Source organism: Streptomyces sp. NPDC054783, from assembly GCF_053611725.1.
The window spans coordinates 1-50145 of record NZ_JBSHAY010000049.1; the positions used below are offsets into that span (position 1 = coordinate 1).

A 50145-nucleotide genomic window follows, 5' to 3' on the forward strand; every position below is an offset into this window, starting at 1 on the left:
GCTCGGTTCTGCGCAACTCGACTGTCCGGCGCCCGCACCTCTCCTCGACGGACGCCGGGCAGTCGACCTCTACCGACCTCGAGGAGGCCAAGATGCACACAGACAGGACAGTCCAGAACCGCGCAGCCGCGCGCGCCGCAGAGCTCCAGGGTTCAGAGCACACGTACCAGTTCACCGGCGACTGAGAGGTGTGGAAAGTCGGTGGCAAGGTGTTCATGCTGCAGACATCGATGCCTGCTTGTAGATGGTGTTGCGGGAGACGCTCAGCGGCTTGGCGATCGAGGAGACGGTGTTCTTCGGTCGGCTGAGCAGGTCGCGGGCGTGCTGGATCTGCTCGGGGGTCATGGCGGGTGGCCGGCCGAGGCGGGCACCGCGGGCGGCGTCGAGGCCCTCGTTGGTTCCTTGGACGATGAGTTCGCGGATGAACTCGGCGAGGGCGGCGAAGACGTGGAAGACGAGCCGGCCGACGGGGGTGGTGGTGTCCAGGTTCTCGTACAGGGAGGTGAAGCCGATGCCGCGTTTGCGGAGTCCGGAGACGATGGAGATCAGGTCCTGGATGGAGCGGCCGAGCCGGTCGAGGGAGGGGACGACGAGCGTGTCGCCTTCGCGGGCGTAGTCGAGCGCGTTCCAGAGTTCGGCCCTCGGGGAGTATCGGAACGGGAATGAGCGGTAGCGGGGCGATCTTGATTCCGGTTCGGTGACGTGCCCGTTTTGCCTGGTCAGCGGGGTCTACGTGCCTGGGCATGCCTGTTGAGTACCTGTCTGCTGAGCAAGAGGCCCGCTACGGGCGGTTCGCCACGGAGCCGTCTCCCGGCGAGCTGGAACAGTTCTTCCGCCTGAACACCAAGGCCCTGGGGTTGGCGCGGGCGAAGCGCCGCCCGGCGAATAGGTTGGGGTGGGCGGTGCAGTGGGGCACGGTGCGGATGCTCGGCACCTTCCTGACCGAGGACCCCACGACGGTCCCGGCCTCCGTGGTGCGGTTCGTCGCCGAGCAGTTCGGCATCGATGACGAGCACTTCGCCGAGTACGGGACACGCTCGCAGACGGCGTACGAGCACGCGTGGGAGATCCGCGACGAGTACGGCTACCGAGAGTTCGCCGCGGGTGAGGCGGAGCTGCGGGAGTTCCTGGCGGCGCGGGTGTGGTCGTCGCTGGAGGGGCCGCGCGCGTTGTTCGACCGGGCGGTGGTGTGGCTGGTGAACAACCGGGTGCTGCTGCCCGGCGTGACGACGCTGGCCCGGATGGTGGCCGCGGTCCGCCAAGAGGAGAACGACCGGCTGCACGCCACGCTGTACGAGGCGGTGCCGTACGACCTGCGCACCGAGATGATCCGGCTGCTCGAAGTGCCCGAGGAGAAGCGGGTGTCGGAGCTGGAGCGGCTGAGGCTGGGCCCGAGGAAGGTGTCGGGCAAGGCCATGCAGCTGGCCCTAAACCGCGCCCGCGAGGTGCGGGGCCTGGGCGCCGGCGCGGTCGACGCCGGGCGGGTCCCGGCCGCGCGGATGACCGGGCTGGCCCGCTACGGTCTGACCTCGAAGGCGCCGACGCTCAAGCGGCTGGAGGTCACCCGGCAGACCGCCACCCTGCTGGCGACCGTGCGGCACCTGGACACCGCGACGGTCGACGACGCGCTCGATCTGCTGCACGCGCTGATGGCCACCAAACTGCTCGCGAAGGCCGAGCGGATGGGCAACGACGCCAAGCTCAAGGCCCTGCCCCCAGTTGCGCAAGGCCGCGAAGAAGGTCGCTGCGGCGGTCGGCGTACTGATGACGACGCCGCCCGCGACCAACACCGGCGAACTCGTCTCCGTGGTCGACGCGTGGTCGGCGATCGAGCAGGTCGTACCTCGCGAGCAGCTGGCCGAGGCGCTCGCCACGATCGCCGTGGTGGTCCCGGACAGCGACGGGGACGACGACGCGGAATGGCGGGCTGAACATCGACGTCGTACGGGCGTGGGGCGGCGGTCTGGTCGCCTCCGCCGACGGCGTCCGCTTCACTGTCCCTGTGCAGACCCTGTACGCGGGTTCGAATCCCCGGTACTTCGGCCTGCGGCACAAGGGCGCCACCTGGTTGAACGTGGTAAACGACCGGGTGATGGGGCTGGGCGGGGGGTCGTGCCGGGCACGCTGCGCGACTCGCTGTTCATCCTGGACGCCATCCACGCCCGCGACGGCGGCCCGAAGCCGGAGACCGTCATCACGGACACCGCGTCATACTCCGACATCGTCTTCGGCCTTTTCCCGATCTGCGGCTACCAGTTCTCCCCTCGGATCGCCGACATCTCCGACGCGCGGCTGTGGCGGACGAATACCGCCGCCGACTACGGGCCGCTCCAGCCGGTCTCGAACCACACCATCCGTCTGGACCGGATACGTGCCCACTGGGGCGACATGCTCCGCGTGGCCGGGTCGCTCACCCTGGGGGAGGTCCGCGGCCACGACCTGATCCGCATGCTCTCCCGGGACGGCAAACCCACCGGGTTGGGCGACGCGTCCGCCCATTGCGGGCGGATCTTCAAGACCCTGCACCTGCTCCAGTTCGTCTCGGACGAGGGCTACCGGCGGATGATCGGTGCCCAGCTCAACGTCACCGAGGCCCGCCACCGCCTCGCCCGGAAGATCTTCTTCGGGCAGCGCGGCGAACTGCGCCAGCACTACCGCGAGGGCATGGAGGACCAGCTCGGCGCGCTCGTTCTGGCGCTGAACGCCGTGGTGCTGTTCAACAGCCTCTATACCGACGCCGCCGTCAAGCAGCTCGCGGCCGACGGCTTTCCCGTCACCGACGAGTTGCTCGCCCGGCTGTCCCCGCTCCAGTACGACCACATCAACTTCCTCGGCCGCTACGCCTTCACCCGGCCGCCGGCGCCGGGCCTGCGGCAGCTACGCGACCCGTACAGCGATGACGAGACCGACAACGACGAGGACGGGTAGCCGCGGGCCCCGTACAAGTCAAGGACGGTCCGGCCGAAGGCACCTCCGATGCCCTCCGGCCGGACCGCCCTGTTCTCGCCAGGGGCCAGTGCGAGTCGGGAAGGCCGTGGTTCTCTGGACGACGCGGCACGTCGACGTCCCTGTGCGGGACGGACACGGCCCAGTCGGCGATGACGACGATGGCGGCGACAACGATGCGGACCGCCCGCTGTAGGGCTTCGCCGCGGCTGTCTACTTGGATTCGACTTGTCCGGCCGGGTCGGCCCCGGTCGTCAGCACCTCGCACGCCGCCTGCCAGGCGTGGTCGCCGGGCTGGAACTGGTTGCGCAGGTAGGCCGAGGTGAGGCGCGCGAGGGCGGCGACCCGCTCGGGGTTCTCGTCGGTGGTCTCGGCGGCGTCGTATCCGGAGATGCCGCCGAGCAGGTGCTCGGCGCCGGACAGGGTGAGCAGGGTCTTGGGCGCGGGGGCGAGACGGTAGGGGTCGGCGTGCCACTCGGGGCCGACGTCGGTGAAGTGCCGGGAGTCGTCCTGGTCGCCGGCCACGACCAGGGTGGGTGTGGTCATCGTGGAGAAGTCGGTGGTGTGGAAGAACGGCACCATCTCGGCCATCGGTCCGTTCAGGATGTCGCCGCCCCTGCCCGGTGCGGCCAGCAGCACGCCCGCCTGGATCCGGGGCTCGAGCAGGTTCACTACTTCCCCGGTGTCGGGGTCGGCGCTGCGGGCGCCCAGCAGGAGGGAGGCGGTGTGGCCGCCGAGCGAGTGCCCGGCAACCGCGATCTTGTCGTGGTCGATGCGCCCGGCCAACTGCGGCACGGTCTTCTCGATCTCGTTGAGCCGGTTCAGAATGTGGCTCATGTCCTCGGCGCGTGAGCGCCAGAAGAAGGGGGCTCCGGGGGTGTCGGCGAGCTGGTGGCTCAGGGTCCGGGAGCTGAGGTGGGTGGGCTGGACGACGACGAACCCGGCGGCCGCCCAGAGGTTGGCGAGGGGCGCGTACCCGTTCAGCGAGGAGAGGTTGTTGGAGCCGCCGTGACCGTGGGAGAGCAGGATGACGGGCAGGCCGGTCCCGGCCTCGGGCGCGGAGACGCGGACCTGGAGGTCCACGGGCCGTCCGGGCACGGACAGGACCACCGGGCTGTATGACAGGACGGGGGCGGGCGGGGCGAAGGCGGCGGTGTCGGTGGATGTGCTCAGCATGCGGTTCCCTTCTGTGGCCTGCGCCGCTGCCGGCTCCAACCGGGCGGCGGCAGGCAGTGGTCAGACGCGTCCGCGTCAGCTAGCATGAATCGGAACGTTGCTCCACTTACTATCTGGAACGATGCTCCGTTTTGTCAAGCGGTGCAGGAAGGAAGCACGGTGTCCACCGAGAGCCCCGCCGGGAAGGCGTCGACCCGAAACAAGCGGGCCGACGCGGCACGCAACCAGCAGACGCTGCTCGCCGCCGCCGCCGAGGTCTTCGTCACCTCGGGCGTCGACGCGCCGATCCGCCAGATCGCGGCCAAAGCGGGCGTCGGGATGGGGACGATCTACCGCCACTTCCCGACCCGGGCCGATCTCGTCACCGCCGTCTACCGCCACCAGATCGAGGCATGCGCCGAGGCGGGCCCGAGCCTGCTGGCCAGCGCCGACTCTCCGTTCGACGCGCTCCGTCAGTGGATCGACCTCTTCGTCGACTTCCTGGTCACCAAGCATGGACTCGCCGACGCCCTGCAGTCGGACAGCAGCCGCTTTGCCGCGCTGCACACCTACTTCCTCGACCGCCTGGAACCCGTGTGCGCGCAGCTACTCGGCGCCGCGGTCGACGCCGGCGACATCAGGCCCGGCATGCGGCCCTACGAGCTGATGCGCGGCATCGGCAACCTGTGCATCGGACGCGACAGCGACCCGCGCTACGACCCCCGCCGATTGATCGAACTGCTCCTCCAGGGACTCCAGCAACCCCAGCCCGCCTGACAGAACGAATCGGTGCGCCCCCGACGGGCAACGCTCTCACAAACGGTCCTTTGCCCGAGCAAGATCAAGAACGGGCCGCCGGTGTCAGTTTCCGAAGTCGCTTGCACAGGTGAGCTGGTGATTCGCTGTCGCGTGCAGGGAACTGCGAACGCGCCGGACGGGCCGAACTCGCCTACGCTACGGTCGAGTTGTCCGTAGTCGTGTGCGTGACGGGGGCTTCCGGATGGCAGAGGAACCGGTGGCCGAGCGCGGGGTGCTGACCGCGCCGACCCAGATGTGGGAGACCGCGGTGCGGCAGGCCGAGGCGGATGAGGCCGCCGAGCGGCTGCGGGTCTCCCGGCGCCAAGTGTATGTCCTGCTTGGACGGTGGCGCGCCGGTGAGGGAGTGGTGTCGGACCTGCTGCCTGGCCATTCCAGCGGAGGCCGCGGCGGCGGGCGCCTGTCTGGTGAGGTCGAGACGATCGTCCAGGAAGTACTACGCGCCGGGTACTTGACGCGGCAGCGCCGCTCGGTGGCGGCGGTCTGCAAGGAGATCACGCGCCAATGCCGGGCTCGCGGCCTGCGGACTCCTTCACGGGGGTCGATACAGCGGCGGATCGAGCGGCTGGACCCGGTGGCTTCGGCCTCGGGACGCGAAGGAAGAGAGGCGGTTCGTCCTCTCCGGTCGGCGGGGGGTGTGCCGCCGGCGGTCACCGGGCTGCTGGAGCAGGTTCAGGTCGACCACACGCCGGTGGATGTGATCGTGGTCGACGAGCGGCACCGGCTGCCGATCGGCCGTCCTCATCTGACGGCGGCGATCGACGTGGCAAGCCGGTGTGTGGTGGGCCTGGTGGTGACGCTGGAGGCGCCGTCGGCGACCTCGGTCGGGCTGTCTGGCCCACACGGCGATGGACAAGCGGCCGTGGCTGGAGCTGCTGGGCGTGGAGGCGGTATGGCCGATGAGCGGCAAGCCGCGCGAGCTGTACCTGGACAACGCGGCGGAGTTCAAGAGCGAGGCCCTGCGCCGTGGCTGCGACCAGCATGGCATCAAGCTGCGTTACCGGCCGCTCGGCCAGCCCCACTTCGGCGGGATCGTCGAGCGGCTGATCGGCACGATGATGCACCTCGTGCACGAACTGCCGGGCACCACGTTCTCCAGCACCGCCGAGCGCGGCACCTACGACAGCGATGGCAAGGCCGTGCTGACTGTACGGGAGTTGCAGGGCTGGCTGGCGTTGGCGGTGGCCTGCTATCACGGCCAGGTCCACGAGACACTGGGCCGCCCTCCGGCCGGGGTCTGGTCGGAGAAGGCCGCCGCGTCGGGGCCGCTGGTGACGGTGACCAACGAGACCGCCTTCCTGGTGGACTTCCTGCCGGTGATCCGCAGGACCTTGTCGCGGTCGGGGTTCGTGATCGACCACGTGCAGTACTACAGCGGCGCGCTCAAACCGTGGATCGCCCGCCGCGAGCGGCGGGGCCGGTTCGTGCTGCGGCGTGATCCGCGTGACATCAGCCGTATCTGGGTCCTGGACCCGGACGGCACCGCGTATGTGGAGGTCCCCTATCGGACGCTGTCACGACCGCCGATCAGCGCGTGGAGCAGAAGGCCGCCGCCCGGCGGCTGCGCGAGCTGGGCCGTGCGGAGGTCGACGAGAACGCCCTGTTCGCCATGGTGGCGCAGATGCGGGAGATCACCGACACCGCCGCGACCACCACCCGCAAGGCCCGCCGCGACCGACAGCGTCGCACCGAGGCACCCTCCCGGCCGCAGCCGAAGGTGACGCCTTCGAACGCGCCCACCTCCGACGCGGGCCAGGAAAGCAAAGCTGTGGCCAGGCCGTTCGAGGTGATCGAGCAGTGGTGAACGAGAACGAGGACGCTGCGGTGGACCTGTCGCATCTGCGCCCGGCCGCGCAGCAGATCACGCGGCTGCCGGACCCGGAGCGGCTGCGCTACGTCCGGGCGGACCGGTGGATCGGCTACCCGCGTGCCACCGAGGCCCTTGGGCGGCTGGAGACGCTGTTGTCGTGGCCGTCCAAGCAGCGGATGCCGCTTGCTGATCGGGCCGACCAACAACGGCAAGTCGATGATCGTGGAGAAGTTCCGCCGCGGCCATCCGCCGGTATCGCATCCGGACCGCGAGGAGATCCCGGTCCTGGTGGTGCAGATGCCGTCCGAGCCGTCGGTGATCCGCTTCTACACGGCGCTGCTGGCCGCGCTCGGCGCGCCGCTGCGTGCCCGCTACCGGGTGGCCGACCTGGAACAGGCGGTACTGAGGCTGCTGCGGGCGGCTAAGGTGCGGGTGCTGGTGATCGACGAGTTGCACAACGTCCTCGGCGGCAGCGGCGACAAGCGCCGGGAGTTCTTGAACCTGCTGCGGTATCTGGGCAATGAGCTGCGCATCCCGCTGGTCGGCGTCGGCACCCGGGACGCCTACCTGGCCATTCGCGCGGACGACCAGTTGGAGAACCGGTTCGCGCCGCTGACGCTGGCGCGCTGGGAGGCCGACGTCGACGCCTGCTCGCTGCTGGCGAGTTTCGCCGCGTCGTTCCCTCTGCGCAGGCCCTCGCCGATCGCCACCGCCGAGATGGCCGGCTACCTGCTGACCCGCAGCGAGGGCACGATCGGCGAGCTCGCCCACCTGCTCACCGATGCCGCCGTCGCAGCGATCGAGTCCGGCGAGGAAGCCATCAACCAGCGCACCCTGTTGCTCGCGCCGTACGTCGGCCCGACCGAACGGCGCCGCCTCTTCGAGCGCGAGCTGACGTGAATGCGGTCCGGCGCTGGCCGCTGCACCCGCAGCCCGGCCCGCTGCAAGCGCTGTCGTCGTGGCTGGGGCGGCTCGCGGAGCTGTACGAGATGCCGGTGCACGACCTGCTGCGGCACAACCTCGGCCTGGTCGACTTGGCCCTGCCGGTCGATCTCGACCTCAACCCGCCGACGGCGATGCTCGTGTCGCTCGCCGAGAAGACCGGCGTGGGCTTCAGCCAACTTCGGTCGATGACTCTGACCGGCTGGGTTCCCTGGCTCTTCGACATGCTCCCCGTGGGTGTCCAGGACGCGCAGTCCGTTTTCGACGCCTACGTGAGGGACAACTCCGTTCTCTTCGCGCGCAAGGCCGCGACGCAACACGTGCTGCGCTTCAAGCCGGGATGGGCGGGGCCGCGGCTTCTTCCCCACGCCGGCGCTCTGCGAGCCTGTCCGGTCTGTGTCGCCGACCCGGACCGGGGCATGTCCCTGATGTGGCGGCTGGCACTGATGACCAGCTGCGTAGAGCACGACTGCCGTCTCCTGGACATCTCCGAGGTGAGGGCCGCGCGGATCCTGGGCCGGGAAACGCACCGGGAGCCGCTTCAGCCGCCCCGCGCCGCCCTGGACCGCTACACGCACCAGGCACTGACCACCGGCCGAGTCGACTTGCCCGACCGGAACGTGCACGCCGGGGTGTGGTTCCGCCTCCTGCGCTCCCTCCTGGACGAGGTCAGCCTCGCCGCGGGCAGCCAAGGCGCCCACGGCAAGAACACGTTGCAGCTGATCTGGCAGAACGCTGGACACCCGGAACGCGCGGGGCTGAACGTCTGGCGCCCCTTTGAGCAGCTGAAAGACGAGGTCCGGGAGGCGATGTGGGACGCCGCCGCCAACGCGCTCCAGATGGCCGCCGACGGCTTGATCACCGCCCGCGGGCGCCTCAGTTCCGCGCTTCAGGCCCCACTCCACGACTACGTCTACGACGGCGACGAACCCTCCCCGCACCGCAACGCCTGGCAGGACTTCACGGCCGCCTTCGAGGAGGCGCTCACCATGGCCCGCACCGACCCGCCCACCGCGCGGCAGCTTCTCGCCCTACTGACCATTGGATGCCGCACCCTCGATCACTTCGAAAGGGAGCGCGCCTCCCTGCACGAGGAAGGCGTCCCCGCTGAGTTCCTGCCCAGCGCCGGCGAACTGGGCCGCCTAGGCCTTCGCTGACACCGTTCCACATCCTTGGAAGTGGAACGCGGCGCCTGCCACCCCGTCAGGATGTCCGCGTCCTGCGGCGATCCCCCTGCCAGTCGTTCCGTAAGTCGTTCCACAAGGAACGTTCCGGAAGGCCCGTACGGAGACAACTTCCGGTACGGTATGGCCATGCCAACCGACCAGCGGCACCCCGCACAGGGACTTGAACTCGCGTACGCCCGCGTCTCCACCACCAAGCAGAGCCTGGAACGCCAACTCGACGCCCTCGGGGCAGCGGGCATCCCGGAGACACGGATCTACGTCGACAAGAAGAGCGGCGCCACCGTCGAGCGCCCCGGCCTGACCGATCTGCTCGCCTACGCCCGACCCGGCGACACGATCGTGGTCTACACCCTCGACAGGCTCGGAAGGAACCTGCGCGAAGTCCTCAACCTCGTCCACGACCTGGGCGAGAAACAGATCGGGGTCCGCTCACTGGCCGACCCCCTGCCGATCAACACCGCCGCCGAGGGCATGAGCCGCATCGCCTTCCTCCTGCTGGCCCTCTTCGCCGAGATGGAACGCACCTTCACCGCCGAACGCGCCGCCCACGCCCGCGCCGTCGCCGAATCCGCCAGCCGCCGCATCGGCCGCCCCGTCGCCCACCCCGCCGACAAGATCGAGTACGCCAGGCTCCTCAAGCATCAGGGCAGCAGCCTCGGCCAGATCGCCGCGAAGACCGGAATCCCCAAGACCTCACTCCACCGCTACCTCACGGAGGCACCCTCCGCCGCCGCGCCGTCCGGAGACACGCAATGACCTTGACTCCTGACCCGCAGCAGGTCGAAGTCATCGGGCGGAGTGGAAGTCTTGTGCGAGCGGGAGTCGACGGCCCTGTTCCGCAGCCGCGGACGCACCAGGGATGGAAAGCTGATCCGGATCAGGGGGCGGTCATGGCGAACACCCCCGCCGTTTGGCGGGTTTCTGGGTAACGGGCGTGTCGCCTTCACAGTCGCGTCGTGATCCCCATCGCGCTGGTTCGCTGGCAGGAGGGACAGGAATGTTCGAAACGGGGGAGGCGTAGCAGTGCGAGACCAGCTTCTCGGGGGCCGTTACCGGTTGGTGCGGCAGCTCGGCGAGGGCGGAATGGGGCAAGTATGGGAGGCGCAGGACGAGACGCTGGGTCGGCCCGTCGCGGTCAAGGTGATCTCCCTGCTCGCCGGTGGCGGAAGCCGCGGCGACGAGGCACGCGCCAGATTCCTGCGCGAGGCACGGATCACCGCTCAACTGCAGCACCCCAACATCGTGACCATCCACGACCTCGGCGAGACCGGCACTGAGGGCAACAGGGTTCCGTTCCTGGTGATGGAGCTGGTCCGAGGCGAGGGCCTGGACGCGATGCTGCGCCGAGGTGTCGTCACCCTGCCGGACGCGGCCCAGTGGGGCGCGCTGATAGGTGACGCGCTTGCCGAGGCGCACGCAGCCGGAATCATGCACCGGGACATCAAGCCGTCCAACATCCTCATCACGCCGTCCGGCAACGTGAAGGTCCTCGACTTCGGCATCGCGAGGGCGGCCGACCCCTACGCGACCGCGGACCGCCTCACCCAGACCGGCCTCATCGTGGGCACGCCCCCCTACATGGCACCCGAACAGGCACGCGGCTTCCCAGAACCGCGCAGCGACCTGTACGCCCTCGGCTGCCTCCTCTTCGAGTTGATCACAGGCCGGCTCCCATTCCAGGCCCCCGACACCGTGGGATACCTCTCGGCACACCTCACCCAAGAACCGCCCACACCCAGTTCGGTATCCACCGGCATCCCCTCCGCGTGGGACGACCTCGTGCTGAGGCTGCTGGAAAAGGACCCCGACCAGCGGTACCCGAACGCCACCGACCTCTCCCAGGCACTACGACACCTCGACCGCACACCCGAGCCCGCCGGAGGCCCCGCGCCACCAGCAGGAGGGGCCACCCAACCCCCCTCCGTCACCGCGACGGCCCCGCTCCCGCCTGTGGCCCCCACCCGCAGAGCAAGTAGCCTCCCCTCACGGCCGGACACCGCATCGACGCATACCCCGGCGCGCCGTGGCCGCGCGACACGGTTCGTCCTCCCGGTATGCCTAGGGTTACTCCTCCTCGCCTCGCTGGCCGGCCCGCGGGCGCTCGGGATTCTGGTAGCCCTGGCGGTCACCTGGGTGTTGACGGCAGCACTCACACCGCGCTCCACAAGCCTGACGCGCGGGACGGGGTACGCTGCCGTGGCGGCCCTCGCTGTGCAGCTCGCAACGGCTGCGATCAACTGGAATCATTTGGGCCTCTCAGAAAGCTGGCCCTACCTCGTGATGATCGTCCTGACCATCCCGGCGTACTGCTACCGCGACATCAAGACCCGGCGAGGGTCAAGTCCGAGCTCGACATGGACAACCGGCTCGTGATCACGCACACGACTTCGGACATCCATGCAGGCGACTTCGGAAATTGACAGCCGGACCCTTGGTGATCTTGGATTGGATCTCGGAACTCGTTCTCACTCAAAAGTGGGAGTGACCCCCTTCTGAGACTTGCATTGCGAGAAGATCCGGTGTCATGACGGACCCTCAAGTCCCTTCCGTGTCCTACCGGTCGGACGCGGACGACGTCGAACGCCGCCCTTGCCCGAAGTGCGACGCACAGCCGGGCTCGCCGTGCCGCTCGCGCTCCGGAGCGGTCGCCTCCGCCTACCACACCGGCCGCTTCACCAAGGTGCCCCGGCTCGCCAAGCTCCTGCGGGTGCCTACCCCAGCCGACCGCGCACCCGGACAGCCGTGGCGGCCCGGCACCCCGGCCCCGGCCCCGGCCCCGGCCCCCATTAACCCGGACCTGCCGAGCGCGGGCATCCGCATCGGGTACGCGAGATGCTCGCACCGCAGCCAAGAGCTCGACTCGCAGCTGGACGCGCTCACCCAGCACGGCATCCCGAGGGACAAGATCTTCAGCGAGAAGATCAGCACCCGTATCCGCGTACGCCCGCAGTGCGAGGAGGCACTCAAGACCGCGCGGGAGATCAAGGCCCACGCCCCGCACTGCCGTGTGATCTTCACCGTGTACGAGATGAAGCGGCTCGGCCGCGACGCCGCCGAACTCACTGCGCTCGCCGACCACCTCACCGCGCACGGCCTGATCCTGGAGATGCTCGCCGGGCCGCTGCCGGGGATGTACGACCCTAGCGGCCCCGGAAATCTGCTCTTCGCGTTCTTCGCAGCGATGGCAGAGACCGAGCGGGAGGACATTCGGGAATCGACGCTGGAGGGGCTCGACACCGCCGCCCGCAAAGGCAAGCACGGCGGCCGGCCGCCGGTCATCACCGACGACATGCTCCACACCATCCTCCGCCGCCGAGCAGGCGGTGAGTCCGTCGAGCAAATCCAGCCCGACCTGATCATCCCCACCGGCAAGCGCAAGGGACAGAGCCCGTCCGTGGCGAGCATCTACCGCGCCCTCGCCGAGCACGCCAAGCGCGAGGCGTACCCCGAAGCCGTCGAACAGGCCCACGCCGACTTCGCCGCCCTCCACACCGGCGAAATCCCCGGCCCACGCACGACAATGACGGAACCCGCTCGGTGACGCGGCACTGCGTCGGCCGCTACCGCTGATTCCCGTTCCAATACTCCCCAAGGGCCTGGTTCTCCAGACACTTGAAGTTGTCTCGTCCGAGTGCCGGCTCGGCGTCTCTCAGCACGCCTCCGATCGGCACCGGAAGAGTGCACATCCCTGCAGCCTCGCGCCACACGCGTGGACACGAACCGTGACGTCCACATAACATGTCACCGTTAACTTAACGGCGACAACCTGAGGGGCCGCGATGACCATCACCGAGCAAGACGTCTACACCTTGGCGCCGTTCGCCAGGACGCTCGGGATACGCTTCGGAGCTCTCAAGGCCGACGCTGTCACCGCGCAACTCGCCTACACGCCCGAGCAGTCCACCGTCGGCGCCGCGATGCACGGCGGGGCACTGATGGGGTTGGCCGATGTAGCCGGCGCCGTGTGCGCCACGCTGAACGGGACCGCCGACATCGTCCCCGCGACCATGGAATCCACCACCCACTTCCTGCGGCCCGTACACGGCACCGGCGCCTTCGCGACCTCCCGCCCGCTACACGTCGGCAAGTCAACGGTCGCCGTGGAAATCGACATCAGGGATGACAAGGACCGGCTCTGCGCCCGCGTCACTCAACTCGTCGCCCTACGGAGGCGTCATGACTAAGAGACCCGGCCAGACCACGGCCGACGGCCGCGCCAGCACAACCGAAGGCCGTCGGCGCAGTCGCGCCAAGCGAGGCCACGGCGGCCGACTGAGGGACGAGCTCATCGAAGCGGCCGGCACGCTGCTCGACGACGCCGGCGAGGACGGCGTGACCATCCGTGCGGTGGCACAGGCCGTCGGGGTCAGCACCCCCTCGGTGTATCTGCACTTCGACAACCGACTGGAACTGCTGCACACCGTGTGCCTCGGGGTCTGGGACGAGCTCGGCCAGCGGATGCTGAGCATCAGCGCCCAGACCACCGACCCGTTCACCGAACTCCACCAGCGCAGTGTCGCCTACATCAGGTTCGGGCTCGAGCATCCCCTGCGCTACCGCCTGGTCGCGACCGGACCCGCGACAGCCGCCACTGAGCAGGTCGCCGACGCCTGCTTCCGATTCCTGCGGGAAACGGTGCAGCGATGCGCCGACGCCGGCGTGCTCCACGGCGATGTGACGGCGCTGACCCGGGCGATCTGCGCGTGCCTGCACGGTGCCGTCTCGCTGCTGATCCTCCAGCCCACCTCGAAATGGCCCGACGACATCCCCCAGTACGCAGACGATGCCGCCACCCTCGCCTGCCAGGGCGCCGCCGCCCTCTCACGCGCGCACCATGGCCGCTACGGAACATGAACGTTTTGCCCTGGGCAACACTCCGCTACGCCTTTCTGGCGTCCTCACCGGCCGACGGTTGGCGCAGCGGTCGGCGCCCGGCTGCGCGGGGCGGAAAAAAGCTGGTCCTCCATGCCCTTGCGGTAGTGCTGGCGCAATTCGCCGCGCTGGCCGAAGAAGATCCGCCGGGCCAGGCGGTGGCGGGCCTCGGCGATGTTGAGCTGCTGGCCGATCACCGCCGTGGGCCGCGATCCAGCCCCGAGTTCGACGCCGTGCGCGATGCAGTCCGCGCCGCCGCCGGACAGCTCACCTGTACCGGATGGCCGCCCCCCTGCAAGTCCGCCTTGTCCCGGCGCGATCGGAAGGCCGGCCCTACGCCCCGCGGCGCCAGAACGAGGCACTTCCCCGCTTCCGAGGAGACCCGCTCGGGACCCGCGGCCGTCTATTCGCCGTCGCCTTCCTCGTCCTCCGGAATCGGGACGTTCGGGTCGCGCAGCAGCCGCAGGGCGCCGCCGGCGGCCCCCTCCAGCGTCATGTTCCGCGCCACCCGGGCCCCCTTGAGCGCCGAATCCGCATCTCTGGCCGCGGCCACGGACACCGCCCCCTCCCATCCAGCATGTACCCGCAGTCTTCTCTGCGCGCCAGCGGTTCAGAAGGCCCTCACCAGCCCCTCTCGGGGCTCGTACGCTCCGGGCGCCGGGCGGGGAGTGTGACGGCCCCAGCCCGGCGCCCGGTCCGCTCCCGCCGATCGACGGGCCGTCGAGCTCGTGACCTGCGCGGTCACCGGCTCCAGTCGTACGAGTTGTCGTCCTCCCATCCGGCGTCACGGTCGTCGTTGAGCAGGTCGTTCACCTCGTCCTCGGTGAGCGATGGCGCGCGCCCGGAACTCCGGAGGATAGGGACGAGGCATGACTGCCAGCCTTCCGTGAAGGACTGTCAGTTAGCCACCAGAACTGGAACCTGAGAGGTGGGACAGGTCACCCTGTCACCCGAACCTGCATCAGAACAGGTCAACTGGGAAGAGGTTCACTGACTGGTATCCTTCACTCACAGTTGATCCGCTACGAATAAAGTGCGCTCTACGCACACTTGGGGTCAGCTGGCACGTTCCCCGGCTAGTTGATTGAACAATGAACTGAGGGAGGTGGCATGGCGGAGCAAGTCCCCGCCCATGCTGATGAGCCGGCCGGAACCAGCGACCCGACGGCAGAGTTCTCTGCTCGGCTCGATCAGCTCTTCAGGACCGTCCACCCCAGCGAACGGGCGCCATGGAGCAACGCTGAAGTGGCTCGTGCGGTAGGCGTGTCGGAGACCTACATCGGCTACCTCCGCAAGGGCACCCGAAGGAACCCGACGCTGACACAGATGCAGGCCCTGGCAGACTTTTTCGGCGTACCACTCGCCTACTTCTTCGATGACGGCCAAGGCGAGCAGGTCCGGCAGGACCTCGCACTACTCACGCAACTCAAGGGCATGGGCGTCCGTGAAATCGCCCTTAGGACCATTGCTGAAATGTCCGAGGACAGCGTCACCACCGTCCTGCCCGTCCTGCAGCGTCTGGCCGAGACGCAGGTCGAGAAGCAAAGCCCCCGCGGACGCAGAATGCCCTCGCGCCCCCGGTCCGCGGGTGAAAGCCCCGGGGCCCTATGACAGCGCGAAGCGAGTAGGGACGACGGGGATGTTCACGATATGGCGCTGGCCGGACGGCCAGCCGGGCGGTGAGGGCATGGACGACAGGGAGCTTCGCCAGTACTGCGCCAACGTACTGAAGGAACTCGAGATTCCAGAACGGGCAGACGTGAATGCGCTCTGCGACCACCTGGAAGACATCCGGGGTCGCCGAATCTCCCTCATCGAGACGCCCATGCCCACTGGGCCCGGACGCCCCTGCGGGTTATGGGTTGCCACCGCCGAGGAGGACTACCTCCTCTATCAGAAGTTCACAACGCAGGCTCACCAGCAGCACATCGTCCGTCACGAGATCGGGCACATGGCGCTCGGCCACAAAGCCGCGCCCGTGATGCCCGACGAGGCCGTACAACTGCTCATGCCCACCCTCTCCCCCGACCTGGTGCGCAGCGTCCTCGGCCGCTCCCAGTACAGCAACACAGAGGAGAAAGCCGCCGAACTGGTCGCTTCCCTCATGCCGCTGCGGGCTGAAGGCATGTCACAGCGCCGATCCGTCGACCCCGGCATGGCGAAACTCATTACACACTTGGGCCGTTCTCTCGAACGTGACAGTACGTAAGGACATGCCGACATGCTTATCTTCAACCTTGTCTACGGGGTCCTGGCAGTCATCACTTGGAGCGCGTTCTTCTACAAACTCCGGGACCTCATCAGAGACCCCTGTAACCGGGAGCTCCGGTTACTGTGCCTGGCTATAGCCTCCTTCGCCACACCCTTCGTCATCGCATCACCGTGGCTCTACGTGCGCATCGACCGCGCGATCGGCGTCACCAACATCTGCACGCTGTTCGTCTACTCCTCCTGCGCTCTGACCGAGGCGGCCTTTCTTGCCCTGCTGGTGAGCTGGTCGTCCGCACAACACCGCGTCAAGACGTGGCATCGCACCCTGGTCGCCTATGCCGTCATCACCATCGCCTCCATGGTGACGCTTTTCTGCCTCGGTGACGTGAGCGACGGCGAACACGACGTCGACTTTGACGTCCACTACGCCAAAACCCTTTACATCTCCCAGTTCCTGCTGATCTATGCGCTGCTGTTCGTCGTCGGCATGATCGGCCTGGTCTTCATGTGCTGGCGCTACGCCAAGGTCGTTGACCGGCCATGGCTGCGCCGCGGTCTCAGGACCATCGCCGTCGGCGCGATCTTCGGAATGGGCTACGGCGTGCCCAAGACCGTCTCCAATCTCTGGGACACGTTCGGCACGTCGCCGCTTCACTTCATCAGCGTCAACGTGGCGCCCATGAGTGCAAGCGTCGCCGCCTGGCTCTTCGCCGCCGGCTTCACCATGCCCGCCTGGGGCGTCGGTCTTGACCGCTCCCGCGAGCGCCTTGCACTGAACGGCGCCTACCGGCGCCTGCGCCCCCTGTGGGCGGCACTCACCCAGGCCTTCCCGGAAGTCGTGCTGTTCCCGGACGTGCACACCACCAAGGCACGCATGCGACTGCGTGACGAGGACCCTGGCTTCGTCGTCAGCCGCACCGTCATCGAGATCCGCGACGGCCAGCTCGCCCTCCGTCCCCACTACGACCCCGGGGTAGCCGAGGCCGCACGCACGCTGTGCGCTGCCCGGGGCCTGGCCTTCGAGGAAGTCGAGGCTGTTGTGGAGGCGGCGCAGATCAAGGCAGCCCTTGTTGTACGGGAAGCTGGTGGGCACATAGCGGAGCACGCTGGTGATGTTCCACACGACCCTGCCGCCGGTGACATGAGTGAGGAACGTGATTGGCTCATCCGCGTAGCAGAAGCGTTCCAGCATTCGGCACTCGTTGACCAGGCAGCAGCCACCACGAACCAGCCCACAGCGGAAGCGAAACGATGACAACTGCTCCATCATCGGCCAGCCTGTTCAACGATGCGCTCATGACCGACCCGTACCAAGCGTACGCCCGGCTGCGGGAAGCCGGGCCGGTGCACCACACCACCACTCCTGACGGGGCCCCCGTGTGGGTCGTCACCCGCTACGACGATGTGCGTGCCGCTCTCACGGACCCGCGGTTATCGCTGAACAAGGCAAACGCTCACACTGCCGGCCGCTACAAGTCATCCATGCCGCCGGAGCTGGACGCGCATCTCCTCAATATGGATCCGCCTGACCACACGCGGCTTCGCCGACTGGTCTCCAAGGGTTTCACCGCCCGGCGTGTCGAGGGTCTGCGGCAGGGCGTCCAGGTACATGTCGATGGACTCCTGGACGGCATCGCAGACCGGCCAGCCGACTTGATGCAGGCCCTGGCAAACCCCCTGCCCATGTTGGTCATCTGCGAACTTCTCGGCATTCCTGCCCAGGACCGCGGTGATTTCCGCACCTGGACCCGTAGCGTGCGGGGGTCCGAGGAGGACTCGGCCGTGGAATCCCGTACCGCCATGCGGAAGATGCACCAGTACCTCACCGGAGTGATCGATGCCAAGCGCAACGAGCCGACCGATGACCTGCTTTCCGATTTGATCGGGGCTCGCGACGAACATGACAGACTGAGCGAACCGGAGCTGCTCGCCATGGCGTTCCTGATCCTCTACACCGGCTACACCAGTGCGGTGAACCTGATCGGTAATGCCGCGTTGGCACTCCTGCTGCACCCACAGGTGATGACTTCGGTTCGGGCCGACAGCACACCGATCCGCGCGGTGCTGGAAGAGACACTCCGCTGGAACGCCCCCGTCACGCTGGGGATCCGACGCTTCGCTCTGGAAGATCTCGCCATCGGCGGCGTCAACATCCCCGCCGGATCCCGCGTCTGGGTCTCACTCGCCTCGGCCCACCGAGACCCGGCCCAGTTCTCCAATCCCGACCGCTTCCAGCCCGAACGACCGGCTGCCCACCTGGACTTCGGCCACGGAATCCACTATTGCCTTGGTGCCCCCCTGGCGCGCCTTGAAGCCGAGGTCGCTCTCACGCATCTCCTGAACCGATTCCCTGATCTGGACCTTGCAGTTCCCGCCGACGAGTTGGAATGGCTACCCTCGTTTCATCATCGCGGCCTGAAGACGCTGCCAGTGACCTGGTGACTGCCACCCTGCCCCTGCCGAAAATCTCATCCGGCCTGGTGGGCGCGCCTAATGGGGGGTGCGCGGGGTCGGGGGGCTCGGGTGCTCGGAATGGGGCGTCTCGTACGGGCGGTGACTGCCCCGGCATGATGGTCCGTCGTGCTGCTGCGACTGGCCTACCTCACCGTGACGAACGCGTTCGCCCTGCTGCGCCTGCTACCGATGAGCGACCGGGACAAGGACGCCGAGATCCTCGTCCTGCGTCACCAGATCACTGTCCTGCGGTGCCAACTCGGCAAGGAGAAGGTGCGGTTCACCCCGAGCGATCGGGCGTTCCTGGCGTCGTTGCTGAACCGGCTTCCGGTGGAGGTACTGCGCCGGGTACGGCTGTTGGTGCGGCCGGAGACGGTGCTGCGCCGGCACCGCGATCTGGTCGCACGCCGCCGCGCTGCCGCCTCCCGGCCCAAGCGCCCGGGAAGACCGCGGACCGTGCACGCCATCCGCGCCCTGGTCCTCCGCTTCGTCCGGGAGAATCCCAGCTGGGGCTATCGCCGCATCCATGGCGAACTCCTCGTTATCGGGATCCAGGTCGCGGCCTCCACTGTCTGGGAGATCCTGAAGGAGGCCGGGATCGACCCGGCGCCCGAGCGGGCCTCCAGCACCTGGGCGGACTTCCTGCACTCCCAGGCCGACGCCCTGCTGGCATGCGACTTCCTGGAGACGGTCACCCTGTCCGGAGCACGGATGTATGTGTTCACGGTGATCGAGCACGCCAGCCGCCGGATCCGGATACTCGGTGCCACCGCGCACCCGACCGCATCTTGGGTGACCCAGGCCGCGAAGAATCTTGTCATGGACCTCGAGGACGCCGGCTGCCGGGCGCGGTTTCTGATCCGGGACCGGGACGGGAAGTTCCCCGCCCTGTTCGACACCATCCTTAACGATGCGGGGATCGAGGTGGTGCTCAGCGGCGTGCGGATGCCGCGCATGAACTCGATCATGGAACGCTGGGTACAAACCTGCCGACGCGAACTGCTGGACCGCACCTTGATCTGGAACCAGCGGCACCTTCTCCATGCGCTACAGGAGTTCGACGAGCACTACAACTCCCACCGGCCGCATCAGGGCATCGCCAACGCCGGCCCGCTCCACCCGTTGCCAATGCCGGTCACCGATCCGGAGCAGATCGCCCACCTCGACATACGACGATACGAACGACTCGGCGGCATCCTCCACGAGTACCAACATGCCGCCTGACCTCGACGGATGAGGTTTTCGGCAGGCGCAACGTTGCCCTCGCGCTCGATCTCTCGCGTCGCCATGCCGTCACAATCCTCACGCCGGAATAGAGGCATACACCCGACCCTCGACATCTGCAGCATGAACAGGACCGTTCGTCAAAGGCACTGCGATGCTTGCGCGGCAGGCCCCGCAGTGGCGCAGGTGTCCTCGGCGTGATCCCAGTTCGCCGCAGGAGCAGGCGTAGCCACCGTCGCCTACTGCCTCTACCTGCACCACACACCAGAACTGCCCGCCTTCGGAACGGTCGGCGAGGTAGAGCAGACAGGCGAAGGGGAGGGCGCCGGCGGGCTCGATTCGGGAGCGCTCGTTGAATAGCTGGGCCATCGCCTCAACGGTGTCGAGATCGCGTACGACCGGCAGGAGGGTTCGGCGAGGTTGATGGCGGGCCGCCGGTAGACCGGCGGGCCGGAAGGGGCCGGCTCGAGACGCGGTCGGCTGGCCTCGGCTTTGGCCCCGCGGGCGCATTCGTCCCTCGCCTCAGACGGAATCGACCCCGACGGACGCCGTCGCGTTGGCTTGCGCTGCCTCCGTCGCGGCGCGGCCGCGGGCGCTCGCCCGCCGGGCGTAGGCCATCGTCCAGTAGACCAGCACGGCGATCACGGCATACGGCAGGAAACTGTTCACGGTCACCATCTGGCCGTGGGACAGCTGGTACACGAGCACGATGCGCAGCACCGCCTCCAGGATGAACGCCACGCCCCAGACAATCGTCAGATTGCGCTGCACCCGGCGGAATCCCGGGTACTGCCACATGCCATTCCACCAGGCGATCATCTGCGGCGTGCCGTCCGTGGCGAACTTGCGGCCGAAGTAGAACATCAGCGGACGCGGCGCGGCCAGGGTCGCCAGGTAGACCACGCCGAGCACACCCGTCACGAAGGAGTCCTTGGCCAACAGCAGCCGTGGGTCGTCGGGCCCGACGAAGGAGATGACCAGGGTGAGCGCCACGAACGTCAGTGAGACAATGGCGAATTCGTCGATACGCCGGTGCCAGGCAAGGTAAACCGCGATGTCCAGCGCCGGACCGAGGCCAGAACAGAGGATCGCGACGGACTCACTGTAGCCGTGGTCGTGCAATTGGTTGTAGATAAGGATCGGTGCGACCACGTTGAGAGCGATGGTGATCAGCCAGCCGACGGCGGCGGTCGACCGCTTTCGGGCAGGAGGCTGCGGAGTGGAACTGGACATGCGTTTCCCCCGGGTACTGAAGAAGGCGACGTGTGCACACGACGCACGGCACGGCCCAGCGAACAACCGGACCGCGCATATTCTTGCTGATCTTGGAGTGTGATGGCTAGCGGCGTGCCCGTGGCGAGCGCAGGGCTTGGCCTACCCTGCCGTACCCGGCCGACCGGGCAGCGCGGCAGGGCCCGGAGCCGTGGTGCCAGTCAGGTGGTGCAGGTCTCAGGCATGGAGGGCAGGGCCGTCTTCTCTGCGTCGGTGGTGGTCGGCTTCCAGACGGACTTGAGGTGCATGTAGTCCTCGGCTGGCTTTCTTCACGGGTAGCTCGGTGGACACCAACGAGCTCGACGCGAACGGACCGGCCGCCGTGGCAAACGGCAGCAGCAGCACAGCGGTGAACAAAATCGGCGCCACGGCAAGGACCTCCACAGTGATCGCGGCCGTTGATGGTGCGGTCGGTCCAGCGGTACACGATGCCGAGAGCGGCGGACGGCGCGCTGATCATCGGGCGGCAGACCTCCTGTGGGTGATGTCGGTGGCCCTCCCCCAAAGCTCCGACGTGGTACGTGGAAGTGCGGCAGTACGGCTCCGAGAGGCGTACTGCCCCAAGTAGCACCCTGACTTCGGTCGCCTGCAGGACCCGGGAGGATCGTGGCTCAAACCCCCAGCCACAAGGCCGGTCGTGAGTCACGCACTCAACAATGGCCGCCGGTGGCCCTGATACTCATGGGCGTTTATGAGCGCGCGGGCGAGTAGTCAGGCCAGTCTGCCGACTCACCGTCGGCCTTGGCCTTCATCCGTCTGGTCACTGAGAGTATGGGCGGGTGAGTGCTGACAAGTTGGGGCGATGGGTGCCGGACCGCCCCGAAGATGTGGCCGCGGTGTTCGCCAAGGCGGACTTCCCGTGGTGGATCGCCGGCGGATACGCGATCGAGCTCGCTGCCGGCCGTGAACTGCGCCCGCACGGCGATCTCGACGTCCTCGTCCTCCGCCGCGACCAGGCCCTCGTACGTGACCTCCTGGTCGACTGGGACCTGTACGTGGCGGACCCGCCCGGCCAGGGAAAGCTGCGACCGTGGCGTCCTGGAGAGGTCCTCCAGCCGCCGCTCCACGACATCTGGTGCCGCCGCACGCCGGAGGCCCCCTGGTCCATCCAGCTCATGCTGGACGAGGCCGAGGGCACCCAGTGGGTCTCGCGGCGCCACTCCGCGATCCGGCTACCGATCGACAGGCTCGGGCGGACGAACGAGACGGGTATCCCGTATCTCGCGCCCGAGGTGCAGCTCTTCTACAAGGCGAAGACGACCCGGGAGAAAGACGAGACCGACTTTGAGGCGGTACTGCCGCTGCTGGACGCTCCGGCACGCGCCTGGCTGACGGGCGCGATCAAGGTGATCGCGCCCAGTCACCCTTGGCTTCGCAGACTCCAGCCGGTCAGCCGAACGTGAGCAGCGGAACGTCGTAGAGGTCGGGGTTCCGGGGCCGGGTCATCGTGGGCGACGTGACCTCCACGATCAGTAGTTCGCTGAGGAATTGGACCTTGGCGCTGAGAAGGTGGCTCGTCCTGCCGTCGGCCGACTGGGCCTTCAGACCGGCGGAGACGTGGATGTGCGGGAGTATTCCGCCGGTGGCAGGGTCATGGGCGAGGGTGCCGGCGCCGAACGCCTCGACGTTGGTGACGTACGTCTTCGCCCAGACCGGTGCGTCCGGGTCCGCGAGCTTCTCGCAAGCACCCACGATCTCAGCCTCCGCGAAGGCTCCGATGAACGAGGGGATGTAGCCCTGCCGTACGCCGTTGTCCCGGCAGAAGGTGGACAGCGCCTCGAAGAAGTCCTCCCCGTGGTCGAAGGTGACGCCGAAGGTACGGCCGACGGTCAGCTCGTGAGCACGCATGGGCGGGTGTCTCCTGATGAGGTGGGATCAGCGGGCGGAGGCGGTGGTGAAGGTCTCGCGGACCGTCGCTCCGTCGGCGCCCTGAGCAAGCAGAGCGTGCAGGAGGAGCCGCGCCTGGTACGGGCCAAGTTCTCCGGCGCCGATGAGCCCACGGCCGAGGAGGTCCTTCTCGGAGCCGGGGAAGCCGTACGTGTGGGACAGGACGGGGCCATTGCCGATGCGGGAGGCGAGGACCACGGGGATACGGGACGCGAGCTTGGTGAGCCCTTCGACGAGGCGCTCCGGGACGTGGCCGACACCAAAGGCCGCGACCACGAGTCCGTCGCAGTTGCCGTCCCACAGGTCGAGCAGGGCGCCGTCGTCGCCGAGGGTGACGGTGTAGAGCCCGACGCGCGCCTCACGGTCGGGGGCGCCGACCAGCGGTCCGCGGGACGGCAAGCCGCCCACCATACGCACCCGGTTCTCCGCGATCCGCGCGATCGGGCCGCTTGCTGGTGAGATGAAGGCGGCGGGGCTGGTGGTGTGGGACTTGCGGACGGTCCGGGCCGAGTGGATCTCATCGCCGAGTACGACGAGGCAGCCGACTCCGCTGAGTCCAGGGTCGGCGGCGGCCAGGACGGCGGCATGGAGGTTGGCCGGACCATCGGCGCCGGGCAGGGTGGGGTTGCGCATCGCGCCGGTGACGACGACCGGCTGCTCGTGGCCGTGGTAGAGGTCGAGGAGGAAGGCGGTCTCCTCGATGGTGTCGGTGCCCTGCGTGATGACGACGCCGTTGACCTCTCCGGTCTCCAGCTCCGCCGCGATCTCGGCCGACAGTGCGGTGAGGTCCTCAAAGGTCAGGGAGGCGCCGGGAAGACGTCGGAAGTCCCGCACCTTGAGACCGATGCCAATCGTGGCCAGCGCGGGTACCGCGGCGAGGAGTTCGTGGGCCGAAAGCGCCGGTACGACGCCTCCCGTGGTGGGATCCGTGGTCATGGCGATCGTTCCGCCGAGGGAGAAGACCGCCACGTTCCTGACCGACTCCGTCATTCCCCTGCTCCCCTGTCCGGACGCCGCCGAGCGCTGCCTCACGAGTGGTTCACGCAGGCTATCGGGTCGGCGCCGTGCGGGTACGCGGAATGATCACCATCTGCTCGGCCACGAACCGGCAAGCGGCCTCCAGCCCTTCGAGGCCGAGCAACCGGCTGCGCGGCCGGGCAAGCCGCTCCGTACCGGCCGCCGACAACTGTGCGCACCGGCGACCGAGCCAGGAGGCGTCGAGGCCGAGGTACTCCGCCGTTGCCGCCAGGCGCTGCCCTGCCTGCTCGGCCGCCGTGGCCGAGTGCTGGCTGACGTGGCCCGTCACATCGGCGAACGTCCGCAGGGCTCCCGGCCGCGCGGTGACCGCGAGGCGAGACGCCCCCTCGGTTCGTACCCATGAGGCGATAACGGCCCGGCGCCCGTGGGAGAGCGCGAAGCCGTCGGTGTGAGCGAAGCCTCCGTCGTCGGTCACCCAGGTGCGGATGCCGAAGGACTCCATAAGCGCGATGGCGAGGAAGAGCAGAACGCGCTCGTACGCGGGCGAGGAGGCGACAGCAGTCTCGGGGACGCAGAACCCCCGGCCGCTGGTACCGCCCGGACTCCAGGGTGCCATTCGTTCGAGGTAGCGGTATTTGTGCCGGAAGAACAGCCACGTGGCAGCCTCTTCACCGCGCTGTTCCCTGGTCCAGAAGACGGGCGCGTCGCTCAGGTGGTCACGGTGGCCCAGGATGTATCGGGCGGCGGTCTCCGAGCCGATCAGCATCCGGGAGACCTCGGTCAGGCCCTGGTCGGAGGCGGCTGGTGAGCCCGGGGAAACGGTGAGCGACGCCAGCGATGTGTGCAGGGCTTGGTCGTCGCCGAGAAGTGCCGCCTCGAAGCCAGACACGGCCCAGAGAATGCCGTAGGTCAGATCGTCCAGTTCGTACGCGGCGGGGATGCCGACCGGGGTGGAGGCGGTGGCGCGTACGCCGCTCGACCGGGCGTCGGTGACGAACTGCCGGACCGCCCCGTCCACCGTGCGGTTCGCGACGAGGAGCGCGCGCATCGGCATGGCGCGCCAGGCATCCAGCTCCGGGCGGGAGTCGAGCCTCAGGCTGTCCCCGAGGAAGGAGGCCGCGGGAAGGGTCAACACAGGAAGCGCCGTCGTCGGGACGGACCTGCCGGCGGGTAACAGAAGCTGGCCCGGCCCTTCGGGCAGCGTCGCGTACCCACGGGCTCCAGTACCCGCCGTTCCCGGTCGGCCCGTGGAGTCCGGGATGTGCGGATCGGCCGTGGGCAGGAGCCCGAGCAGCTCCTCCGGGACTCCGAGCGCATCGGTCCACTGGACGAACTGCCGTCGGTCGCGGATCCGTTTGAGCCCTCGTTCCAGTCTGCTGACCTCGGCCTGGTCGATGCTGACCATCCGCGCCACGCCGGCCTGGGAGAGGCCCGTGTGCTTCCTGAACAGCTTGACGACGGCGCCGAGTTCCCATGCAGCCACCGCTCGCCGGACCGTCGGATCACGCCAGAAGGCCGGGTCGGCCCGTCGGGCGGCCGGCCCGCCCTGGCACGAGGCGCATCGTGTACCGGCATTGAAGCGGCTGAGAAGGGCACCGCAGCGCGTACACCGCCGCTGTCCGCTGTCGACCATGGTCGGCATTCTCCCTCGCTATGTGATCACCCGGGCACGTTCCGCTGACGGGGCTCATAAACACTCATAGGCGTGGGCCATCGTGGCGGCCATCGTGGTGGAGCACCGCCGACCGGAGCCGCGTGCCGCGACTCCCCGGACGTGAGGATCCGACCTGTGACCTCCTTGACCCTGCCACCCCGGCCCCCCGGTTCGCCGCCGCTCGTCCATGCCTGGCAGACGCTGGCGGACGGGCTGCTGACCCAGCGGCTCCATCTCCATCTCGACGAATGGCGGGCTGCTGTCGCCGAGGAGAAGGCGCTGCCGGACGTGCCGGGCGCCGATGTCTCCGTGCTGGCCCGACGCCCGTCGCCGCTGCCGGCAAGTGACGAGTCCGCGATGGCGCTGCTGGGGGACGCCGGGCTCGGCTTCTGGTGGGAGCTGCCCCAGAGGCACGGAGTGGAGTCGCGGAACCAGCGCGGGGCACTCCACCGCGCCGCCGACACCGCTGCCCAGAATCTCCTCGTCGAGCACTCCGGGGCGTCCTGGTCCGACGCTGTGATCGCAGTCAGCGGCGCCGCCGCGTGGTGGGTGGGCTTCTTCGCGGTCATCCGCCACCGCGGGGTGCACCACATCACGCTGGAGCCGCACCCGAGCCCGGTCCATGAGCAGGCCCTGGGCACCGCCGTGAGCGTCGTGGCCCACGGCATGGCCACGCGGGTGCTGGAAGCGGCGCTGCGCGACTCCGCCGACGACCCGACCCTCCGCGCCGCGTACTGCCGGGCCATCGAGGCCGGCATCTGCGCCGAGCCCGAGCTGCCCCGCCTCGTCGACGAGTTGGCGGAGCTGCGGCTGGTGGACCTGGTGTCCACCACGGCCCGCTGGCGGGGCCGCTTCGCCAAGTACGCCGGCGGCACGGGGGCGGGGCAGGTCGAATGAACCACCGCTATCCGTTCATCGTCATCGAGGGGCTCGACGGCACCGGCAAGACGACGCTGCGCAAGGGCCTGTTCCGGCTCTGGGAGGGGCTCTACGGCGTCACCCCGCTGTGCGTGCTCACCACCAACTTCCTCGCCGCCGACCATGCCGCCGCCATCGTCACCGGCAAGTACCAGCCGAACGCCGGGAACCATGACGCCTACCTGTCCGCGATCGCGTCGGACAAGCGGGCCACGCTGGATCGCCTTGTGCTGCCTCAGCGACCGGCCCGGCCCGTGATCGCGGATCGCTGGCTGCTCAGCGAGCTGGCCTTCTTCGCCGTGAAGCACGGCATGAGGGCGTCGGAGACGTACGAGACGCTGGCCGCACGCCTCACCGTGGCCCCCGATCTCACGCTCGTCCTGGACCTGGAGACCGACGCCTCGATGAGCCGGGCGCAGGCTCGACAGGGAGACGCCGTCCGAGCCGACTGGGACGTGCACGACGTCCAGGGCCGGGTTCGGGAGACATATGAGGCCGTGGTTACGAAGCCCGACCAGTTCCCGCTCCTCGGCGACGTGGTCCGCCTGGATGCCCGCCGCCCCCGGTCCGAGGTGCTGCTCGCCGCCTGGGACGTACTGCGCGATCGACATCTGGTACCGCCCATCGCCGCCCACACGGAAGGAGAAGAGACCCGTGACTGACGGCACCAAGGCGAGGCGTCTGCGCGAGGCCCTCGACGACAGCGAGCGGAAGCACCCTCTCCTGGCGATCGGTGCGGTGAACGCACTCGCCGCGCACGTCGCGGCGGAGGCGGGCTTCGACGCCCTATGGGTGAGCGGTCTGGAGGTGTCCGCGGCCTCCGGGCTACCGGACGCCAACGTCCTGGGCCCCCGGGACCTGTCCGACGTGGTCGCCTCGCTCGGCCGTGTCACAGAACTGCCTGTCATCGTGGACATCGACAACGCGGGCGGCTCGGGGCGCACGGCGGAGCGGTTCACGTACGACCTGATGCGCGCCGGAGCCGCAGCAGTGTGTGTCGAGGACAGCGCGTACCCCAAGTGCAACAGCTTCGCGGCCCACCGTGCCCAGAGCCTCGCCGACCGGGACCTGCTCTGCGAGCAGGTGGGGCGCATACGGAAGACCGCCGGTGACGGCCTCGTGGTCGTGGCCCGCACCGAGGCCCTGATCGCCGGCGAGGACACGCCCACGGCGATCGCCCGCGCCGAGGCGTACGCCGAGGCCGGAGCGGATGCGATCCTCATCCACTCCAAGGACGCGACCGGTGATCAGGCGCGGGCCATCGGACGTGCGTGGAACCACGGCGTGCCGCTGGTCAGCGTGCCCACAGCGTTCCCCGACCTGAGCGCCGCCGAGCTCGGCGAGGCCGGCTTCCGCCTCTGCATCTACGCGAACCAACTCAGCCGTGCCGCCCTCGCGGGTATGCGCACCGCTGCCCGTCAGTTCCGGCGCGGCGGGAGTTTCCGCTCCACCGTCGCGGGCTCCCTCGCGGAGGTCGGCGACCTGATGCGCGTCGGCGAACCGGAGGCGCTGTCGTGCCTCTGACGCCCGAGCTGCCTCGGATCAGTGTCTCCGTGAAGGCGGCAATCGTGCGCGACGGCGCCATCCTGCTCCTGTCGTACGACGACGAGGCCGGGTTTCACTACAACCTCCCGGGCGGCAAGGCCCAGGTCGGCGAGGACCTCCGCCAGGCCGTGAACCGCAAGGTCGCGCAGGAGACCGGCCTGCAGGTCGTGGCCCGGCGTCTGCTGTGCGTCGTCGAGTACGTCCCCGAGTCGTGGCAGGGCGAGTTCGGGGACGTACAGAAGGTTCAGTTCAACTTCCTCGCCGAGCAGGTGGACGACGCCGAGCCGCGCATGCCGGAACCGCCGGACCCCATCCAGGTGGGCTTCGAGTGGGTTCCGCTGGAACGTCTGGGCGACGTGTACCTGCTGCCCCGGATCAACCGCCCGCTGTCGGCGGCGTTGAGCGGGAAGCTCGCCGACCCCTTCGTGGACAGGTGGTGACCTTCATGGATCCAACGCTGAAGGATCTGCAGGAGTGGCTACTGCGGGAGCACTCAGGGACGGTCAGTGCCGACCGGCTCCACGTGATCGCCGCCGAGCTCGCCGACATGACCGCCCGCGGTCGTCCGGGAGCCGTGGTGGAACTCGGCTGCTACAGAGGTGCGATGGCCCTCTGGATCCGTAGCGTGCTCGACTCGCTGGGCGACCGCGACCGCGAGATCCACGTCTACGACTCCTTCCAGGGCATGCCCGCGCCCGGCGCCGAGGACTCGGACCACCTGGCGGCGGGCGAGCTCCGGTCCTCCCCGGACGACGTGCGCGCCACGCACGCGGCCTGGGGCAGGCCGGCGCCGGTCATCCATCCGGGGTGGTTCGACGAGACCCTTCCCAAGGAGCTGCCCGACGAGATCGTGTTCACCTACCTGGACGGCGACTTCTACGACTCGACTCTCAGGGGACTCACGCACTGCGTCACCCGCCTGGTGCCGGCGGGTGTGTTGCTCGTCGATGACTACGCGGACACGGCGGTCAATCCACGAGCCTGGGACGGGCTCCCCGGGGTGAAGCGCGCCTGCGACGCGTACTTCGGCGCGCCGTCGCCGGTGACCGTCGTCGTGGGCGAGGGTGATCTGGCCTTCGGCCGGTACGAGAAGCCGGGGTCCCTCGGATGAGCGCAGTCCTCGTGGTGCGCGGAGCGGCGGATGCGGGTGCGATCCGCCGTGCGCTGCCAGCCGTCCCCGTGCACGATTTGCTGGACCTGAACTGGCCGCTGCCAGCCGACGCGGCCGTGGTCGTCCTGCGTTCCGGTGTCCGACTCGGAGAGCGGGAGCTCGACGCACTTCCTGGCCTGCGGCACGTCGTACGGACCGGCTCCGGCGTCGACCACATCGACGTGAGCGCACTCCAACGTCGTGGGATCACGCTGCACCGCAACGCCGAGGCCGGGGCGGCCGCTGTGGGCGAGTGGGTCCTCGCCGCTGCTCTCGCCCTGGCCCGGCGGATTCCCTTGGGGCAGCACGCGCTTCAGCTCGGTCGTCACGAGAAGGAGGCGTGCATGGGTGTCTCACTCGGCACCCTGGCCGCGGGCGTCTGGGGCGCGGGTCCGGTGGGACTGGCCGCCGGCCGGGCCATCGCCCCATATGTGGCACGCACGGCCTACGCCGCATGGCCGTCGAATCCCCCCGGTCTGCGGGAGGTGTCGCAGGCGGCGCTCATGGAGCAGTCGCAGGTGCACGTGGTCGCCCTGCCACTGCATGCCACGACCCGGCAGTTCATCGGCGAGGAATTCCTGGCACGCGTCGCTCCGCAGCAGCCCCTACTGATCTGCGCCGGGCGGCTGGAGACTCTCGATGTCGCCGCCTGTCTGCCGGCGTTGGCGGCCGGTGGACTCTCGGGCCTCGCACTCGACCCGGTCGAGCGGGAGCACCTGCCGCTCCTCACCGGCTCCACGGTGCCGCTCAACCTCTTGGCCTCGCCCCACATCGGCGCCCAGCGGTCCGACGTGCGCGGCGCGCTCGACCGATGGGCCGTCGATCTCCTCAGGGAGATCACCGCCGACGACGAGATCCTCATCGAAGGAGGCCGCCGGTGAACTCATCAGCACAGCTGCGCCGGGAGATCGCTGACGGAGTCGCCCGGGAGCTGCTCGTCTCCGGCGTGGCTCGTGATGTCTGGCTGGAGGGCGCGCTCGCCTGCGGCTTCGCCCACGCGGCCAGCGATATCGACCTGCGCGGCATTGTGGACGGCGACCTTCCGGCGTGGGAGTCGCGCATCGTGGACGGCGTCCGTGTCGACCTCCAGGCGGCGGCGCCGCAGCGGGCGGAGGAACTCCGTCACCTGCTCCGCTCCTTCGACGTCCGCCGCGACGACCTCGGATCGTTCCGCCGAGTACGCGCCTCGATGCACGACCTCATGTGTCTGCGCACCGCTCTCTCATACGGCTCCGGACGCTGGGATCCGGTACTCGATCCCAGGGAGCGCCAGGGCTACCGACGCTGGGCGGTCGCCGACCAGGCGGAGGTCGCGGCGAGTCTCGCCGAGGACCTGACGGGCCTCGTCGAGGACGGCCTGGCCGAACCCGCCCGCGTTGTGTGCCGGAAGCTGGAGACCTGCCTCACCGCGCTCGAGTGCGCGGCGGCAGGTCATCCAGTCCTGGGCGACAAGTGGCTGCCGCTGCTTGCCGGCGCTCCGTTCGGTCCGCCGATCGAGCCGGCCCGCACGGAGACGTGGGAGTGGTTCCGCCCCGTTCAGCGACGAGTGGCCAGAGCGCTCCTGGGCTGCTGGCCCGTCGATGACCCGCTGCAGAAGCCTCCCAACCTGGTTGCCCCTGACTCCGGCTGGCTACCGCAGCGGTACGCCGACGGGTGGTTCCTTCGCCGCGGCGACGTCCACATCCCCATCACCGGCGGACAGCTTCTCGGGTGGCTGTCCACGGTCTCCACCGATGGCGCGTAGACCGCGCCTCTCCTCCTCAGGAGTTCTCTGATGCCCGTCACCCGCACCGCCCCCATCGACCTGGAGAGTCTTTACGCCCCGCTGTCGAGCACCGGGCCGGACACGGCCGTCTCCGTCATCCTCAAGCTCCGCGGGGAGACCTGCGACATCGACTGCCTGTACTGCTTCGAGAAGCGCAAGGAGTCACCGGGCGGCGCCCGGATCAGCGCGGCACAGGTCCACCGCCTCGGTTCGATCTTCTCCGGGCGTCCGCTCAGCGTCGAACTCCACGGCGGGGAGCCCCTGACCGCCGGCCGTGAACGGATCGCGGAGATCCTGGACGCGCTCGCCACACAGCCGAACGTCATCCGCGTGAGCCTCCAGACCAACGGCCTCCAACTCGACGACTCCTGGCTGGACCTGTTCGAGCGGCACTATCCGGAACTGGAGATCGGCATCTCCCTCGACGGGGACGCGCTGGGGAACTCGTGGCGAGTGGGCTACGACGGCCGCCCCACCTACCCGCGAGTGGTCGAAGCCCTGAAGCTCCTCGGCCGTCGGGAACGCCGCGTCGGCGTCATCTGCGCCGTCACCCCGTACGTCCTCGGCCGGGCCTCCGAGGTCATGGAGCACCTCGCATCCTTTCCCGCAGTGACGACGGTCAGCCTTGTGCCGTGCTTCGACGCGGCGGTCACCCGGTCGACCGCAGTGGTCGGATCTCGTGCGCCGACCAGTCGGGCACTCCAGCGGCGGGCCATCGGCCCCACCGGCCCGGCCTGGGCCGTCACGCCTCGTCAATACGCCGACTTCGTGCTGGAGGCCGCCCACCACTGGGTCGCCGACGGCCTGTTCCGCCGCGTCAAACTGGAGCCCGTCGTCTCCGTCATTCGCCGTCTGAAAGGTCTGCAGACCCGTTCCTGTCACTTCTCCGACTTGAAGTGCGACCACGTCCTCACCCTCTATCCCGATGACCGCCTGGGAAGCTGTGACGAGCTGCCCTGGCCGCAGGCCGGCCTCGCCGGGCTCGGCGACATGCACGCCGAGGCGGACGTGGCCAGCGCCCAGGGCGGCTCTCCCCTGCTTCAGCAGGCACGCTCCCTGGTCACGAAGTGCACGACCTGCGACTACCTCGACACCTGCGGCGCGGGCTGCCCGGCGGTCCGCCTCCGCTTCGCCGCCGCAGGCGACGAAGACGCGTACTGCGACCACCGCATGCGCCTGATCGACGGCGTCGCCGCCCTCCTCGCCCAGCCAGACCTTCCGCCCGGTGCCGCATGCTCCCGGTTGCGCTCGCGTCCCGTCCGCCCAAACAACATGCACCACGTCTCCGCCTTCCTGGCTCGCTGGGACGACCCCACCGCTCCCCGCTCGCCCGCGCATCTCCAGGTCAGTGCCAACGGGAACATCAACACGGTCGGCCTCCCTGGCGTGCACGAGGCAGACGATCTCGACCCCCACCATCCCCAGTGGTACGAGGGCATCGAGCCCGGCATCCGCCCGGTCGTCGACGCGCTCACCTCAGGCTGGAACACCGTCACCTATGACAGCTGCCAGGGCCACGCCTACGCCGACCTCCACGGAGCCGAGCCCCGGTTCCCTTCGGTCGGCATCCTGCCGCGCGACCGCGCCGAGTACGCGCGTACAGCGGCGCGCCTGTGCCGTGCCGCCAGCCGAGCCGAGTCCTCCCTGCCCGGGGCGTGTTCGCTGGTCCTCGGTCGCAGCGAACTCACGTGCCGCGCCACCGGCCGGGTGTATCCGACGCTCGACCTCTATCTCGTGCCCGCTGCCGGCACCACGTTGGCCGAGTACTTCGAGGACCTCGCCCAAGCGGAGCACGTACTCACGGTGGCCCTGGCCGAAGCCGCCTCTGCCCCGCCCTCCACCTTCTGCGCGTGCGCAGGCGGACAATGATCCACATCGCCGAGACTCTGTCCATCCGTACTGTGGAGGGCTTCCTCAAGCCGGACGAGATCGAGCGACTCAGCCTCGTCATGGACGACACACTCGGCTCCCTCGGGCGCGACCGGTACGGCACGGCCCGCCGCACCACCATTCACGAGATCCCCGGTCACTCCCCCACCAAGGCACAGGACGTCTACGAGCCGGCCGGCCGGATCGAGATGACCGAGATCCCGTACGAGGCGACCGCCCTCCTCGACCAGGCCCTGAAGCTCCACATGGTCGCGATCACGCGCACGCTGCCGTCGGTCACCGGCCACCGGCCGTGGATCTACCTCGAATACGGGGCCGGCCAATACATCACCGCGCATGCCGACGGTATCGCCCCCGATCCCCTCACCCGTCCCCGCCAGATCGCCGCCGCGACGGTCACGCTCACGGACATTCACGACACCGGCGGCGCGTTCTACGTGGAGACCACGGGCAGCGACGCCGTCTGGACCGCTGACGAGGCGCCGACCGAGGCGAGTTACGCCCAGGGGATGCGTTTCGTACACGACGGGACGGACATGTCCTCCCACTGGTTCCGCACCATGCCCCGCACCCGATGGAGCGTTGCACCCGCTCCCGGCACGCTCGTGGTGTTCGGCAGCCAGCTCGTCCACGGCACCGAACCTGTCCGCGCCGGCCGCGTTCGCAAGTTCCTCACGCTCCTCGTCTCCGAGTAGGAGGCTTCGCGGCCATGACCGGCCCCCGCGGCCCGCCCCGCAGCGCCCCTCCCCCCGACTCACGGCCCCGACCCAGAGGAGAGAGCGAGCAGTGGCAGAAGACAAGACGTTCGACGAGTTCCTGGAGGCGGTCGCCTCCCTGCGCGACAGCGACCCCGTGCGCACCACCGCGCACACCTCCAACGCGGCCACCGAGACCTGGCTGGCCACCACGGTGCAGCACGACGCCGCTGAGCCCACCACCGAGTCCTGACCCGCCACGGGGCCGGGCCCGTCCCGGTCCGGCCCCGTTCCACCCCCGGAGCCCCAGATGAGCGCTCTCTCCCCGGAAGCCCCGGTCGCCCTCGACGGCATCGCCGACCACCAGCGCCTACAGACCAGCCGTATCGCCTCCGTACTCGGCAACCGCCTCGGCTCATCCGCCCTCGACTACGCCGTGGCCCACCACCTGCTCGAAGGCGCCGAACACGCGGCGCGCGCCCGGCACGCAAACCGCCTCGCCTGGTACCGCCGTACGACGGTACGAGACCTGACCCACCTGTCGGCCGGACCACACCTCGTGCTCAGCCCGCGTCCCGCGGACCTGCTCCGCTCAGAGATCTCCGAAACCGCGTACTACCTCATCGGCCCCGACACCAACCCTGCCCCACCCGAGGCCCTCGGCCTCGTTGGTGCCGCGATCGCCTCCGCGACCGAGCACGGCTTCGGGACCCTGCTCACCCAGCACGCCCCCGTCGTCTGCCTGCTCAACCATCGCCGACTCGACGAGACTCTCCACAGTTGGGCCCTCACCCGCCTCCCAGGCACCGTCTTCACCGACTACACCGCCCACCCCGAGGTCCTGGCCCGTGACCTGATCCACGAGGCCGCCCACAACTGGCTCAACGACGCACTGGCCGCGTACGACGTGAGCCTTCCCACCGACGTCACCTTCTTCTCCCCGTGGCGAGGAACTCCTCGTCCCGTATACGGCTTCCTTCACGCCTGCTGGGCCTTCTCTTGCACCGTGATGTACGTACGAGAGGCGCGGTGCAGCGCTTCGGGCGCCGTCGCCGCCTTCCTCGACACCCACCTGCGCCAGCAGGCTGTCCACTTCGCTGCCAGTATCGAGTGCTTTGATCAGGCCCTCTCGTACGTGCCAGCAAACGAAATCCGTGAATGCATCGACCGCGCAGTCGGCAAGGTCATGTTCTCGCGTAGCAACCGCCTGAGTTCGGTGGGGCTGTGGCAGCCCCCTGGTGCAGCTCGCCTGCCAGCGGCTACGCCTGTGCGGCCAGCCTCTTGCTGACCGCGTCCAGACGAGCCAGCACGCGGTCCCGGCCAAGCAGCTCCATGGACTCGAACAGCGGAAGTCCGATCATCCGGCCGGTGACCGCGACCCGGATGGGCGCCTGGGCCTTGCCCAGCTTCGACCCGTGCTTCTCGCCGACGGCGAGCAGGACGGCCTTCAGATCGTCCTCCTTCCAGTCCGCGACGCCGGCCAGCTCGCTGCGGGCGTCGACAAGATGTCGTCGGCGCCTGCCTTCATCGCGTTGTTCCACGACGCCTCGTCCTCGACCGGCTCGTCGAGGAACAGGAAGTCCACATAGCTGGTGATCTCGGAAAGCAGCGCCAGCCGGGTCTGGGGCAGGGAAGCCGCCGCCTCGAAGGCGTCCTTGTCGAAAGCATCCGGCCGCCACGGCGCGTAGGGGGCCACGAGCCCCGGCGCGCAGGCGCCGGCGAACTGCTCCGGCGACAGGGCGCGGATGTACTCGCCGTGAACGCCGTCAGCTTCTTCACGTCGAACTCGCCGACCTCGCTGGCCGATACATCGACGCTACTCGACTCAAGGCGGCACCACCCGGTCATATAGTCACCGAGTGCGAGTTACCGACGTCATCATGACTACTGGCATCGCAGCGCGCCCGCAGGACGAGCGCGGGTACCCCGTCCCGGCGATCACCCCGTGGGAGGACGGAGTCTCACAGTTTGCCAACACCAGCCTGCGCCGGGTCTTCCTGTGCGTCGAAGAGCGTCGATGCACCGTCTGCGGCAAGGGGATGCAGCCGGGACCGGTGTGGCGGGTCGTCGACGGAGACGAGGCCAGGATCTCAAGCCGGCCAACGTCATGCTGACCCGCAATGGCCAGGTCAAGGTGATGGACTTCGGCATCGCCCGCGCTATGGGCGACGCCGGCATGACGATGACGCAGACCGCGGCGGTCATCGGCACCGCCCAATACCTGTCGCCGGAGCAGGCGAAGGGCGAGCAGGTCGACGCGAGGTCAGACCTGTACTCGACGGGTTGTCTGCTCTACGAGTTGCTGGCGGTCCGCCCGCCCTTCGTGGGCGACTCCCCAGTCGCGGTGGCCTACCAGCACGTCCGCGAGGAGCCGCAGCCGCCGAGCGTCTTCGACCCCGGGATCACGCCCGAGATGGACGCGATCGTGCTGAGGGCGCTGGTCAAGGACCCGGACTACCGCTACCAGTCCGCCGACGAGATGCGTGCCGACGTCGAGGCCTGCCTCGACGGCCAGCCGATCACGGCCACAGCGGCCATGGGTTCCGTCGGCTACGGCGGCTACCCCGACTACCAGCCGACGACGGCTCTGCGCACGGACTCCAGCGCGACGACGATGCTGCCGCCGGTGAACCGCGACGGCGGCGGCTTCAGCTACGACGAGCGCCCGGACCGCCGCCGGCAGAAGAAGAACAACTCGTCGACGATCTTGCTGGTCGTGGCCGGTGTGTTGTTGCTTGTGGGTGCGACCCTCATCGGCAAGTGGTTGGGAAAGCAGTTTTAGAGGTCCTAACAAAGGCGTCGGACGTGTCTGTAGGTGATGAGACATGTGGCGAGCCCGAGGAAGGCTTCGTGGATGTCGTCCCGTCGCTCCCACCGGATGCGCAGGCGACGGAAGCCGTGCAGCCAGGCGATCGTTCGTTCGACGACATGCCGGAAGATGCCCAGGCCAGAGCCGTGTGGCTCGCCTCGCCTCGCGATCACGGGACGGATGCCGCGCTGCCACAGCAGGCGCCGGTACTTGTCGTGGTCGTAGCCGCGGTCGGCGAGCAGTGCGTCGGGCCGGTGCCGGGGCCGGCCGACAACCCCGGCGACGGCGGGGATCTTGTCGAGCAGGGGCAGAAGTTGGGTGACGTCGTTGCGGTTGCCGCCGGTCAGCGACACCGCGAGCGGGATGCCCTGGGCGTCGGTGATGACGTGGTGCTTGCTGCCCGACCGCGCGCGATCGACCGGGCTGGGACCGCTTTTGGGCCCCTGCGGGCCGCCCGCACATGGGAGGAGTCGATCACCGCCCGCGACCATTCCAGCTTCTTCGCCGACCGCAGCTTCTTCAACAGCAGCACATGCAGCTGGTCCCGCACCCCGGCTTCGTTCCACGCGGCCAGCCGCCGCCAGCAGGTCATGCCCGAACCGAAGCCCAGCTCCTGGGGCAGGTACTCCCACTGGATGCCGGTGTGCAGCACGAACAGGATCCCGCACAACGCCTGTCGGTCTGGCACCCTCGGCCGTCCATCGACCAGCTTCGGCCCCGGCTTGGGCAGCAACGGCTCGATCAGCACCCATAGTTCATCCGACACGATCCACGGCCGCGACTGATGTTTCCCCACGACCAGACCAACGAGCACATGAGCCAACAGTCACACGATCGGCCACTTCTGTTAGGACCTCTAAGCTGCCCACCAACCGGCCGACGAAGGGACACAACCGTGGCTCAGCGGACAACCGACGACCAACCCAAAGCGCTCACGCCCGCCCTCGAATCCATGACTCTGCTGGTCGCCGCCGTCATCGTCCACGACAAGGCCACCAACCGCGTGGTCCTCCTCCAGCGCAGCCAGAACGCCAAGTTCGCACAGGGCATGTGGGACCTGCCCGTCGGCAAAAGCGAGCCCGGCGAGCCGATCACCGAAACCGCCGTACGCGAGCTGTACGAGGAAACCGGCCTCACTGTGAAGCCTGAAGCCCTGCAGGTCGCCCACATCATCCATGGCGCCTGGGGTGTCGAGGCACCCAACGGCTTCCTCACCGTCGTCTTCGCCGCCCACGAATGGACCGGCGAACCGGAAAACCGCGAGCCGCGCAAGCACGCCCAGGTCTGCTGGGTCGACACCGGTGCCGTCCCACAGGAATTCGTGGACACCACCGCCAGCGCTCTGCACCGATACCTCGCCGATGGTCCTCAGGTATCGCTGAACGGCTGGAAGTAAGTACCCGAGGGCCGCCCCCGCTGCCCCCTGGTTCGTACTTCATGCCTGGCTGCCACGGCGAACCGCCTCCGCATCGAGCTGCTTGGTGCACCATGTTGCTCCAGACAACCCTCTACCAAGCTGCAGACCACATGGGCCGTATTCGGCGCCGGAGCGTTCGAACGCCCCCCTGACACATTCCGGCGGGTTTAATTCGGATGGACGATGTGGCAACACCGTCAGGGCACCGAACTGCCAGTCTGCACATACGACTTCGCTCCCGGCATAAGATGCGGATCACGTCCTCGTTCAGGTGGACGGTGACGCCTTGGTGGGCATAGCCGCGGCCGACCTGGATGCGCTGTTCGGCGACCATAAGGCCGCCGACGCTGCGGACGGTCCGCTCGGCGATCTGCGCGGCGGGCGGGGCAACAGCGGTGGCAGGCCGGCCAGACGGCCACCTTGCAGCCGTCCACAGCAGGGATGCCGTGGACGCCCTGCCACGAACGGAGTTCACCGAACCGTTGGAACCTGTTTGTGTCAACTGATAGATCGACTGCCTAACGTGCGTTGGCTACTCCCGCCGTGGAAGGACACCGCACATGAGACGCGTCACCAAGATCTCCTCCGCAACTGTCGGCCTGGCCGTCCTCGCAGTCACCGGCACCGCCGTCGCCGCCGCGAACCAGAGCGACAACGACTGGCCCTACGCCCACCACAACGCGGCCTCGTACACCCTCGCGGCTGTCGGCGACATCGCCTGCGAGCCCGACGACGCCGAGAACGCCGCCACCCCGGCGTCGCTCAAGTGCGGCAGCCCCACCCTGGGCGGCATGAGCGCCGAGTTCGCCACCGCCAAGCAGGCCACGGGCATGCACCCCGATGCCGTGGCTCTGCTGGGCGACGAGCAGTACCAGGTCGGCAAGCTGACCGACTTCGAGCAGTCCTTCGAGCAGGCATGGGGCGGCCTGCGGATGCTCGAACGTCCGGCGCCGGGCAACCACGAGTACTACCCGTATGCCAAGAAGGGCGACAACGAGGCCGGGCAGAACGGTGCCGGATACTTCGGCTACTTCAACGGCCACGACCAGGCCGGCGCGCCGGAGACCCAAGGCCAGGCCGGCGACGACACCGCCGACAAGCAGGGGTGGTACTCCTACAACCTTGGCAACTGGCACATCATCTCGCTCAACGCCGAGTGCAACTCCGACGCGTTCAAACACGACTGCTCCACGACGGACAGCGGCCTCCTCGGCCAGGAGACCCAGTGGCTCTCGAACGACCTGGCCGCCAACAAGCGTCAGTGCACGATCGCGTACTGGCACCAGGCGACCTTCAGCGCCACGACGGCCTCCACCGCCACGGTGCCCGCGTCCGCGCCGGGCGCCGACGGTGTCGAGGGTGCAGCGACCGACGCGTGGTGGAAGCTCCTGTACCAGCACCACGCCACGCTCATCCTCAATGGTCACGAGCACGCGTACGCCCGGCTGCGCCCGATGAACCCCGCCGGCCAGTACGACCCGGCCCACGGCATCCCGGAGTTCATCGTCGGCTCCGGCGGCGAGGCCCTCGACACCCTCGCCGGCTCGCCCGGCAACTACGACAACCCCAACGTGGTCACCGCCCAGGCCAGCGCCTTCGGCGTCATGAAGCTCACCCTCAAGTCCCACAGCTACAGCTGGGACTACAAGCCCGCCCTGTCCGGCCCCGGCTTCGACTCCACGGCGCTGCAGTACAGCGACACCGGCAGCGGCACCTGCAACTGAGGCCCCAATCTTCCCTCGCATCTGAGGCGTGGCCACGATCGAGATCAGCTCTGCGGCAGCCGTTGAAGCCACTGCGGCAAGCATCAACCGAGACAAGACAGCCCCACACGACCGTGTCGGATCCCAGGTGATGCTTGACGGTGGGCCTATGGGTTGTCCCATCTCCAGCTACCCTCCGGCCATGGAGCAGGAGCAGGACTACCCCCTTGTCCGCGACGTCTTCCCGGAGCTCGTCACGGAGCTGATCACTCTCCTGGACAACGAAGGAGAACGCGAGCTGGCTATCTGCGCGTGGGATCTTCGTCTGGTTGACGAGTGCCCCTGCGGCGATGACTTTTGCCAGAGCTTCCAGACCGCAGCTCATCCGCAGGGGCAGCCATACGGCGCCGGCCACCGGTGCGTGCCGCTCCTGCCCTTGCGAGGCATGCTGTGCCTGGACGTCGTGGATGGCCGGATCATGTACGTCGAAGTGCTCGATCGGCCGCTCATGCACCGCCGCAGTGAGCGGTCCTGAGGTCGGCCTCGCAATCGACAACTCCACCAGTGCCAATCCCGGCCTCCCCACACACGCCGCAACGACGCGCACAGAAAAGCCGAACACGGCCACTGTCAACCATCAGCTGGGACCGAACTGTCAAACATCACCCGAGATCGGACAAGCCCCACCCGGCCGTGTGCCATTGACGAAGATCGACTACGCCTGGGTCGCGGTCTTCTGCTTGAGGCGTTCGTAGGGTGTCTGGCCGTCGAGGCCGCCGTGGGGGCGATGGTAGTTGTAGTAGTCCTCCCACTCCACCAGTTTGTCGTTGAAGACCTCGGCGTCGTCGATGATGACGCCGTCGAGGAGCCGGTAGAACTCCTCGGCGTCGATGCGGTGGGAGCGTTCGACCTTGCCGTTCATCCGCGGGGTGCGGGAGGCGCGAGGCCGAACCCTGCCGAAGCCCCGGGCGCCCACCCCAGACGACAGCCGGATCACTGACCTGCCTGCGTACGCCCCGACAAGCCGAAACGGTCCGACGGCCTCGAACCGCCGGACCGCCGGACCGCTATGAAAGATCAAGATCCGAAGGTGATGATATACACCGGGCTGTTAGTGCTGCCCTCGTTGTGCACTACCGGACAGGACGTCTTCTGCTCGGTGTCCTTGGTCTTGACCTGAACTCCACAGAACGGCGAGTCGTCCCAGTTCATCGTGTTGATGTTGCTGAGCACGGGGATGTTGTCCCCCCCGCCGTTGTCCTGGGGGCAAGCGCTGGCCACCCCAATGCCGGTGAAGAGGATTCCGCAGGTAGCCGCGGCCACCGCTGCAATCTTCTGGACGGTCCTCATATGTTCTCCTCCGCTGCTGTGCCCCAGATCGGGCAGATACCTGGAGAACGATGCACAAAACAGATCAGAGCATAACGCCATTCATCCTTTGATCACTCCTATGGTCGCATAAGTCATGAAACCTCTTGACGAACTGAGCAGATAAGAGGCCTCGTTGCCTGTCGCGCCCGGCGTGACGCTGCTCAAGCCGTTGAGGTATGCGCCTGTCTACTCGTGGTGACAGTGCCCTCATTCAAGGCGGCAGCGGCATCCTCACCGGCCTCCTCACTGAGCTCCTGAACCTGTGGGGCTCGTTTATTCATCGTTGCTGGTCAAGAGCTTCCGGCTCCAGCCCGCCGGTCTGGGATCATCCCGAGATGATCGCCTCGCTGCTCTACAACATGACCCGTCGACTGCTCTCGGTCCCAACCGTGCTGCTCCGTCGCGAGACTTCGAAGGACGCAGAGTTGTTGGTGCTGCGGCACGAAAACGCGATGCTGCGCCGCCAACTCCTCAGCCCCGTGCGCTACCAGCCTGCGGACCGGCTGTGGCTGGCGGCTCTGCCCTCACTCATACCCCGGCGGCGGTGGACACGGGTCTTCCCCGTCACGCCGGGGACACTCCTGGCCTGACACCGCAAGCTCGTCGCCAAAAAATGGGACTACAACAGGCGGCGCACCACCTCAGGTCGGCCGCCGACCCGGGCCGGGGTGAAGAAGTTGGTGATGCCTCTGGCCAGGGAGAACAGCCGCTGGGGGCATCGCAGGATCCAAGGCCAACTCGCCCGGCTCGGACACCCGATCGCCGCCTCCACGGTATGGGAGATCCTCCATGCCGCGGGTATCGATCCGGCCCCACGCCGCCACGGGCCGACCTGGCGCGAGTTCCTCACCTCTCAAGCCGAGGCCATCATCGCCTGCGGCTTCCTGCACCTCGACACCATCGGGCTCGAGCGCCTGTATGCGCCGGTGTTCCTCGAACACAGCAACCGCCGCCTCCACATCGCCGCCGTCACCTCCCACCCGACCGCCGCCTGGGCCGCACAGCAGGCCAGGAGCGTGGCCTGCGACTTCGACCTCCGCCTTGAGTCGCTGCGGTTCCTCATCCGAGACCGCGACTCCAAATGCACCGAGAGCTTCGACGCCGTCTTCCAGGCCGAGGACCTCGAAATCCTAAAGACGCCACCACGGGCACCAAGGGCGAACGCCCACTGCGAAAGGGTCATCGGGACCCTCCGCCGAGAGGTCCTCGACAGCGTCCTGATCCTCAACGAGGCCCATGCCCACCGCGTTCTCACCGAGTACCAGCGGCACTACAACCAGCATCGCCCGCACCGGGCCCGTAACCAGCTACCGCCGGACGCCCACGAGCAACCCGCCAGCGTGCACAGCCTCGAAGGCCGCAGACTCCTGCGCACTCGAGTCCTCGGCGGCGTCATCAACGAGTACCGATACACGTCCTGAACTGCAGCGATGACTTTTCGAGCCCCACAGGCTCTGCCTCTGAGACCGCCGTCGGCGCGCGCCAGGAGTCAGCGGGCCGCCTCGTCGGTTGTGGCCGCCCGGCTCCTCATCGATCGCACCCAATGGCCGGATCCACCTACGTGGTGGTGCTGCGACCAGTGACACGGGCCGGGATGCACCACTGGCGCCAGTTGGTGGGAAGCGGCGTCGTCACTCGCCGAGCACCAGCCGCTCCAGAGCCGCCTGCGCCCGCGCAGGACTGTGCACGGGCCGCGGCCGCGAGCTCCCGTACCCCGCTCGTCGAGCGTCGTCGGGCGCCGTGAGAGCACCACTGCGGCACGCTCGATGCGACCGTCGCGCGCGTCGGCCCGTCCACTGTCAGGTTGCCGGAGCCGCATAGGCGACGCCGAAGCTGAACTCGCGGCGTCGGCCGGGTTCCAGGGCGAGGGCGGCGGTGTGTTCGGGGCGGTTGAAGGCGTTGGTCATCGTCTCGACGGGTTCGAGTGCGATGGAGGCGCGCCGGTCGCGTGCCAGGGTGTCTCCGGTGAAGACGTGCATGTATCCCCCGTATTGCCAGACCCGCAGTTCCTCGCCGGTCGCCGGATCGGTCAGTACCGTCTCCATCCGGCCGCCGGCGCCGGGGGTGAGGTCCGCGTAACAGGCGTCGACGACCGCGCCGCCGAGTCGCTTCGGTGCCCGGAAGTCCACCTCGGGGCAGTGGTCCAGGGGGAGCGTGGCCGCGGCGCCGGGCAGCGGGATGAGGGATGGGTCGGTGCGGATGAGGGTGTGGGCGGGGATGTGCAGGACCAGGTCGTCGATGGGCCGTGACAGGGTGAAGTAGGGGTGCCAGCCCGCGGCGTAGGGGGCCTTGGTGTCGCCCATGTTTGTAGCGCGGATTTCGATGCTCAACTCCCGTGCCGTGAGGGTGAACTCGACTTCGAGGTCGAGGGCGAACGGGTAGCCGGGGTACCGGCCCGGTCGGATGCTTGTGGTGTTCAGCAGTAGGCGGGCGGAGTCTGGCTTCGTGGTGGCGTGGACGAGTTCGAACGGTGCTTCTCGGGCGAAGCCGTGGTAGATCGTGCGGTCGCCGAGGCGGCCGGGCAGCAGGTCGTGGTCGTGTCCGTCGTAGCGATAGCGGCCGTCGGCTATGCGGTTGGTGAAAGGGGCCATCAGGCCGGCGCGTACGCCGTCCTGGGAGAGGAGTTCCTTTTCGTCGCGGTAGCCGTCCGTCAGCTCCGTCAGCGGTCCGCTGCCTCCGCGTCCAACCTGCCAGTTCAGCAGCGTCGCTCCGCGCAGGGCGAGGACGGCACGTGCCGAATCGTCCGGCGCGGAGACGACAAGGGTGGGTTCACCGCCGAGGCGGTCCTCGACGATCCGGTACTCGGCGGTCATGTTCCCCCGTGTTCCCTTCAGCTCGCTTCGGGGGCGAGCTTCTTCGCGCCCGTCATGATGGCCACCGCGTCCTCCATGGAGTGCGACTGCGGGGTGATGACGCCCGCGCAGCCGCCGAGCCGCTGGATGTGGATGCGGTCGGCGACTTCGAAGACGTTGGGCATGTTGTGGCTGATGAGGATCACGCCGAGGCCCTGGTCGCGCAGGTCGCGGACGAGTTTGAGGACCTGTCCGGTCTCGCGGACGCCGAGGGCGGCGGTGGGTTCGTCGAGGATCACCACCCGGCCGCCGAAGGCCGCGGTGCGGGCGACGGCAACGGACTGCCGCTGGCCGCCGGAGAGCGTTTCCACCGCCTGGTTGATGTTCTGCAGCGTGCCGATGCCGAGCCGTTTGATGTGGTCGGCGGCCTGCTTCTTCATCTCGCCGGTGTCGAGCATGCGGAACACCGAGCCGAGGATGCCCTTGCGGCGGATCTCGCGGGCGAGGAAGAGGTTGCTGGCGATGTCCAGGGCGGGGGCCACGGCGAGGGTCTGGTAGACCGTCTCGATGCCGGCGTCGCGGGCGTCCTGGGGCCGCTTGAAGTGGACCTCCTTGCCGTCGACGAGGATGCTGCCCCGGTCGGGGACGAGGGCTCCGGACAGGCACTTGATCAGCGTGGACTTGCCCGCTCCGTTGTCGCCGATGACGGCGAGGACCTCGCCGGGGTGGAGGGTGAGGTCGACGTCGTTCAGGCCGACGACCCTGCCGAAGACCTTGACCAGGCCCTTGGCCTCGAGAACGGGGGCGGTGGCGGTCGTCACGACTTCACACTCCGGATCCACTGGTCGACGGAGACAGCCGCGATCACGAGGACGCCGACTGCGAGGACTTGGTAGTTCGGGTCGATGCCGGCCAGGGCGAGGCCGTTGACGAAGACCTGGACGATCAGCGCACCGATCAGCGAGCCGAAGACCACTCCGCGCCCCCCGAACAGGCTGGTGCCTCCGATGACGACGGCGGTGATGGACTGCAGGTTGGCGTTGAGGCCGCTGTTGGGGTCGCCGCCGCCGACCCGGCCGACGAGGACCCAGGCCGCCACCGCGATGGTGAGACCGGCCAGCATGTAGGCGCTGAGCAGCACCCGGTTGACGGAGATGCCGGCCAGGCGGGCCGCCTCGATGTCGTCGCCGACCGCGTAGAGGTGGCGTCCCCAGGCGGTGTAGCGAAGGGCGTAGCCGACCACCGCGTACAGGGCGATCATGAGGAGCACGCCGTACGTCAGGTTCAGCTGGCCGAGGGAGACCGTCTGGCCGCTCCACATGAGGATGTTGCCAGGCTGCAGCGCGATCGTCTGGCCCTTGGCGTAGATGAGGGTGATGGCGGTGAAGACGCTGAGGGTGCCGAGGGTGACGATGAAGGGCGGCAGCTTGATCTTGGTCACCAGCAGCCCGTTGACGGCCTGCGCGGCTATCGCGACGACCGCGCCGACCAGCAGTGCGAGCCAGCCGGGCCAGTGGCTGTCCGCGACGAGCTTCGACATCAGCAACGACGCGAGCACCATGACGGCGCCGATCGACAGGTCGATGCCGGCGGTGAGGATGATGACGGTCTGCCCGACGGCGAGCGAACCGATGACCGCCACCTGCTGGGCGACCAGCGAGAGGTTCTGCAACGCGTAGAAGCGTTCGTTCACCAGGGAGAACACCACGGCGGCGAGCACCAGGACGATGGCCGGGCTGAGCGCCGGCTGACGGTGCAGCACCGAGTGGATGCGCTGGCTGAGGGTGGCGGGCCGGTTGAGGAACTCCTCCGCCGGTGCCGGTGCGGCTTGAGGGTCCACGTGAGTGGTCACAGGGGGTCCTTCCGGTGTCATCCCTGGTACGGGCTCATGGGCTCGTGTGGTACGGGTGCGACGCCGGTGCCGTCACGGTGGCTTCCGGCGCCGCACCCGGCTTGGGGCAGTCGCACCCGCTCGGGGCGTCAGCTGCCCCAGCAGGCGGAGGCGGCCTGAGACGGGGACTGCACGGTCAGGCCGCCGAGGGGCTTGGCGGCGGCGAGGGCGGTGCCGGTGTCGTAGAAGGACTTGCCGTTGGTCACGCTGGGCTTGCTGCCGCCGCGGGCCAGTTTGGCGATGGAGCTGACGCCGAGGGCCGCCATCTTGCCCGGGTACTGCACCGCGTCGGCGGCGAACTCGCCGCTGGTGAGGTTCTTCAGGCCGGCGCAGCTGCCGTCGATCGCGTAGATCGCGACGTTCTTCTCCTTGCCGGCCGCCTTGAGCGCGTTGTACGCGCCCTCGCCCGCGGGCTCGTTGATCGCGTAGACGACGTTGATGTCCGGGTTGGCGGACAGGCAGTTCTCCATCGCGGTGCGGCCGCCGTCGATGGCGCCCTGGGTGGGCTGGTGGCAGGCGATGGTGTAGCTGCCGCCCTTGCCGCCGGTGTACTTGCCGGACTTGGCTTCCTTGCCGTTCTCGGTCTTGCTGCCGGGGTCGATGCCCATGCCCTCCAGGAAGCCGTGGTCGCGGTTGATGTCGACGGAGACGACCTGGTTGTTGAACAGGTCGAGCATGGCGATGACTGCCGGCTTGCCGTTCAGGGCGGCCGCGGCGTACTGGCCGTCGAGCTTGCCCGCCTGCTCGTTGTCGGTGGCGTAGGTGATGTCCGCGGTGCTGGGCGGGTTGGGCGCGGTGTCCAGGGCGATCACAAAGAGGCCGGCCTGCTTGGCCCGGTTCAGGGCGGCGTTCACGGCGTCGCCGTTGGTGGTGATCAGGATGCCCTTGTCTCCGCGCGAGATGGCGTTGTCGATGGCAGTGATCTGGGTCTGGGTGTCGCCGTCGGAGTTGCCCGCCGCCACTGTGAGACTCACGTTGTCCTTGGCTGCTTGGGTCTTGGCGTCCTTCTCTATGCTCACGAAGTACGGGTTGGTGAGCGTCTTCAGGATCAGCGAGACGCCCACCTTGCCGCCGCCCGACGCGGACGACGAGGAGCTGCCGTTCGAGGAACCGCAGGCCGCGAGCGTGGCGCCAAGGCAGACGGTGACGCCGATCGCTGCCGCCCGGGTACGCCGACCGCGGCGGCTCGACACCTGGCTGGTGGAGATGTTCATGGCTTGATCCCTTTCGGAGCCGTCCCGTGACCGACGCTGAGACAACGTTGACTGAGCGAGATACTGGGCCTGTATGGACGAGCCCGTCAAGGCGCTGATAGACATGCGTGCGCAACGAGTAGGTAACGCACAACCGGTTGGAGACAACGATGACTCAGGGCGAGGCCGCGCCCCGGTCCACCCGTAGCCGCCCCACCATGCGTGAGGTCGCAGCGCTGGCCGGAGTGGCTATCAAGACCGTCTCTCGCGTGTTCAACGGCGTCCCCACCGTCGACCCGGCGATCGTCGCCAGGGTCCGCGAAGCCGCCGACAAACTGGGTTACCGTCCCAACCTCACGGCCAGCAGCCTGCGCCGCGGCGACGGCCGCACCGCCACTATCGGCATGCTCGTCGAGGACGCGGCGAACCCTTTCTCCGCCGTCCTGACCCGCACCGTGGAGAACGTCGCCCGGGAACGCGGAGTGCTGGTGCTGGTCGGCAGCCTCGACGAAGACCCGGCCCGCGAAAGGGAACTGGCCCAGGCGCTCATCGACCGCCGGGTCGACGGCCTGGTGATCGTCCCCGCGGGACGCGACCAGAGCTACCTGATCAGCGAGCAGCACACCGGCACCCGCATGGTCTTCGTCGACCGCGAGGCCGGCCTGCTCGACGCGGACGCCGTCGTCTCTGAGAACCGGCAGGGCGCCGTCACCGCCATCAACCACCTGCTGAAGGCCGGCCATCGCCGCATCGCCTACCTCGGCGACCAGGCGTCCATCCCCACCGCCGCCCAGCGCTTCGACGGCTACCGGCACGCCCTGGAAGTCGCGCACATCGAGTACGACGACGAGATCGTGCGCCATGTCGGGTCCAGCGAGGAGGCCGCCATCGCCGCGACCGAGCAGGTCCTGTCCCTGCCCGATCCGCCGACGGCGCTGTTCACCAGCCAGAACTTCGTGACCATAGGCTCCGTCCGGGCGCTGCGCGCCATGGGTCTGCAGGACACCGTCGCCCACGTGGGCTTCGACGACTTCCCCCTGGCCGACATCCTCAGCCCGGGCATCTCGGTCATCGCCCAGGACGTCGAGCAGGTGGGCAGGACAGCCGCCGAGATGCTCTTCGCCAGGCTGGACGGCGACGAGTCGCCCGCCCGCACCGTCACCGTGCCGACCCGGCTGATCGAGCGGGGCTCCGGCGAGATCACAGCCGAAGGACCGTGCCATGACTGAACCTGCGGGGCTGCCCCCGGCCGTGACCGTGATCGGTGAAGCACTCATCGACCTGGTCCAGCTCGACATCCCCGGGGACTACCGGGCCCGCCCCGGCGGCAGCCCGTTCAACGTCGCCGTCGGCCTGGCCCGGCTCGGACACCGCATCGCGCTCATGGCACGCCTGGCCGACAACACCTTCGGTCGCATACTCCGCACCCAGGCTGAGGCCGAGGGCATCGACCTGACGCACGCCCCAGCCGCCGCCGAGCCCACCACGCTCGCCGTGGTCTCCATGGATCCGGAAGGCCGCGCAAGTTACGACTTCTACCTGGACGGCACCGCGGACTGGCAGTGGACCGATGCGGAGACCGCCCGCGCCCCGCAGAACACCGCCGTACTGCACTTCGGCTCGGTCGCCTCCTGGACCCCGCCGGCCGCCGAGCACATCCACTCCGCCGTCCAGCGCCTGCACGCCGGCGGTACGACGCTGATCAGTTACGACCCCAACGTCCGCCCCGCCCTCCTGGGCGACCCGGCGCGCGGCAGGCAAGCCGTCGACCGCAGTGTCGCCACCGCTCACCTGGTCAAGGCCAGCCGCGAGGACGTCGAGTGGCTCTACCCCGACACGCCCATCGAGCGGATCGCCGCCCACTGGATGGAACTGGGCGCGCTCCTTGTCGTCATCACCGACGGCCCCGACGGGGCTCACGCCTTCCACACCCGTGCGGGAAGCCTGAGCCGGCCCGGCCGGAAGGTCGCGGTGGTGGACACCGTCGGCGCGGGCGACGCGTTCGCCGCCGGACTGCTCGGCGCGCTGCTCCGCCACGGCCTGAACACCCCTCGCGCACTGGCCACGGCCGACCCCGGCGTGCTGACGATCGCCATGGACGACGCGATCCTCGTCTCCGCGCTGACCTGCGAGCGCCAGGGCGCCGACCCGCCCAGCGCCCTGCCCCGCCCCGACCTGCCAGCCCAGGCGCCCCTGGCGGTGACGGATCTGGGCTTCGCCGGCGGCACCGGCCGGGACGAGCCGGACAGTCAGACGCTGGAGGCCATGAACGGCGGTCATTGATACGGAACCGAGTCCCGGCGCCCGCGATCAGGGTGGGTTCGAAGCGGGTGGGTCTGTCGTCGGCTGCCGGCGGTCCAGAGGGCTCCGCACGCCCTCGAACCGTGGGCTTGCCTTCTCGATCACCGTCCCTGAACGGCTGTTGCGCGCGTCGGTCCGGGCGTCGATCCAGCCCTCGGCCGCAGCCGCCGTGGGCCCCAGACAAATAGCCACGAGCTTCGGCACCCCTGCATAGCCGCGGCCAAGTTCGCCGCACGGCGGTGATGTGTCGGTCTAAAACTGACGATCACCGTTGTCACCTGGGTCTCCGATCACTACGGAGATCCCCATGCCAACGTCCACGCCCACCACCCCGCCGCTTGACCGTGAAGCCAAGCGGCGCCTGGCCGTCATACGCCACGTCGAAGAGGTCACCGGTAACGTCGCGATGTCCTGCCGGTACTTCGGGATCAGCCGGCAGGCGTACTACACCTGGTACCGCCGTTACCAGGCCGAGGGCGTCGAGGCCTGCGCACCCGCTCCAAGGCACCGAAGAACTCTCCGAACGCCACCCACGTCGAGGTGATCAGGAAGATCATCTACCTGCGGCTTGGCGTGCTGGGCCAGCCAGAGCACCATCTCCTTCGCGCCCTCGGCCGGCCGGGAGGTGGTGCCGCGGCCCCGGCCGAAACTGCGCACGAGATTCGGCTTCAGTACCTTGCGCTCGCGCCAGACGCGCAACTGCTTGAGCGTCACGGTCGCGTCGTGGGCCGCCGCGTTTTGGTTCGGCCTCGCCGTCCTGGGACTGGGTTGCTTGCCACGACTTGCGCTGGCGCTCACGCACGTGCTCACCGTCATGGTCGCCCTGTGCCACCGGAGCAGCGGCCGTCGGCGCGAGGCCCGGGAAATCTCCCTCCGACACCCACTCATGCGGTCACCAGAATCCGCCCCGGCACGGCGTGGTAGAGGTGGCCGCGGTACCTGAACCTGAGAAGCCCCTTCCACCGAGAGCATTTATCAAGACTCAGGCTGAGGATTTCCTGACACAGGCCCGGCACGCCGGGCTCCCACATCGACGTCGTCGACAGCGGTCATACCCTCGATGTACGAACACCAGGCCGACGTAACGTCGATCGCGCAGCCATAGCGCTGAACAGCCTCAGACCCGACACCCGTCCCCTGCCCTATCTGGCAAGAGCCTAGACGACACATTTGAGATTCCGGGATTATCTGTGACTGGGGCGGGGACTGTAAATCGTTCGGTGTAACTCCCGATCATGGAAGATGCATCGATGACCAGTGAGAACGTGGCCAAGGACGAGGGTGTCGAGTCCGCAGC

The 50145-nt window shown here is 68.5% G+C and carries 46 protein-coding genes and 8 pseudogenes; 38 read left to right on the forward strand and 16 right to left on the reverse strand.

Features of this window, described 5'->3' with window-relative positions:
* Positions 1–185 (forward strand): hypothetical protein (locus ACWGJ5_RS42560; RefSeq protein ID WP_453314981.1); only part of this gene is annotated, 185 nt, incomplete at its 5' end.
* A 28-nt stretch (positions 186–213) separates the two neighbouring features.
* On the opposite strand, the gene ACWGJ5_RS42565 is transcribed toward ACWGJ5_RS42560, so the two are convergent.
* Positions 214–723 carry a recombinase family protein gene (locus tag ACWGJ5_RS42565; RefSeq protein ID WP_453315022.1) on the reverse strand — a complete coding sequence of 170 codons (510 nt, stop codon included), beginning with the start codon at positions 721–723 and terminating at the stop codon, positions 214–216.
* 20 nt (positions 724–743) lie between these two features.
* Here ACWGJ5_RS42565 and ACWGJ5_RS42570 point away from each other — a divergent pair, with 20 nt between their 5' ends.
* The 3 genes and pseudogenes from ACWGJ5_RS42570 to ACWGJ5_RS42580 all read left to right on the forward strand — a co-directional run bounded on the left by ACWGJ5_RS42570 (position 744) and on the right by ACWGJ5_RS42580 (position 2928).
* A complete protein-coding gene (locus tag ACWGJ5_RS42570; RefSeq protein ID WP_453314982.1) occupies positions 744–1931 on the forward strand; it encodes a DUF4158 domain-containing protein in 1188 nt (395 codons plus the stop codon).
* Positions 1932–1933: 2 nt separating this feature from the next.
* Positions 1934–2092 (forward strand): annotated as a pseudogene (locus ACWGJ5_RS42575) (Tn3 family transposase); the annotation flags it as partial.
* Between the two features lie 20 nt (positions 2093–2112).
* Entirely contained in the window at positions 2113–2928 is an 816-nt protein-coding gene (locus ACWGJ5_RS42580) for a Tn3 family transposase (RefSeq protein WP_453314983.1), read from the forward strand.
* Between the two features lie 231 nt (positions 2929–3159).
* Here the strand turns inward: ACWGJ5_RS42580 and ACWGJ5_RS42585 are convergent, their stop codons facing one another.
* Positions 3160–4122 (reverse strand): alpha/beta hydrolase family protein, encoded by a 963-nt coding sequence (locus ACWGJ5_RS42585; protein WP_453314984.1) that lies wholly within the window; start codon positions 4120–4122, stop codon positions 3160–3162.
* Between the two features lie 159 nt (positions 4123–4281).
* Between ACWGJ5_RS42585 and ACWGJ5_RS42590 the strand changes: the two genes are divergently transcribed.
* The 9 genes and pseudogenes from ACWGJ5_RS42590 (at position 4282) to ACWGJ5_RS42630 (ending at position 13710) form a co-directional block, all read left to right on the forward strand.
* Positions 4282–4878 carry a TetR/AcrR family transcriptional regulator gene (locus ACWGJ5_RS42590; RefSeq protein WP_453314985.1) on the forward strand — a complete coding sequence of 199 codons (597 nt, stop codon included), beginning with the start codon at positions 4282–4284 and terminating at the stop codon, positions 4876–4878.
* Positions 4879–5765: 887 nt separating this feature from the next.
* Complete coding sequence (locus ACWGJ5_RS42595) at positions 5766–6638, forward strand: Mu transposase C-terminal domain-containing protein (protein ID WP_453314986.1); 873 nt, start codon at positions 5766–5768, stop codon at positions 6636–6638.
* 103 nt (positions 6639–6741) lie between these two features.
* Positions 6742–7627, forward strand: a pseudogene (locus ACWGJ5_RS42600) (TniB family NTP-binding protein).
* Positions 7624–8826, forward strand: a complete 1203-nt coding sequence (locus ACWGJ5_RS42605; protein WP_453314987.1) for a TniQ family protein — start codon at positions 7624–7626, stop codon at positions 8824–8826. Before ACWGJ5_RS42600 ends, ACWGJ5_RS42605 begins: the two are co-directional and overlap by 4 nt.
* 156 nt (positions 8827–8982) lie before the next feature.
* Entirely contained in the window at positions 8983–9612 is a 630-nt protein-coding gene (locus ACWGJ5_RS42610; protein WP_453314988.1) for a recombinase family protein, read from the forward strand.
* Between the two features lie 267 nt (positions 9613–9879).
* A complete protein-coding gene (locus ACWGJ5_RS42615) occupies positions 9880–11229 on the forward strand; it encodes a serine/threonine-protein kinase (RefSeq protein ID WP_453314989.1) in 1350 nt (449 codons plus the stop codon).
* Positions 11230–11380: 151 nt separating this feature from the next.
* Positions 11381–12397 carry a recombinase family protein gene (locus ACWGJ5_RS42620; protein ID WP_453314990.1) on the forward strand — a complete coding sequence of 339 codons (1017 nt, stop codon included), beginning with the start codon at positions 11381–11383 and terminating at the stop codon, positions 12395–12397.
* Positions 12398–12635: 238 nt separating this feature from the next.
* Complete coding sequence (locus tag ACWGJ5_RS42625) at positions 12636–13040, forward strand: PaaI family thioesterase (protein WP_399096625.1); 405 nt, start codon at positions 12636–12638, stop codon at positions 13038–13040.
* Positions 13033–13710, forward strand: coding sequence for a TetR/AcrR family transcriptional regulator (locus ACWGJ5_RS42630; protein ID WP_453314991.1), 678 nt, complete (start codon positions 13033–13035; stop codon positions 13708–13710). Before ACWGJ5_RS42625 ends, ACWGJ5_RS42630 begins: the two co-directional genes overlap by 8 nt.
* Positions 13711–13754: 44 nt before the next feature.
* Here the strand turns inward: ACWGJ5_RS42630 and ACWGJ5_RS42635 are convergent, their stop codons facing one another.
* Complete coding sequence (locus ACWGJ5_RS42635) at positions 13755–13925, reverse strand: Tn3 family transposase (RefSeq protein ID WP_453314992.1); 171 nt, start codon at positions 13923–13925, stop codon at positions 13755–13757.
* A 913-nt stretch (positions 13926–14838) separates the two neighbouring features.
* Here ACWGJ5_RS42635 and ACWGJ5_RS42640 point away from each other — a divergent pair.
* The 5 genes from ACWGJ5_RS42640 (at position 14839) to ACWGJ5_RS42660 (ending at position 19617) form a co-directional block, all read left to right on the forward strand.
* Positions 14839–15339: a helix-turn-helix transcriptional regulator gene (locus ACWGJ5_RS42640; RefSeq protein ID WP_453314993.1), complete on the forward strand. Its 501-nt coding sequence runs from the start codon at positions 14839–14841 to the stop codon at positions 15337–15339.
* Positions 15340–15367: 28 nt separating this feature from the next.
* Positions 15368–15937, forward strand: a complete 570-nt coding sequence (locus tag ACWGJ5_RS42645) for a toxin (protein WP_453314994.1) — start codon at positions 15368–15370, stop codon at positions 15935–15937.
* Between the two features lie 12 nt (positions 15938–15949).
* The gene (locus tag ACWGJ5_RS42650; protein WP_453314995.1) at positions 15950–17194 is read left to right on the forward strand and encodes an MAB_1171c family putative transporter; all 1245 of its coding nucleotides are present in this window, start codon (positions 15950–15952) and stop codon (positions 17192–17194) included.
* Positions 17195–17235: 41 nt separating this feature from the next.
* A complete protein-coding gene (locus tag ACWGJ5_RS42655; RefSeq protein WP_453314996.1) occupies positions 17236–18381 on the forward strand; it encodes a cytochrome P450 family protein in 1146 nt (381 codons plus the stop codon).
* A gap of 138 nt (positions 18382–18519) precedes the next feature.
* Positions 18520–19617 carry an integrase core domain-containing protein gene (locus ACWGJ5_RS42660; protein WP_453314997.1) on the forward strand — a complete coding sequence of 366 codons (1098 nt, stop codon included), beginning with the start codon at positions 18520–18522 and terminating at the stop codon, positions 19615–19617.
* A gap of 522 nt (positions 19618–20139) precedes the next feature.
* Here ACWGJ5_RS42660 and ACWGJ5_RS42665 read toward each other — a convergent pair.
* A complete protein-coding gene (locus ACWGJ5_RS42665; protein ID WP_453314998.1) occupies positions 20140–20850 on the reverse strand; it encodes a VC0807 family protein in 711 nt (236 codons plus the stop codon).
* Positions 20851–21668: 818 nt separating this feature from the next.
* Here ACWGJ5_RS42665 and ACWGJ5_RS42670 point away from each other — a divergent pair.
* On the forward strand, positions 21669–22292 hold the full coding sequence (locus tag ACWGJ5_RS42670) for a nucleotidyltransferase domain-containing protein (protein ID WP_453314999.1): 624 nt from the start codon (positions 21669–21671) through the stop codon (positions 22290–22292).
* Here ACWGJ5_RS42670 and ACWGJ5_RS42675 read toward each other — a convergent pair.
* The 3 genes from ACWGJ5_RS42675 to ACWGJ5_RS42685 are packed head-to-tail and all read right to left on the reverse strand — an operon-like array spanning position 22279 to position 25237.
* Positions 22279–22737, reverse strand: coding sequence for a PPC domain-containing DNA-binding protein (locus ACWGJ5_RS42675; protein ID WP_009311896.1), 459 nt, complete (start codon positions 22735–22737; stop codon positions 22279–22281). The genes ACWGJ5_RS42670 and ACWGJ5_RS42675 overlap by 14 nt on opposite strands.
* 27 nt (positions 22738–22764) lie before the next feature.
* Positions 22765–23766, reverse strand: a complete 1002-nt coding sequence (locus ACWGJ5_RS42680) for an asparaginase (protein ID WP_453315000.1) — start codon at positions 23764–23766, stop codon at positions 22765–22767.
* Between the two features lie 58 nt (positions 23767–23824).
* Complete coding sequence (locus ACWGJ5_RS42685; protein ID WP_453315001.1) at positions 23825–25237, reverse strand: helix-turn-helix domain-containing protein; 1413 nt, start codon at positions 25235–25237, stop codon at positions 23825–23827.
* A 306-nt stretch (positions 25238–25543) separates the two neighbouring features.
* Here ACWGJ5_RS42685 and ACWGJ5_RS42690 point away from each other — a divergent pair, with 306 nt between their 5' ends.
* From ACWGJ5_RS42690 to ACWGJ5_RS42740, 11 genes are all read left to right on the forward strand, one after another.
* The gene (locus ACWGJ5_RS42690; RefSeq protein ID WP_453315002.1) at positions 25544–26305 is read left to right on the forward strand and encodes a hypothetical protein; all 762 of its coding nucleotides are present in this window, start codon (positions 25544–25546) and stop codon (positions 26303–26305) included.
* A complete protein-coding gene (locus ACWGJ5_RS42695) occupies positions 26302–26988 on the forward strand; it encodes a dTMP kinase (protein ID WP_453315003.1) in 687 nt (228 codons plus the stop codon). Before ACWGJ5_RS42690 ends, ACWGJ5_RS42695 begins: the two co-directional genes overlap by 4 nt.
* Entirely contained in the window at positions 26981–27850 is an 870-nt protein-coding gene (locus tag ACWGJ5_RS42700) for an isocitrate lyase/phosphoenolpyruvate mutase family protein (protein ID WP_453315004.1), read from the forward strand. Before ACWGJ5_RS42695 ends, ACWGJ5_RS42700 begins: the two co-directional genes overlap by 8 nt.
* The gene (locus ACWGJ5_RS42705; protein ID WP_453315005.1) at positions 27841–28311 is read left to right on the forward strand and encodes an NUDIX domain-containing protein; all 471 of its coding nucleotides are present in this window, start codon (positions 27841–27843) and stop codon (positions 28309–28311) included. The genes ACWGJ5_RS42700 and ACWGJ5_RS42705 overlap by 10 nt, the downstream gene beginning before the upstream one ends.
* 5 nt (positions 28312–28316) lie before the next feature.
* Positions 28317–28982, forward strand: a complete 666-nt coding sequence (locus tag ACWGJ5_RS42710) for a TylF/MycF/NovP-related O-methyltransferase (protein WP_453315006.1) — start codon at positions 28317–28319, stop codon at positions 28980–28982.
* Positions 28979–29902: an NAD(P)-dependent oxidoreductase gene (locus ACWGJ5_RS42715; RefSeq protein ID WP_453315007.1), complete on the forward strand. Its 924-nt coding sequence runs from the start codon at positions 28979–28981 to the stop codon at positions 29900–29902. The genes ACWGJ5_RS42710 and ACWGJ5_RS42715 overlap by 4 nt, the downstream gene beginning before the upstream one ends.
* A complete protein-coding gene (locus tag ACWGJ5_RS42720; protein ID WP_453315008.1) occupies positions 29899–30765 on the forward strand; it encodes a hypothetical protein in 867 nt (288 codons plus the stop codon). Before ACWGJ5_RS42715 ends, ACWGJ5_RS42720 begins: the two co-directional genes overlap by 4 nt.
* A gap of 30 nt (positions 30766–30795) precedes the next feature.
* Positions 30796–32655 carry a radical SAM protein gene (locus ACWGJ5_RS42725; RefSeq protein ID WP_453315009.1) on the forward strand — a complete coding sequence of 620 codons (1860 nt, stop codon included), beginning with the start codon at positions 30796–30798 and terminating at the stop codon, positions 32653–32655.
* Positions 32637–33371 (forward strand): 2OG-Fe(II) oxygenase, encoded by a 735-nt coding sequence (locus tag ACWGJ5_RS42730; RefSeq protein ID WP_453315010.1) that lies wholly within the window; start codon positions 32637–32639, stop codon positions 33369–33371. Before ACWGJ5_RS42725 ends, ACWGJ5_RS42730 begins: the two co-directional genes overlap by 19 nt.
* 91 nt (positions 33372–33462) lie before the next feature.
* Entirely contained in the window at positions 33463–33624 is a 162-nt protein-coding gene (locus tag ACWGJ5_RS42735; RefSeq protein ID WP_158288253.1) for a hypothetical protein, read from the forward strand.
* Positions 33625–33681: 57 nt separating this feature from the next.
* A complete protein-coding gene (locus ACWGJ5_RS42740) occupies positions 33682–34659 on the forward strand; it encodes an aKG-HExxH-type peptide beta-hydroxylase (RefSeq protein ID WP_453315011.1) in 978 nt (325 codons plus the stop codon).
* Here the strand turns inward: ACWGJ5_RS42740 and ACWGJ5_RS42745 are convergent.
* A pseudogene (locus tag ACWGJ5_RS42745) lies at positions 34631–35156 on the reverse strand (glutamate--tRNA ligase); the annotation flags it as partial. The gene ACWGJ5_RS42740 and the pseudogene ACWGJ5_RS42745 overlap by 29 nt on opposite strands.
* Before the next feature lie 301 nt (positions 35157–35457).
* Between ACWGJ5_RS42745 and ACWGJ5_RS42750 the strand changes: the two are divergent.
* Positions 35458–36138: pseudogene (locus ACWGJ5_RS42750) on the forward strand (protein kinase domain-containing protein); the annotation flags it as partial.
* Positions 36139–36158: 20 nt separating this feature from the next.
* Here the strand turns inward: ACWGJ5_RS42750 and ACWGJ5_RS42755 are convergent.
* Positions 36159–36976 (reverse strand): IS5 family transposase gene (locus tag ACWGJ5_RS42755; RefSeq protein WP_453315012.1). Its coding sequence is split into 2 segments (ribosomal slippage): positions 36159–36644 and positions 36647–36976, totalling 816 coding nucleotides; the frame shifts between segments, so codons are not numbered across the junction.
* Between the two features lie 99 nt (positions 36977–37075).
* Here ACWGJ5_RS42755 and ACWGJ5_RS42760 point away from each other — a divergent pair.
* Positions 37076–37576, forward strand: coding sequence for an NUDIX domain-containing protein (locus tag ACWGJ5_RS42760; RefSeq protein WP_453315013.1), 501 nt, complete (start codon positions 37076–37078; stop codon positions 37574–37576).
* A gap of 268 nt (positions 37577–37844) precedes the next feature.
* Here the strand turns inward: ACWGJ5_RS42760 and ACWGJ5_RS42765 are convergent.
* A pseudogene (locus ACWGJ5_RS42765) lies at positions 37845–38032 on the reverse strand (IS481 family transposase); the annotation flags it as partial.
* 125 nt (positions 38033–38157) lie between these two features.
* On the opposite strand from ACWGJ5_RS42765, the gene ACWGJ5_RS42770 reads away from it, so the two are divergent.
* Entirely contained in the window at positions 38158–39321 is a 1164-nt protein-coding gene (locus ACWGJ5_RS42770; RefSeq protein ID WP_453315014.1) for a metallophosphoesterase family protein, read from the forward strand.
* A 181-nt stretch (positions 39322–39502) separates the two neighbouring features.
* Positions 39503–39835: a hypothetical protein gene (locus ACWGJ5_RS42775; protein WP_453315015.1), complete on the forward strand. Its 333-nt coding sequence runs from the start codon at positions 39503–39505 to the stop codon at positions 39833–39835.
* A 180-nt stretch (positions 39836–40015) separates the two neighbouring features.
* Here the strand turns inward: ACWGJ5_RS42775 and ACWGJ5_RS42780 are convergent.
* Positions 40016–40231 (reverse strand): annotated as a pseudogene (locus tag ACWGJ5_RS42780) (integrase core domain-containing protein); the annotation flags it as partial.
* A gap of 146 nt (positions 40232–40377) precedes the next feature.
* A complete protein-coding gene (locus ACWGJ5_RS42785; protein ID WP_453315016.1) occupies positions 40378–40650 on the reverse strand; it encodes a hypothetical protein in 273 nt (90 codons plus the stop codon).
* A gap of 356 nt (positions 40651–41006) precedes the next feature.
* On the opposite strand from ACWGJ5_RS42785, the pseudogene ACWGJ5_RS42790 reads away from it, so the two are divergent.
* Positions 41007–42092, forward strand: a pseudogene (locus tag ACWGJ5_RS42790) (integrase core domain-containing protein).
* 378 nt (positions 42093–42470) lie between these two features.
* On the opposite strand, the gene ACWGJ5_RS42795 reads toward ACWGJ5_RS42790, so the two are convergent.
* From ACWGJ5_RS42795 to ACWGJ5_RS42810, 4 genes are all read right to left on the reverse strand, one after another.
* Positions 42471–43484: an aldose epimerase family protein gene (locus ACWGJ5_RS42795; RefSeq protein WP_453315017.1), complete on the reverse strand. Its 1014-nt coding sequence runs from the start codon at positions 43482–43484 to the stop codon at positions 42471–42473.
* A gap of 17 nt (positions 43485–43501) precedes the next feature.
* Positions 43502–44284 carry an ATP-binding cassette domain-containing protein gene (locus ACWGJ5_RS42800; RefSeq protein ID WP_361242980.1) on the reverse strand — a complete coding sequence of 261 codons (783 nt, stop codon included), beginning with the start codon at positions 44282–44284 and terminating at the stop codon, positions 43502–43504.
* Positions 44281–45315, reverse strand: coding sequence for an ABC transporter permease (locus ACWGJ5_RS42805; RefSeq protein ID WP_453315018.1), 1035 nt, complete (start codon positions 45313–45315; stop codon positions 44281–44283). Before ACWGJ5_RS42805 ends, ACWGJ5_RS42800 begins: the two co-directional genes overlap by 4 nt.
* Positions 45316–45443: 128 nt before the next feature.
* A complete protein-coding gene (locus ACWGJ5_RS42810) occupies positions 45444–46568 on the reverse strand; it encodes a substrate-binding domain-containing protein (protein WP_453315019.1) in 1125 nt (374 codons plus the stop codon).
* Between the two features lie 149 nt (positions 46569–46717).
* Here ACWGJ5_RS42810 and ACWGJ5_RS42815 point away from each other — a divergent pair, with 149 nt between their 5' ends.
* From ACWGJ5_RS42815 to ACWGJ5_RS42825, 3 genes and pseudogenes are all read left to right on the forward strand, one after another.
* Complete coding sequence (locus ACWGJ5_RS42815; RefSeq protein WP_453315020.1) at positions 46718–47776, forward strand: LacI family DNA-binding transcriptional regulator; 1059 nt, start codon at positions 46718–46720, stop codon at positions 47774–47776.
* On the forward strand, positions 47769–48830 hold the full coding sequence (locus ACWGJ5_RS42820) for a carbohydrate kinase family protein (RefSeq protein WP_453315021.1): 1062 nt from the start codon (positions 47769–47771) through the stop codon (positions 48828–48830). The genes ACWGJ5_RS42815 and ACWGJ5_RS42820 overlap by 8 nt, the downstream gene beginning before the upstream one ends.
* A 325-nt stretch (positions 48831–49155) precedes the next feature.
* Positions 49156–49439, forward strand: a pseudogene (locus ACWGJ5_RS42825) (helix-turn-helix domain-containing protein); the annotation flags it as partial.
* Positions 49440–50145 lie beyond the last annotated feature (706 nt).

Bases quoted from the DNA above. Each gene is read 5' to 3' on its own strand.
- ACWGJ5_RS42585 (WP_453314984.1), bottom strand. From the start codon at position 4,122: ATGCTGAGCACATCCACCGACACCGCCGCCTTCGCCCCGCCCGCCCCC.
- ACWGJ5_RS42675 (WP_009311896.1), bottom strand. From the start codon at position 22,737: ATGCGTGCTCACGAGCTGACCGTCGGCCGTACCTTCGGCGTCACCTTC.
- ACWGJ5_RS42570 (WP_453314982.1), top strand. From the start codon at position 744: ATGCCTGTTGAGTACCTGTCTGCTGAGCAAGAGGCCCGCTACGGGCGG.
- ACWGJ5_RS42665 (WP_453314998.1), bottom strand. From the start codon at position 20,850: ATGTCCAGTTCCACTCCGCAGCCTCCTGCCCGAAAGCGGTCGACCGCC.
- ACWGJ5_RS42610 (WP_453314988.1), top strand. From the start codon at position 8,983: ATGCCAACCGACCAGCGGCACCCCGCACAGGGACTTGAACTCGCGTAC.
- ACWGJ5_RS42725 (WP_453315009.1), top strand. From the start codon at position 30,796: ATGCCCGTCACCCGCACCGCCCCCATCGACCTGGAGAGTCTTTACGCC.
- ACWGJ5_RS42740 (WP_453315011.1), top strand. From the start codon at position 33,682: ATGAGCGCTCTCTCCCCGGAAGCCCCGGTCGCCCTCGACGGCATCGCC.
- ACWGJ5_RS42645 (WP_453314994.1), top strand. From the start codon at position 15,368: ATGTTCACGATATGGCGCTGGCCGGACGGCCAGCCGGGCGGTGAGGGC.
- ACWGJ5_RS42630 (WP_453314991.1), top strand. From the start codon at position 13,033: ATGACTAAGAGACCCGGCCAGACCACGGCCGACGGCCGCGCCAGCACA.
- ACWGJ5_RS42650 (WP_453314995.1), top strand. From the start codon at position 15,950: ATGCTTATCTTCAACCTTGTCTACGGGGTCCTGGCAGTCATCACTTGG.
- ACWGJ5_RS42785 (WP_453315016.1), bottom strand. From the start codon at position 40,650: ATGAGGACCGTCCAGAAGATTGCAGCGGTGGCCGCGGCTACCTGCGGA.
- ACWGJ5_RS42710 (WP_453315006.1), top strand. From the start codon at position 28,317: ATGGATCCAACGCTGAAGGATCTGCAGGAGTGGCTACTGCGGGAGCAC.
- ACWGJ5_RS42775 (WP_453315015.1), top strand. From the start codon at position 39,503: ATGGAGCAGGAGCAGGACTACCCCCTTGTCCGCGACGTCTTCCCGGAG.
- ACWGJ5_RS42695 (WP_453315003.1), top strand. From the start codon at position 26,302: ATGAACCACCGCTATCCGTTCATCGTCATCGAGGGGCTCGACGGCACC.
- ACWGJ5_RS42640 (WP_453314993.1), top strand. From the start codon at position 14,839: ATGGCGGAGCAAGTCCCCGCCCATGCTGATGAGCCGGCCGGAACCAGC.
- ACWGJ5_RS42680 (WP_453315000.1), bottom strand. From the start codon at position 23,766: ATGACGGAGTCGGTCAGGAACGTGGCGGTCTTCTCCCTCGGCGGAACG.
- ACWGJ5_RS42810 (WP_453315019.1), bottom strand. From the start codon at position 46,568: ATGAACATCTCCACCAGCCAGGTGTCGAGCCGCCGCGGTCGGCGTACC.
- ACWGJ5_RS42715 (WP_453315007.1), top strand. From the start codon at position 28,979: ATGAGCGCAGTCCTCGTGGTGCGCGGAGCGGCGGATGCGGGTGCGATC.
- ACWGJ5_RS42820 (WP_453315021.1), top strand. From the start codon at position 47,769: ATGACTGAACCTGCGGGGCTGCCCCCGGCCGTGACCGTGATCGGTGAA.
- ACWGJ5_RS42595 (WP_453314986.1), top strand. From the start codon at position 5,766: ATGGACAAGCGGCCGTGGCTGGAGCTGCTGGGCGTGGAGGCGGTATGG.
- ACWGJ5_RS42770 (WP_453315014.1), top strand. From the start codon at position 38,158: ATGAGACGCGTCACCAAGATCTCCTCCGCAACTGTCGGCCTGGCCGTC.
- ACWGJ5_RS42620 (WP_453314990.1), top strand. From the start codon at position 11,381: ATGACGGACCCTCAAGTCCCTTCCGTGTCCTACCGGTCGGACGCGGAC.
- ACWGJ5_RS42815 (WP_453315020.1), top strand. From the start codon at position 46,718: ATGACTCAGGGCGAGGCCGCGCCCCGGTCCACCCGTAGCCGCCCCACC.
- ACWGJ5_RS42625 (WP_399096625.1), top strand. From the start codon at position 12,636: ATGACCATCACCGAGCAAGACGTCTACACCTTGGCGCCGTTCGCCAGG.
- ACWGJ5_RS42795 (WP_453315017.1), bottom strand. From the start codon at position 43,484: ATGACCGCCGAGTACCGGATCGTCGAGGACCGCCTCGGCGGTGAACCC.
- ACWGJ5_RS42655 (WP_453314996.1), top strand. From the start codon at position 17,236: ATGACCGACCCGTACCAAGCGTACGCCCGGCTGCGGGAAGCCGGGCCG.